53 protein-coding genes and 3 pseudogenes (1 of these 56 running past the window's edge) are annotated in these 56759 nt (G+C 62.4%); 27 read left to right on the top strand and 29 right to left on the bottom strand.

Annotation, left to right across the window (positions count from 1 at the left end):
* The 20 genes and pseudogenes from truB to ald all read right to left on the bottom strand — a co-directional run.
* Positions 1-289, bottom strand: the start of a protein-coding gene (gene truB, locus E4Q08_RS14995; RefSeq protein WP_034913272.1) for a tRNA pseudouridine(55) synthase TruB. It extends 605 nt beyond the left edge of the window; 289 of the gene's 894 nt are visible here — the first part of the coding sequence; its start codon is at positions 287-289; the stop codon falls past the left edge of the window.
* Between the two features lie 23 nt (positions 290-312).
* Positions 313-699, bottom strand: a complete 387-nt coding sequence (rbfA, locus tag E4Q08_RS14990; RefSeq protein WP_034913270.1) for a 30S ribosome-binding factor RbfA — start codon at positions 697-699, stop codon at positions 313-315.
* Complete coding sequence (gene infB, locus E4Q08_RS14985) at positions 700-3636, bottom strand: translation initiation factor IF-2 (RefSeq protein ID WP_034913268.1); 2937 nt, start codon at positions 3634-3636, stop codon at positions 700-702.
* Between the two features lie 21 nt (positions 3637-3657).
* Entirely contained in the window at positions 3658-5130 is a 1473-nt protein-coding gene (gene nusA / locus E4Q08_RS14980; protein WP_169070975.1) for a transcription termination factor NusA, read from the bottom strand.
* Between the two features lie 14 nt (positions 5131-5144).
* The gene (gene rimP / locus E4Q08_RS14975; protein WP_034919962.1) at positions 5145-5612 is read right to left on the bottom strand and encodes a ribosome maturation factor RimP; all 468 of its coding nucleotides are present in this window, start codon (positions 5610-5612) and stop codon (positions 5145-5147) included.
* Positions 5613-5740: 128 nt separating this feature from the next.
* Positions 5741-6730 (bottom strand): pseudouridine synthase, encoded by a 990-nt coding sequence (locus E4Q08_RS14970; protein WP_169070974.1) that lies wholly within the window; start codon positions 6728-6730, stop codon positions 5741-5743.
* Positions 6720-7322, bottom strand: coding sequence for an SMC-Scp complex subunit ScpB (gene scpB / locus E4Q08_RS14965; protein WP_169070973.1), 603 nt, complete (start codon positions 7320-7322; stop codon positions 6720-6722). The genes E4Q08_RS14970 and scpB overlap by 11 nt, the downstream gene beginning before the upstream one ends.
* Entirely contained in the window at positions 7300-8142 is an 843-nt protein-coding gene (locus E4Q08_RS14960; protein ID WP_169070972.1) for a segregation and condensation protein A, read from the bottom strand. Before E4Q08_RS14960 ends, scpB begins: the two co-directional genes overlap by 23 nt.
* A gap of 219 nt (positions 8143-8361) precedes the next feature.
* Positions 8362-9564, bottom strand: coding sequence for a tryptophan--tRNA ligase (locus E4Q08_RS14955; RefSeq protein ID WP_169070971.1), 1203 nt, complete (start codon positions 9562-9564; stop codon positions 8362-8364).
* 17 nt (positions 9565-9581) lie between these two features.
* A complete protein-coding gene (locus E4Q08_RS14950; protein ID WP_169070970.1) occupies positions 9582-10229 on the bottom strand; it encodes a site-2 protease family protein in 648 nt (215 codons plus the stop codon).
* A gap of 10 nt (positions 10230-10239) precedes the next feature.
* Positions 10240-10866 carry an L-threonylcarbamoyladenylate synthase gene (locus tag E4Q08_RS14945; protein ID WP_169070969.1) on the bottom strand — a complete coding sequence of 209 codons (627 nt, stop codon included), beginning with the start codon at positions 10864-10866 and terminating at the stop codon, positions 10240-10242.
* 16 nt (positions 10867-10882) lie between these two features.
* Positions 10883-11719, bottom strand: coding sequence for a 3',5'-nucleoside bisphosphate phosphatase (locus E4Q08_RS14940; RefSeq protein WP_034919972.1), 837 nt, complete (start codon positions 11717-11719; stop codon positions 10883-10885).
* A 150-nt stretch (positions 11720-11869) separates the two neighbouring features.
* The gene (locus E4Q08_RS14935) at positions 11870-13516 is read right to left on the bottom strand and encodes a caspase family protein (protein WP_169070968.1); all 1647 of its coding nucleotides are present in this window, start codon (positions 13514-13516) and stop codon (positions 11870-11872) included.
* A gap of 215 nt (positions 13517-13731) precedes the next feature.
* A pseudogene (locus tag E4Q08_RS14930) lies at positions 13732-15373 on the bottom strand (3-(methylthio)propionyl-CoA ligase).
* Positions 15374-15524: 151 nt separating this feature from the next.
* Positions 15525-16373, bottom strand: a complete 849-nt coding sequence (locus E4Q08_RS14925) for an alpha/beta hydrolase (protein WP_169070967.1) — start codon at positions 16371-16373, stop codon at positions 15525-15527.
* Between the two features lies 1 nt (position 16374).
* Positions 16375-16662 carry a putative quinol monooxygenase gene (locus tag E4Q08_RS14920; protein ID WP_034919966.1) on the bottom strand — a complete coding sequence of 96 codons (288 nt, stop codon included), beginning with the start codon at positions 16660-16662 and terminating at the stop codon, positions 16375-16377.
* A gap of 74 nt (positions 16663-16736) precedes the next feature.
* Positions 16737-17567, bottom strand: a complete 831-nt coding sequence (locus tag E4Q08_RS14915; protein WP_248594936.1) for an oxygenase MpaB family protein — start codon at positions 17565-17567, stop codon at positions 16737-16739.
* Positions 17542-19350, bottom strand: coding sequence for a potassium channel family protein (locus E4Q08_RS14910; protein WP_169070966.1), 1809 nt, complete (start codon positions 19348-19350; stop codon positions 17542-17544). The genes E4Q08_RS14915 and E4Q08_RS14910 overlap by 26 nt, the downstream gene beginning before the upstream one ends.
* 13 nt (positions 19351-19363) lie before the next feature.
* Positions 19364-19747: a DUF6394 family protein gene (locus tag E4Q08_RS14905; protein WP_034919202.1), complete on the bottom strand. Its 384-nt coding sequence runs from the start codon at positions 19745-19747 to the stop codon at positions 19364-19366.
* 110 nt (positions 19748-19857) lie between these two features.
* On the bottom strand, positions 19858-20976 hold the full coding sequence (ald, locus tag E4Q08_RS14900) for an alanine dehydrogenase (protein WP_169070965.1): 1119 nt from the start codon (positions 20974-20976) through the stop codon (positions 19858-19860).
* Between the two features lie 324 nt (positions 20977-21300).
* Here ald and E4Q08_RS14895 point away from each other — a divergent pair, with 324 nt between their 5' ends.
* From E4Q08_RS14895 to E4Q08_RS14860, 8 genes are all read left to right on the top strand, one after another.
* Complete coding sequence (locus tag E4Q08_RS14895) at positions 21301-21951, top strand: sigma-70 family RNA polymerase sigma factor (protein WP_169070964.1); 651 nt, start codon at positions 21301-21303, stop codon at positions 21949-21951.
* Positions 21951-22148 carry a zf-HC2 domain-containing protein gene (locus tag E4Q08_RS14890; protein WP_248594935.1) on the top strand — a complete coding sequence of 66 codons (198 nt, stop codon included), beginning with the start codon at positions 21951-21953 and terminating at the stop codon, positions 22146-22148. The genes E4Q08_RS14895 and E4Q08_RS14890 overlap by 1 nt, the downstream gene beginning before the upstream one ends.
* Positions 22149-22254: 106 nt before the next feature.
* Positions 22255-22398 carry a hypothetical protein gene (locus E4Q08_RS14885; protein WP_169070963.1) on the top strand — a complete coding sequence of 48 codons (144 nt, stop codon included), beginning with the start codon at positions 22255-22257 and terminating at the stop codon, positions 22396-22398.
* The gene (locus E4Q08_RS14880; protein WP_211203443.1) at positions 22395-23192 is read left to right on the top strand and encodes a metal ABC transporter ATP-binding protein; all 798 of its coding nucleotides are present in this window, start codon (positions 22395-22397) and stop codon (positions 23190-23192) included. Before E4Q08_RS14885 ends, E4Q08_RS14880 begins: the two co-directional genes overlap by 4 nt.
* Positions 23189-24070, top strand: a complete 882-nt coding sequence (locus tag E4Q08_RS14875; RefSeq protein ID WP_034914801.1) for a metal ABC transporter permease — start codon at positions 23189-23191, stop codon at positions 24068-24070. The genes E4Q08_RS14880 and E4Q08_RS14875 overlap by 4 nt, the downstream gene beginning before the upstream one ends.
* Positions 24071-24088: 18 nt before the next feature.
* The gene (locus tag E4Q08_RS14870) at positions 24089-25033 is read left to right on the top strand and encodes a metal ABC transporter substrate-binding protein (RefSeq protein WP_211203442.1); all 945 of its coding nucleotides are present in this window, start codon (positions 24089-24091) and stop codon (positions 25031-25033) included.
* 17 nt (positions 25034-25050) lie between these two features.
* Positions 25051-25779, top strand: coding sequence for an AzlC family ABC transporter permease (locus tag E4Q08_RS14865; protein ID WP_211203441.1), 729 nt, complete (start codon positions 25051-25053; stop codon positions 25777-25779).
* Positions 25776-26096 (top strand): AzlD domain-containing protein, encoded by a 321-nt coding sequence (locus tag E4Q08_RS14860; protein ID WP_169070962.1) that lies wholly within the window; start codon positions 25776-25778, stop codon positions 26094-26096. Before E4Q08_RS14865 ends, E4Q08_RS14860 begins: the two co-directional genes overlap by 4 nt.
* 54 nt (positions 26097-26150) lie before the next feature.
* Here the strand turns inward: E4Q08_RS14860 and E4Q08_RS14855 are convergent, their stop codons facing one another.
* Positions 26151-27011: a pyruvate, water dikinase regulatory protein gene (locus E4Q08_RS14855; protein WP_169070961.1), complete on the bottom strand. Its 861-nt coding sequence runs from the start codon at positions 27009-27011 to the stop codon at positions 26151-26153.
* Positions 27012-27023: 12 nt separating this feature from the next.
* Positions 27024-27776 carry an SDR family oxidoreductase gene (locus tag E4Q08_RS14850; protein ID WP_034909041.1) on the bottom strand — a complete coding sequence of 251 codons (753 nt, stop codon included), beginning with the start codon at positions 27774-27776 and terminating at the stop codon, positions 27024-27026.
* Between the two features lie 237 nt (positions 27777-28013).
* On the opposite strand from E4Q08_RS14850, the gene E4Q08_RS14845 reads away from it, so the two are divergent.
* The 3 genes from E4Q08_RS14845 (at position 28014) to E4Q08_RS14835 (ending at position 31736) form a co-directional block, all read left to right on the top strand.
* A complete protein-coding gene (locus E4Q08_RS14845) occupies positions 28014-29042 on the top strand; it encodes a PstS family phosphate ABC transporter substrate-binding protein (RefSeq protein ID WP_169070960.1) in 1029 nt (342 codons plus the stop codon).
* 134 nt (positions 29043-29176) lie between these two features.
* Entirely contained in the window at positions 29177-29515 is a 339-nt protein-coding gene (locus tag E4Q08_RS14840; RefSeq protein ID WP_034909042.1) for a hypothetical protein, read from the top strand.
* A gap of 355 nt (positions 29516-29870) precedes the next feature.
* On the top strand, positions 29871-31736 hold the full coding sequence (locus tag E4Q08_RS14835; RefSeq protein ID WP_169070959.1) for an AsmA-like C-terminal region-containing protein: 1866 nt from the start codon (positions 29871-29873) through the stop codon (positions 31734-31736).
* 6 nt (positions 31737-31742) lie between these two features.
* Here the strand turns inward: E4Q08_RS14835 and E4Q08_RS14830 are convergent, their stop codons facing one another.
* Positions 31743-32945, bottom strand: a complete 1203-nt coding sequence (locus E4Q08_RS14830; protein WP_034909044.1) for an amino acid aminotransferase — start codon at positions 32943-32945, stop codon at positions 31743-31745.
* A gap of 176 nt (positions 32946-33121) precedes the next feature.
* Here E4Q08_RS14830 and uvrB point away from each other — a divergent pair, with 176 nt between their 5' ends.
* The gene (gene uvrB, locus E4Q08_RS14825; protein ID WP_169070958.1) at positions 33122-35197 is read left to right on the top strand and encodes an excinuclease ABC subunit UvrB; all 2076 of its coding nucleotides are present in this window, start codon (positions 33122-33124) and stop codon (positions 35195-35197) included.
* Between the two features lie 93 nt (positions 35198-35290).
* On the opposite strand, the gene ispF is transcribed toward uvrB, so the two are convergent.
* Both ispF and ispD read right to left on the bottom strand, forming a co-directional pair.
* A complete protein-coding gene (gene ispF / locus E4Q08_RS14820) occupies positions 35291-35773 on the bottom strand; it encodes a 2-C-methyl-D-erythritol 2,4-cyclodiphosphate synthase (RefSeq protein ID WP_169070957.1) in 483 nt (160 codons plus the stop codon).
* A 117-nt stretch (positions 35774-35890) separates the two neighbouring features.
* A complete protein-coding gene (gene ispD, locus E4Q08_RS14815) occupies positions 35891-36589 on the bottom strand; it encodes a 2-C-methyl-D-erythritol 4-phosphate cytidylyltransferase (protein WP_169070956.1) in 699 nt (232 codons plus the stop codon).
* Positions 36590-36623: 34 nt separating this feature from the next.
* Here ispD and amrB point away from each other — a divergent pair, with 34 nt between their 5' ends.
* From amrB to E4Q08_RS14795, 4 genes are read left to right on the top strand one after another with little or no spacing between them, the layout of a single operon-like run.
* Positions 36624-37442, top strand: coding sequence for an AmmeMemoRadiSam system protein B (gene amrB / locus E4Q08_RS14810; protein WP_169070955.1), 819 nt, complete (start codon positions 36624-36626; stop codon positions 37440-37442).
* A complete protein-coding gene (gene amrA / locus E4Q08_RS14805) occupies positions 37432-37980 on the top strand; it encodes an AmmeMemoRadiSam system protein A (protein ID WP_034909293.1) in 549 nt (182 codons plus the stop codon). The genes amrB and amrA overlap by 11 nt, the downstream gene beginning before the upstream one ends.
* Complete coding sequence (amrS, locus tag E4Q08_RS14800; protein ID WP_138678971.1) at positions 37965-39074, top strand: AmmeMemoRadiSam system radical SAM enzyme; 1110 nt, start codon at positions 37965-37967, stop codon at positions 39072-39074. Before amrA ends, amrS begins: the two co-directional genes overlap by 16 nt.
* Positions 39071-39733, top strand: coding sequence for a dienelactone hydrolase family protein (locus tag E4Q08_RS14795; protein ID WP_138678972.1), 663 nt, complete (start codon positions 39071-39073; stop codon positions 39731-39733). Before amrS ends, E4Q08_RS14795 begins: the two co-directional genes overlap by 4 nt.
* Before the next feature lie 96 nt (positions 39734-39829).
* Here the strand turns inward: E4Q08_RS14795 and E4Q08_RS14790 are convergent, their stop codons facing one another.
* Positions 39830-42271 carry a sensor domain-containing diguanylate cyclase gene (locus tag E4Q08_RS14790; protein WP_169070954.1) on the bottom strand — a complete coding sequence of 814 codons (2442 nt, stop codon included), beginning with the start codon at positions 42269-42271 and terminating at the stop codon, positions 39830-39832.
* Between the two features lie 159 nt (positions 42272-42430).
* Between E4Q08_RS14790 and E4Q08_RS14785 the strand changes: the two genes are divergently transcribed.
* The 9 genes from E4Q08_RS14785 (at position 42431) to E4Q08_RS14745 (ending at position 51304) form a co-directional block, all read left to right on the top strand.
* On the top strand, positions 42431-43399 hold the full coding sequence (locus E4Q08_RS14785) for an HlyD family secretion protein (protein ID WP_169070953.1): 969 nt from the start codon (positions 42431-42433) through the stop codon (positions 43397-43399).
* A complete protein-coding gene (locus tag E4Q08_RS14780; protein WP_169070952.1) occupies positions 43396-44322 on the top strand; it encodes an ABC transporter ATP-binding protein in 927 nt (308 codons plus the stop codon). Before E4Q08_RS14785 ends, E4Q08_RS14780 begins: the two co-directional genes overlap by 4 nt.
* A 4-nt stretch (positions 44323-44326) precedes the next feature.
* Positions 44327-45457, top strand: coding sequence for an ABC transporter permease (locus tag E4Q08_RS14775; RefSeq protein ID WP_169070951.1), 1131 nt, complete (start codon positions 44327-44329; stop codon positions 45455-45457).
* 250 nt (positions 45458-45707) lie between these two features.
* Positions 45708-46058 carry a hypothetical protein gene (locus E4Q08_RS14770; protein WP_034909286.1) on the top strand — a complete coding sequence of 117 codons (351 nt, stop codon included), beginning with the start codon at positions 45708-45710 and terminating at the stop codon, positions 46056-46058.
* Between the two features lie 204 nt (positions 46059-46262).
* Positions 46263-47225, top strand: coding sequence for a TolB family protein (locus E4Q08_RS14765; RefSeq protein WP_169070950.1), 963 nt, complete (start codon positions 46263-46265; stop codon positions 47223-47225).
* Between the two features lie 54 nt (positions 47226-47279).
* Positions 47280-49043 (top strand): dockerin type I domain-containing protein, encoded by a 1764-nt coding sequence (locus tag E4Q08_RS14760; RefSeq protein WP_169070949.1) that lies wholly within the window; start codon positions 47280-47282, stop codon positions 49041-49043.
* Positions 49044-49128: 85 nt separating this feature from the next.
* Positions 49129-49830, top strand: a complete 702-nt coding sequence (locus E4Q08_RS24895; protein WP_248594934.1) for a PEP-CTERM sorting domain-containing protein — start codon at positions 49129-49131, stop codon at positions 49828-49830.
* Between the two features lie 159 nt (positions 49831-49989).
* A complete protein-coding gene (locus E4Q08_RS14750; protein ID WP_169070948.1) occupies positions 49990-50265 on the top strand; it encodes a GntR family transcriptional regulator in 276 nt (91 codons plus the stop codon).
* 718 nt (positions 50266-50983) lie between these two features.
* Entirely contained in the window at positions 50984-51304 is a 321-nt protein-coding gene (locus tag E4Q08_RS14745) for a hypothetical protein (RefSeq protein WP_169070947.1), read from the top strand.
* A gap of 2 nt (positions 51305-51306) precedes the next feature.
* On the opposite strand, the gene E4Q08_RS24890 is transcribed toward E4Q08_RS14745, so the two are convergent.
* Complete coding sequence (locus E4Q08_RS24890; RefSeq protein ID WP_248594937.1) at positions 51307-53067, bottom strand: alpha-amylase family glycosyl hydrolase; 1761 nt, start codon at positions 53065-53067, stop codon at positions 51307-51309.
* Positions 53068-53124: 57 nt separating this feature from the next.
* Positions 53125-55227: pseudogene (gene glgX / locus E4Q08_RS24885) on the bottom strand (glycogen debranching protein GlgX); the annotation flags it as partial.
* A gap of 159 nt (positions 55228-55386) precedes the next feature.
* Between glgX and E4Q08_RS14730 the strand changes: the two are divergent.
* Together E4Q08_RS14730 and E4Q08_RS14725 are read left to right on the top strand one after the other, a co-directional pair.
* Positions 55387-55608, top strand: coding sequence for a hypothetical protein (locus E4Q08_RS14730; RefSeq protein WP_169070946.1), 222 nt, complete (start codon positions 55387-55389; stop codon positions 55606-55608).
* Positions 55609-55617: 9 nt separating this feature from the next.
* A complete protein-coding gene (locus E4Q08_RS14725) occupies positions 55618-56172 on the top strand; it encodes a lipocalin family protein (protein WP_169070945.1) in 555 nt (184 codons plus the stop codon).
* A 276-nt stretch (positions 56173-56448) separates the two neighbouring features.
* Here the strand turns inward: E4Q08_RS14725 and E4Q08_RS14720 are convergent.
* Positions 56449-56759: pseudogene (locus tag E4Q08_RS14720) on the bottom strand (hypothetical protein); the annotation flags it as partial.

The following is a 56759-nucleotide window of genomic DNA, read 5'->3' as shown; positions in this document are numbered from 1 at the left end:
GCATCACGACAGTGCCGTCGGCATCGCCGGTATCGGTCCGGACACCGAACAGGAGTTGCGCTTCGTAGGTCTTGTCGGCCGCCAGCAGATCGACCGAGAACTTGGTCGCTTCACCGAAACAGAGCGGCAACAGCCCGCTGGCCATAGGATCGAGGGTGCCGGTGTGCCCGGCCTTGGCTGCCGAAAAGAGACGCCTCGCCGCCTGCAGCGCCGAATTCGAGGACATGCCGGCCGGCTTGTCCAGGAGCAGCACGCCATCGACGCGGCGCCAGCTCTTCCGAACGGTCATGACTTTTTCAGATTCAGCCCAACTCAGGCCTTGTCCGGCTCTTCACCGTGATCCGAGATGGCTACCGCCTCGCTGATCAGCTTCGATAGCTCGGCGCCACGTTCTAGCGAGTCGTCGAAAACGAAATGCAACTGCGGGATCATGTGAATGCTGATGCGCTTGCCCAGCTCGCTGCGCAGAAACCCGGAAGCCTGCTGCAGGCCGGCCTGTACCGAGTCGAGCGTGTCGCTACCCGCCATGCTGCTGAAGTACACCTTGGCATGCGCGTAGTCCGGACTCACCTCGACATCGGTAAGACTGATCATGCCGACGCGGGGATCCTTGAGCTCGCTTTGAATCACCTCGGCAAGCTCGCGGCGGATTTGTTCCGAGATCCGGTCTCGGCGTGAAAATCCCTTGTTTGCCGGCACTTAGAGACTCCTTGCCACTTCCGTGACGTCGTACGCTTCGAGTTGGTCACCTTCCTCGTAGGAACTGAAGTTCTTCAGTGAAAGACCGCATTCGAAACCGGCCCGTACTTCCCTGACGTCATCCTTGAAGCGCTTCAGCGACTCGATCTCGCCATCCCAGAGGACGATATGGTTGCGCAGCAGGCGCGCACGCGAACTGCGCTTGATGACGCCTTCGAGAACATAACAGCCGGCGATGGTGCCGATCCGGGTGGCGCGGAAGACCTGCCTGATCTCGACCAGGCCGGTGACATCTTCGCGTTTCTCGGGTGACAGCATGCCCGACAGCGCAGCTTTCACTTCATCCACCGCATCGTAGATGATGTTGTAGTAGCGAATGTCGACCCCGGCGGCTTCGGCCGCCTTGCGTGCGCCGGCGTCTGCACGCGTATTGAAGCCGATGATGACCGCCTTCGAGGCTTGCGCGAGGTGCACATCGGACTCGCTGATCGCACCCACCGCAGCGTGGATGACGTTGACCTTGACCTCGGCGGTCGAGAGCTTCTGCAAGGACTGTACCAGCGCTTCCTGAGAACCCTGCACATCGGCCTTGATGATCAGCGCCAGGACCTTGGCCTCGGCCTCGGTCATCTGATCGAGAATGCTCTCGAGGTTGGCTGCCTGCTTGGTGGCCAGCTTGACGTCGCGGTACTTGCCCTGGCGGAACAGGGCAATCTCGCGCGCCTTGCGTTCGTCAGCGAGTACCACGGCCTCCTGGCCGGCCGCGGGCACATCGGAGAGGCCGAGGATCTCGACCGGAATCGAAGGACCGGCCTCCTTGATCACCTTGCCGTTCTCGTCGAGCATCGCGCGCACCCGACCAAACACCTGACCAGCCAGCAGGATGTCGCCCTGGCGAAGCGTTCCCGAGAGAACCAGCATCGTTGCCACCGGGCCACGCCCGCGGTCGAGGCGTGCCTCGATGATCAGGCCCTTGGCTGGCGCGTCCCTGGGCGCCTTCAGTTCCAGCACTTCTGCCTGCAGCAGAACGTTTTCGAGCAATTCGTCGATACCGACACCGGTCTTTGCGGAAACCAGGACAAAAGGTGCGTCACCGCCGTACTCTTCGGGCACCACCTGTTCGGTCACCAGTTCCTGTTTCACTCGATCGGGCTGGGCACCCGGCTTGTCGATCTTGTTCACTGCCACGACAATCGGCACAGCAGCCGCCTTGGCGTGGTGAATCGCCTCCCTGGTCTGTGGCATCACGCCGTCGTCGGCAGCCACCACCAGAATGACCAGGTCGGTCGCCTTGGCACCGCGTGCGCGCATCGCCGTGAATGCCTCGTGACCCGGCGTGTCGAGGAAGGTCACCATGCCCCGGTCGGTCTGCACGTGATAGGCACCAATGTGCTGGGTGATGCCGCCCGCCTCGCCACTCGCCACACGGGTGCGACGAATGTAGTCGAGCAGCGAAGTCTTGCCGTGATCGACGTGTCCCATCACCGTCACTACCGGCGCGCGTGCTTCTTGCGGCACGTCCTTCTGCTCGATGGCGCTGTCGTCGAGGAAGGCATCGGGGTCGTCAAGCTTGGCAGCGAACGCCTTGTGACCCATCTCCTCGACGATGATCATCGCCGTCTCCTGATCCAGCACCTGGTTGATGGTCACCATCGAACCCATTTTCATCAGGGCCTTGATCACCTCGGTTGCCTTGACCGCCATCTTGTGTGCCAGGTCGGCGACGGAGATCGTCTCGGGCACATAGACCTGGTGAATCACCGGCTCGACGGGCAACTGGAAGGAATGCTGCTCATCTTCGTCACTGACGCCGCGACCGGATCGCTTGCCGTGCTTGTTGTCCCGCCAGCCCGTGCCACCAGTAGCGCCGCGTGTCTTGAGTCCGGGACGCTTGTTGGCGCCTTCGCTCTTCCATTGCCCCTTCTTGTCGGCAACCTTCTTTTCGGGCGCTTTCTTTTCGGCAACCTTCTTGTCGGCCGTCGCCGGTTTGGCGACCGGCTTGTGCAGTGTCTTGTCTTCGGCTGGCCGCTCGCTCGCGGTCTGGGCGGCAACCTGCTTGGCCACCCCGGCCGCCTTGGCCGCGACCGCCTTGTTCTCGGCATCCTGCTTCAGGCGTACGAGGTCGGCGCTGCGTTGCTGCTTGCTCTTGAACTCGGCTTCCTGACGAGCACGCAACTCGGCGTTACGCCGCTCTTCTTCGGCGCGCAGGCGCTGCTGCTCCTCGCCGATGATCGAAGCACGTGTCACCACTTTTTTGGCGCTGACCTTGGCGTCAGCCGCCACCGGCGCTTCGGTTTTCGTCGCCGCGGCCGCTGTAGCGGCAGGCAGGTCTGGCACCGGCCGGGCTTTCGCCCTGGCCGGCGATTCGGACTTCACGGCAAGAGCTGGTTCCACTTTCACTGCGACAGGCGGTGCGGATTTCTTGACTTTCGCTTCGACGACCGGTTCTCTTTTCTCGACCCTCTCGACTTTTTCGACGTTTTCGGCTTTCGCAGCGACGACCGTCTCGATTTTTTCGGTTTTCCCCTCGACGACCGGCGCAGTTCTGATCTCGGCAAGCGCTTCCACCCTGGCTTCAACGACTGCCTCGGCCGCCGCTTTCGGCAAGGCCGGTGGCAACTCGGCGCGGACTTCGGGTGCCTCCCGCTTCACGAGAACGCGCTTCTTGCGAACTTCGACCTGCACCGTATGCGATTTTCCGTGCGAATCGTGTTGCCGGATCTCGGTCGTTTCCTTGCGCGTCAGGGTAATCTTGGTCTTCGCATCCGTCTGACCATGCGCCTTGCGCAAATAATCCAGCAACCTCGACTTGTCCTGCTCGGACAGCAGGTCATCAACCTGTTTCTTGGCCACACCGGCTTTATGCAATTGTTCGAGCAGCGAACCAGCCTGCATCTTCAGCTGTATGGCAAATTGGGCAACACTCGTTTGCGCCATATGAATTCCCCTCTTTCCCGCTTACTCGAACCAGTGCGCACGCGCCGTGGTGATCAGTTGTTTGGCCCGTTGCGCATCAATGCCGGTCATCTCGGTCAGTTCGTCGACTGCCAGGTCGGCGAGATCGTCGCGCGTCTTGATGCCATTACCAGCCAGTTTTCCGGCCAGCGACTTGTCCATCCCTTCAAGGCCCAGCAGATCCTCGGCGACGTTACCGATTTTTTCCTCGGTGTCAATGGCCTCGGTGAGCAGAACGTTACGCGCCCGCTCGCGCAACTCCTGGACGGTGGCCTCGTCGAAGGATTCGATCTCGAGCATTTCGTGCAGCGGTACATAAGCCACTTCCTCGAGAGTCGAAAAGCCTTCGTCGATGAGGATGTTCGCCACATCCTCGTCGACATCGAGTTTCTCCATGAACAGCACGCGAATCGCCGCCGCCTCGGCCTCGACCAGGGTCTTCGACTCTTCCTCGGTCATCAGGTTGATCGTCCAGCCGGTCATTTCCGAAGCCAGGCGAACATTCTGGCCGCCACGGCCAATGGCGATTGCCAGGTTCTGCTCGTCGACGACCACGTCCATGCTGTGCTTGTCTTCATCGACGATGATCGAGCTGACTTCAGCCGGCGCCAGCGCGCCAACCACGAACTGTGCAGGATCAGCCGACCAGAGAACGATGTCAACTCTTTCACCGGCCAGTTCATTGGTCACCGCCGTGACTCGCGATCCACGCATGCCGACGCAGGTACCGATCGGATCGATCCGCTGATCATTGGACTTGACGGCAATCTTGGCGCGCATGCCGGGGTCACGGGCAGCAGCCTTGATTTCCAGCAGGCCATCATCGACTTCCGGGACTTCCAGCGCGAAGAGCTGAATGATGAACTCCGGAGCGGTACGCGACAGGATCAGTTGCGGACCGCGGGCGGATCGGTCGATGCGCAGCAAATATGCTTTGACACGATCACCCATGCGCAGGTTCTCGCGCGGAATCATCTGATCGCGTGGCAGCACTGCTTCCATCTTGCCGGTTTCGACAATCGCATTGCCGCGCTCCATGCGCTTGATCGTCCCGGTTACCAGATGCTCCTTGCGCGCCAGGAATTCACTCAGCACCTGTTCGCGCTCGGCGTCACGAATCTTCTGCAGAATCACCTGCTTGGCAGCCTGCGCACCAATGCGACCGAAGTCGATGGGTTCGAGAGACTCCTCCAGATAATCACCGATCTCAACCTCGGGATCCTGCTTCTGGGCTTCCGACAGCGACACCTGCTGTTCCTCGTCGAGAAAGTCTTCGTCGGCAACGACTTCCCAGCGCCGAAAAGTTTCGAAATCACCGGTTTCGCGATCAACCGCGACGCGTACATTGGCGTCGTCGTGGACGCGCTTCTTGGTAGCCGATGCCAGCGCCAACTCCAGCGCGCCGAAGACGATGTCTCTGGTCACGTTCTTTTCACGTGCCAGAACATCTACCAGCAGCAAGATTTCGCGGCTCATTTCTTCATTACCTCCTAAACCGGCTTCTCGCCCGATTTCATCGTGTCGAACTTGGGAATTACCCGTGCCTTTTCCAGATTGACCCGATCGAACTCCATTTCGCCTGTATCGGTCTGCAGACGGACCTTGCCGTCGTGCACGCCAAGCAGGACGCCACTGAAATTGCGCCGACCGTTCAAGGGCAGGCGTAACTTGAGACTGATTTCCGAACCCGCGAAACGTTCGAAGTCAGACGCTTTCTTCAGCGGTCTGTCGATCCCCGGCGAAGAAACTTCAAGACGATCATAGTCGACGTTTTCGACGGTCAGCACGCGTGACAGATGATTGCTGACCAGCGCACAGTCGTCGATATCCACGCCACGCGGCTTTTCCGGTTTGTCGATGAAGACGCGCAGAACGCGGCCACGCGGGCTACGTTCCACGTCCACCAGCTCGTAGCCGAGACCAGTCACCGTGATTTCAAGTAGTTCGTGCACATCCATGGCTGCAAATAAAAAAATGGGCGAATAGCCCATCCCCGAAAATTGCCCCTGAGGGGCGAGCGGAAAACCCTTGGATTATAACGAAAATATCGGCAGGGGTAAATCAGCCTGTGATCGGAAGAGTACTCTCAAGCGGGTCGCGGCCGCCGCGGCGGGCGGCCGGATTCGGCAGTCGCCATGCCGAAGTCGGCAAGCAGCTTCTTTACCTCGGCCTCGGGAAGTTCGTAGACCTGCCCCCGCTTCAGGCTCGGCGGCAGCACAAAGGGACCGAAGCGAACACGCATCAGGCGACTGACGACGACGCCGACGGCTTCGAACATGCGCCGCACCTCACGGTTGCGACCTTCGAAAAGGGACACGCGATACCAGCGATTGGCACCCTCTCCGCCAGCTTCCTGAAAGCTTGCAAACTTCGCTGGACCGTCGTCGAGTTCGATGCCATCGAGCAGACGCCGGCGGGCATCGTCGGGCAAGTCGCCGAGGATGCGCACCGCGTACTCGCGCACCAGCTGATAACGCGGATGCATCAGTCGATTGGCGAGATCCCCCGAGGTGCTCAGGAGCAGCAGGCCACTGGTGTTGAAATCGAGACGGCCGACCGCCACCCAGCGTCCGGCCGACATCCGCGGTAGCGAGGTGAACACGCTCGGCCGATGCTCCGGGTCGTTGCGCGAAACGATCTCGCCTTCGGGCTTGTGATAGAGGATCACCCGCGGCAAGCGGTCGGAGAAGCGCAACTGCACCAGCTTGCCATTGACCTTGATCCGGTCGCCCGGACTGACCGTCTGACCGAGCTGCGCCGGTTCGCCATTGACGTGGATGCGACCGGCGGCAATCAGTGCTTCCATCTCCCGGCGCGAGCCGATGCCGCTGTTGGCCAGCAGCTTGTGCAATCGTTCCGGCTTGCCTGCAGTCTCCAGATGACGAGTGCGCCGTGCCGACTCGCCGGCGCTCGCTCCTGGTGCCGGGCGTGCTTTCCTGGCCGGGTCAGCAGACTCCAGAGGAGCTGCCGGTGGTCGTCGCTGCCCCGCTGCTAGCGATGCCGGCGCGGCTGGACGTGGCGAACGAGGAGTGGAACGAGAAAAGTCCGCGGTTGGGCGGCGTTTGTTATTGGGCATCAGCAAGTTCCAGGGTGGAATGGATTTGTTCGAGCGCCGGCAGCTCGGCGAGGGTGCGAAGACCGAGGTCGTCGAGGAATTTTTTGGTCGTCGCCAGCAGTTCCGGTCGACCGGGCGTATCGCGATGGCCAACGACCTCGACCCAGCCACGCTCTTCGAGTACCCGGATCACCTGTGTGGCAACCGTCACGCCGCGGATGTCCTCGATGTCACCACGCGTCACGGGCTGACGATAGGCGATGATGGCCAGCGTTTCCAGCACTGCCCGTGAATAGCGCGGTGGTTTTTCCGGGTGAAGCCGTTCCAGATAGGGCAGGTACTCGGCGCGCGTCCGAAAACGCCAGCCGCTCGCCACCGGCAGCAACTCGAGTGGTCGCTCGCTCCATTCGCCGCGCAACTCGTCGAGCAGTCCGCGCAGGATCTCGGCAGTGACCTGGTCGGCGAATACCTTGCGCAGGTCGTTCAGCGTCAGGGGTTCTCGAGTGCTCAGCAGCACCGCTTCCAGAACCCGTTTCACTGTCGCAACGTCGGGGGGTTTCGCGGCCGGCACTGCCGACACTGCCGGCACTTCACCGGGAGTCACTGTGGGCATCGGCCAAGCGCAGATAGATCGGAGCGAATGCTTCCACCTGCGTCATTTCAAGCAGATGTTCACGTGCCAGCTCCAGTAAAGCCAGAAAATGCACGACCAGTACCGGCGCCCCCAGCGTCGGGTCGAAGAGGTCGACGAACTCGACAAAGCCGTCGGCATCGCGCAGACGACGCAGGATCAGGGTCATGTGCTCGCGCACCGACAGTTCCTCGCGCTGCAGCAGGTGCCGGGTATGCAGTCTGGCCTGCCGCAGAATACCGCGCCAGGCGTTCTGCAAATCCAGCACCGTGACTTCCGGCAGACGTCGCAGCAGGGTCTTTTCGACCCAGACCTCGACCCAGTCGAAATCGCGCTCAGCCTGCGGCAGTTCATGGAGCGCCTGCGCGGCCAGCTTCATCTGCTCATATTCGATCAGTCGCCGCACCAGTTCGGCACGCGGGTCTTCCGCCTCTTCGCCGATGGCGGCTTTCGGTCTTGGCAGCAGCATCCGCGACTTGATCTCGATCAGCATCGCCGCCATCACCAGATAGTCGGCTGCCAGTTCGAGGTTTTGCGAGCGCATCGCTTCCACGTAAACCAGATACTGCAGGGTGAGTGGCGCCATCGGAATATCGAGCACATTCACGTTGGCCTTGCGGATCAGATACAGCAGCAGATCCAGTGGCCCCTCGAAAGCGTCGAGCATGACCGCCATCGCATCGGGAGGGATGTACAGGTCGTGCGGCATCTGCGCCAGCGGTTCGCCGTAGATTCTGGCCAGCGGACTGACCGGAGTCTCGATCGGTGCCGCTGCCACGGCGATGGTCGCGCTAGCGCTCATCGCGGATCGCCGAACTGCACCATTGCTTAATGTGAAAGTCGCGTATGCGACTCACGAATCTCCCCTCCCCCCTCGCGGGGGCGCAGGCGGGGTTTCGCGGAGCACCGCTCCGCGCCGCCGCAGCCGGCCCGCGATGCAGCGCGGGCCGTGGAAGGGGTCGGGGGAGAGGGAAACGGTCATGACTTTCATGATCGGGGGTGCCTGGAAAAGTCATGACCGTTAGCGGTAGTCCATTCCCATCGCCTGACGCACGTCGCGCATCGTTTCTCGCGCGAGATGACGCGCCTTGCTGTTGCCGTCGGCAATGATCGATCGCACCAGTTGCGGATCGTCCAGAAAAGGTTGCGCACGCTCGCGCATCGGTGCCTGCTCGCGCAAGATGGCGTCGATGACCGGCTGCTTGCAGTCCAGGCAACCGATGCCGGCGCTGCGGCAACCTTGCTGCACCCAGGCCTGACAGGCCGCGTCCGAATACACCTGATGCAATTGCCAGACCGGACATTTGTCCGGATCACCGGCATCGGTACGGCGAATCCGCGCCGGGTCGGTCGGCATGCGCCGGATTTTCTGCGTCACCGAGGTGGCGTCCTCGCGCAGCGTGATCGTGTTGCCGTAGGATTTCGACATCTTCTGGCCATCGATCCCAGGCATCCGCGAGGCCTCGGTCAGCAGCGCACCCGGCTCGACGAGAATCATCTTGCCGGTGCCTTCGAGGTAGCCACGGAGGCGCTCGCGGTCGGCGTGCGAAAGGTCATGAACCTCGTCCAGCAGCGCGTGTGCCTGCTCGATCGCCGCCTGCTCGCCCTGCTGCTGGAAACGCGTGCGCAATTCTTCATAACGGCGCGCCCGCTTCGACCCGAGCTTCCTGACCGCCTCCCTGGCCTTGTCCGCGAAACCCGGTTCGCGTCCATAGAGATGATTGAAGCGGCGCGCCACCTCACGCGAAAACTCGATGTGCGGCACCTGATCCTCGCCCACCGGCACCTTGTCGGCCCGGTAGATCAGGATGTCGGCCGACTGCAGCAAGGGATAGCCGAGAAAGCCGTAGGTCGACAGATCCTTGTTCTCGAGTTTTTCCTGCTGATCCTTGTAGGTCGGCACGCGCTCCAGCCAGCCCAGCGGCGCCATCATCGACAGCAGCAGATGCAGTTCGGCATGTTCGGGCACCTGCGACTGGATGAACAGGGTCGCCCGTGCCGGGTCAACACCGGCTGCCAGCCAGTCGATGACCATCTCCCAGGTAGCATCGACGATGCCCTGCGGGTCGTCATACTGGGTGGTCAAGGCGTGCCAGTCGGCAACGAAGAAGAGACAGGGATACTCATATTGCAGCCGCACCCAGTTCTTCAGCACGCCGTGGTAGTGGCCGAGATGCAGGCTGCCGGTCGGGCGCATCCCGGAGAGGACTCGTTCTGCGTACATGTTCTGTCTTTGGCGGTTCAGGAGGGTAATTGAAAAAGGATCTCGATCAGTGCTTCAAGCACTCGCATCACCGGTGTCAGAAGCGAACTCAGAACACCGGTGAACAGCAGCAACAACATGATCGGAAAGCCGAAGCGTTCGACTTGCGCAAAGCGCCAGGCGGCTTCTGGCGGCAGCAGGCTGACGGCAATCCGCCCGCCATCCAGTGGTGGCAGTGGAAACAGGTTGAGTACCATCAGCGCGATGTTCACCCCCATTCCGTAATGAGCCATGACCTGCATCGGCAAACTGAAAAAACTGTGCGTCTGCAGCAAGGCCAGCTTCATCAGCGCCGCCCAGAACAGCAGCATTGCGAGATTGGCCGCCGGGCCAGCTGCGGCCACCCACAACATGTCACGCTTCGGGTGATGCAGACGCCCGAAATTCACCGGTACCGGTTTTGCCCAGCCGAACAGAATGCCTCCCGTCGACAGCAGCAGGATGATCGCCGGCACCAGGATCGTCCCTACCGGATCGATATGCTTGAGCGGATTGGCCGTGATCCGCCCGGCCTGCCAGGCCGTCGGATCACCGAAATGGCGGGCTACATAACCATGGGCAGCTTCGTGCAGGGTGATCGCGAGGATTACCGGCAACGCAGCCAGGATGAAAACAGTGGGGTCCATGCCTCGTTCCTCAGTCCAAACCCACCGGCGCCAGCGCGCCGAGCCCGGCGCGCACCAGCAGCGGCAGCGCACCGGTCAGATCAACCACGGTCGTCGGCTCGATCCCGCAATAGCCACCGTCGAGGATCAATTCGATCTGGCTGTCGAGCCGTTCACGGATTTCCCAGCCTTCGGTCAGTGGATCTTCATCACCGGCGACGATCAGGGTCGAAGTCAGCAATGGCTCGCCAAGCGCTTCGAGCAAGGCCAGCGTGACCGTATGCGCCGGAATGCGCAGCCCGATGGTCTTGCGCCTGGGGTGCAGGACGCGCCGTGGCAATTCGCGGGTTCCCTCGAGAATGAAGGTATAGCTGCCCGGCGTCGTCGCCCTGAGCAAGCGGTAGCGGGCATTGTCGACACGCGCGAACTGACCGATCTGCGACAGATCGCGGCACATCAGTGTCAGGTGGTGACGGTCATCGACACCACGCAGACTGCGAATTCGTTCGACTGCGGCCTTGTCGCCGAGATGGCAACCGAGGGCGTAACTCGAGTCTGTCGGCAGTGCGATGACGCCACCCTGACGGACGACTTCGGCGGCCTTCTGCAGCAGCCTTGCCTGCGGATTATCGGGATGAATCGTGATGTACTGAGCCATGATGCCTTCCGGTCGCTCAGAACATCTGCCAGACGGGTTTCAGCCCATCCGGCAGTGGTGCCAGTTTGCCCAGATCGACATAACTCTCGCCCGGCCCGTGAAAATCGGAGCCGCGCGACGCCAGAAAATCGTACTCCCTGGCCAGGCGCCCGAAAACCTCCACATGCTCCTGCGTATGACTCCCCGACATGACCTCGATCGCCTGCCCGCCCAAGGCCTTGAAGTCGCCGAGAAAGCGCCGCATCTCGGCGCGCGACAGCTTGTAGCGCCCAGGGTGCGCCACCGCTGCAATCCCGCCGGCGCCAAGAATCCAGCGCACCGCATCGGCCAGCGTCGCCCAGCGATGATCGACATAACCCGGCCGACCAGGAACCAGGTACGACTCGAAGACGCTGCGCAGGTCCTTGCAGACGCCATTTTCAACGAGATAGCGACCAAAATGCGCGCGACTGACCAGGCTCGGGTTGGCCGCATAACGCATCGCGCCTTCGAAAGCACCAGCGATGCCGACCTTCTCGAGCGCCGCCGACATGCGCCGCGCACGCTCGATCCGGCCCGAGCGAATCGTCGCCAGACCGTCGTTCAATACCGGATCGGCGCTGTCGAAAGCGAAACCCAGGATATGAATCTGCAGCGTCTCCCACTCGATCGAGATCTCGACGCCGTTGACGAAGGCCATCCCCAGTTCTTCCGCCGCTGCCCGCGCCGGCGATAGGCCATCGAGGTCATCGTGGTCGGTGAGCGCCAGCATGTCCACACCATTCGCCGCTGCTCGACGGACCAGGTCGTCCGCAGAAAGGAGACCGTCCGAGCAGGTGGAATGACAATGGAGATCGCAGTTGAGCACGTGGATAGGCCAGTAGGGGCGGCCGGAAATCGGCAACTGCACATGATAACACAGGCAAAGGCCTGCACCCGGTCACTTGCGCCGCTCATGCAGCCCTGAATATGGCGCGTTGCCGAAGGAGCAACGAACGCCCGGTCGTAAGCGCCCTTCTGATCACTAATAGGACGGTCGCCAGCCTCCAGGATCCTTCGCCTTTTTCGCTGCCGATGGCGCAGCGTCCGGGGTCGCCAGGGCAGCGCCGGCAGCGTAGTCGGCCAGCTCGATCCGCTCGCCTCCGACCACCGCTCCGCCCTTGCGAACCAGATTTTCCATCGCCAGAAAGCCGCGCATCCTCTCGGGAGCGACCCAGGCCGTGCGGTCGAGCTGAACGCCGCTGCCCAGGTCGACGCCGCGGGCTTCGATGCGGTAACTGTCGAAAGTTCCGGCAGGCAAGGTGATCCGCTCGCGTGCGGCGACACGCAACTCGAAGCGCACATTGACCTTCGTGCCATCCGCCCGGGTGACGATGAACTGTGCCGGCCAGCGCTTGCCGAGCGCGTAGTCGTTGATGAAGAACTGGTAGGGTGTCCAGCTTGTGCCGTCAGGAGCGCGGACATTGTTGCCGAACAGGTCGCTCACCTTGCTGCCGTCGTTGTACAACACCTCGTCGCCGGCGATCCTGAGAACGGTATCCGTGCTGCGTGCGGTTTCGGTCTGGCTGACGAGATCGACGGTGCGATACGTGTAACGCTCGCCGGGGCGGAACGAAACCACCTTGCCGCTGTAGGAAGCGGCCTTGCCGTCGGCAGCGCCCGGCACGCACATTTCCGGCCCGAGCGGCGGCGGTGGCGCTGCCTGGACAGGCTTTTCGCCGCGCTCGCGCAGGACCGCGTCGAGTCGATGCTGCGCAAGCTCGGCAAACTTGCCACTCGGCCGCTGCCGGATGAAGGCCTCCAGTGGCTCGGGATCTTTCGCTTCGCGCAGGCTGTTCCAGGTCGCCAGATCGGCTTCGAACTCCTTCTGCTCGCGGCTCAGGTCGCGACCGCTGCCAGCGACGAAGGCGAAATCACCTTCCAGCGAGGTGCTCTCCCAGGGAATCTGCGCGCCCTCGGAAGCCCGTCGCACCGCCAGCCGCACGCGCTTGAAGACGTCTTCGACCGGTGCGCCCGGCACTTTCATTTCCTTCAGCAGATTCTCGGTGTACAGCCCATGCGCACCCTCCCCGTCGTCGGCGGTGTTGCCGGGTGCGGTGGCGTAGGCCAGCAGCGTGCCGGGCGGCGCGTCGAGCTGCGAGAGACCCCGGTCGTCGGTGCGGAAATCGCTGCCAAAGGGATTGTTGCGGCAGGCGTCGAGAATCACCAGATTGAGCGGATTGCGCGCACGCCCGAGACTTTCGAGCAAGAGGCCGACGTCGACGCCCTGCGCAGCAATATCCGACGGGCGGGTGATGCGTACATCCACCGGCAGCATGAAATTCCGCCAGTTGAGCTGGACACCATGGCCCGCGTAGTAGAAGACACCAACCGCCCGGTTGTCGCGCGCGAGCGCGTCGCCGAAGCCGCGGATGGCTTCCTGCAATTCGCGGCGCGGCGCGTCCACCTTCAGCGTCACGCGAAACCCCGCATCGCGCAGGCGTTCGGCGACCGCGCGCGCATCGCGCGCAGGGTTGACGAGCGGTGAGGCGACATAAGCGCCGTTGCCGATCACCAGGGCGATTCGTCCCGCTGCCGCTTCAGGCGCGACAGCCGAGGCGCTCAGAGGTGCAAGGAGCGCCAAACAGGTACAGAGTGCGGTGACTTTTTGGGCAGGGCGTGGTGGCTTCATGGAGTCTGCTTTCCTTACTATGAAAGTCGCGAGCGACTCTCGAATCTCCCTCCCCCCTCGCGGGGGAGGGGTCGGGGGTGAGGGGAAACGGTCATGACTTTCATCATCGGGGGTGTCTTCTAAAGTCATGACCGTTTGGTTGATGGGCACACACATGGTCAAACGCTGTGGGACCGATTATGCCAGATGCCGCCCATCACCAACTTCCATTGCGCTCACGCCGATGGCAGACGATAGTCCTTGAACATCTCCCGCAGCTTCAGCTTGTGCAGTTTGCCGGTCGCGGTATGCGGCAGTTCGTCGACAAAGGCGACATCGTCCGGGATCCACCAGTTCGCCACCCTGCCCTGCAGGAACTCGAGCATCGCCTCGCGGGTCAGCGCCTGGCCTGGCCTCCTGACGATCACCAGCAGCGGCCTTTCCTGCCATTTGTCGTGCGCCGCGCCGATCACTGCCGCTTCGGCGACCGCCGGGTGTGCCACCGCGGCATTCTCGAGCGCGATCGACGAAATCCACTCGCCGCCGGACTTGATCACGTCCTTCGAACGGTCGGTGATCTGCAGGTAGCCATCGCTGTCGATGGTCGCGACGTCGCCGGTGTCGAAGAAACCATCGGCATCGACGATGCTGCCGCCCTCGTCCCGGTAATAGCCGCAGGTGATCCACGGACCGCGCACCAGCAGGTGGCCGGCGGCCTGGCCGTCCTGCGGCAGGCGCTTGCCCTGGTCGTCGACGATCTTCATCTCGACGCCATAGACCGCCCGCCCCTGCTTCTCCTGGATGTCCAGTCGCTGTCCAAGCGTGTAGCCCTCGTGCTTGGGCAGCAGATTGCAGACCGTTCCGACCGGTGACATCTCGGTCATTCCCCAGGCATGGACGACAAAAGCCCCGAAAGCGTTCGCGAAGGCTTCGCTCATCGTGCGCGGAGCCGATGAACCCCCCAATCACGACGCGGCGCAGGCATAGTTCGTCCCTGGGCTTCAGGCCGGCGCCATCGACATACTGCAGGAGCATCAGCCAGACCGTGGGTACGCCGAGTGCCAGCGTCACCCGCTCGTCGCGCAGCAGTTCATAGACACTCTTGCCGTCGAGCGCCGGGCCGGGCATCACCAGCCGGGCGCCGCTCATGGCGCCGGCGTAGGGCATTCCCCAGGCATTGACGTGGAACATCGGGACCACCAGCAGGAGGGTTTCCGCCGCGCCGATGGCCAGGCCATCGGCCGCACAGGCGGCCCACGCGTGCAGCACCGACGAGCGATGCGAATAGAGAACGCCTTTCGGGTTGCCGGTGGTTCCGGAGGTATAGCACAGCGACGAGGCGGTGTGTTCGTCGAACTGCGGCCAGTCGTAGGCGTCGGACGCGGCGCCGAGCAGTTCCTCGTAGCAGAGCAGGCCGGGAATGTTGCATACCGGCAGGTGCGCCCGGTCGGTCATGACGACGAAACCGCGAACGCCGGGAACCGCTTTCGCCAGCTTTTCGACCAGTGGCACGAAACCGAGGTCGAAGAACAGGAACTGGTCTTCGGCATGCCTGACGATGTATTCGATCTGTTCCGGGAACAGGCGCGGGTTGATGGTGTGCAGAACCGCTCCCATCCCTGAAACGCCATAATACAACTCCATATGCCGGTAGCCATTCCACGCCAGGGTGGCAATCCGCTCGCCCGGTGCAACACCCAGCGCGGTCAGTGCGTTCGCCACCTGCCTGGAACGGCGGCTGATGTCGGCATAGGTACAACGATGCAGCGGCCCCTCGCTGGTACGCGAAACGATCTCTGCCTGTGGATGGCAACGTGCCGCGTGTTCGATCAGCGACGAAATCAACAGCGGCCGCTCCTGCATGAGTCCACTGAGCATGAGGTATTCTCCTTGTATCGGTCGAGGTTAATGTAAAAGTCGCGTCAGCGACTCACGAATCTCCCCTCCCCCCCTCATGGGGGGAGGGGTCGGGGGGAGAGGGAAAGGTCATGACTTTCATGATCGGGGGTGCCTGGAAAAGTCATGACCGTCAAAGTGTTTGCAGCGCTGCGAGTAGTTGTTCAGTGTAGGCGCTGAAGCGATGGACATCATCGTGTGCTGCCGCCGGCAGTCGCAGCAGGCGCGCCTGCGGTGCGACGGACAACAGTTGTTCGCTATGCGTGACCGGAATCAGCCGATCCTGCTCGCCATGCACCAGCAGCAATGGAGCGCGCAACAGCGAGGCATCCTGGCAGGTCGCCAGCGGGTAACGCAACAACCAGGTCGGTAGCAGCGGATAATGCGAATGCATGAGCTGGGTCATGCTGCAATACGGCGAGACCAGGATCGTCAGGTCGGGCTGCACCTCTGCCGCCAGGCCCGCAGCCAGCCCGGTGCCGAGCGAGCGCCCGAAAATCACCTTGCGCTTGCCGGCGTATTGCGGGGCAACGGAATGCCAGGCGGCCAGCACGTCGGCGCGAAGCTGTGCCTCGCTCTCGATGCGGCCACTGCTCTTGCCGTAGCTGCGATAGTCGAACATGAACAGATCATAGTTGGCCTCCCGGTAGAATTCGACATTGCTGAACCAGGTCGCAAGATTGCCGTTGTTGCCATGCAGATAGAAAACCACTCCGCGTGGATTCGGCAGTTGCAAGTGCAGCGCCGAGAGCGTCGCGCCGGCGACCGGGATGTCGACCTCGTGCACCTCGGCAAGCGCAAAGCGGTACGTCGCCGGCAGCGGATCCGGTTGAAAGATCAGGGTTTCCTGGTAGCAGTAGATCCAGGCCAGCGCTGCCAGATAAGAACTGCCGGCCAATGCGGCGACGAGCGTCAGCGCGCGCCGCCACAGCGCGTTGATGTCGACGCCGATCTTGGCATTGCTGATGCTTCCCTCGTACATGTCAAGCGATCGGGCTGAAGCGATGGATCAGGGGAGGCTGCGCCAGCAGTTCGCCCGCCAGCGTGATTGCCTTGGCCACATGTGCGCTCGCCAGGTGAGCGTCAGCGACGGCCTGATCGGCCCACTGCTCGACGGTCACGAACTCGAGCGGATCATCCTGATTCTGGAACAGTTCGTAGCTCACGCAGCCGCTTTCCTGGCGGCTTGGGCCGAGCAAATCCTGCAATACCGATCGCAGTTCGTTCTCTCTACCGGAGCGGGCGGTAATTCGGGCCATGATTCTGATCATCGTCTCCTCCTTGTATGGGTCGTCTTGAGAAGAGGCAGCAGCAGCTCCTCACCTTTTCATGGGTCGCCGTCCACTCAGCCCAGCGGGGGCGGTCCGAGCGATTCAATGCGGTAGCCCTGCGGATAATCGGCTCGCGGAATCTGCGTGCGCAGTTTCGGACGCCGGCGGCGTGGCAGCCAGCGCAATACCCTGGCCCGCAAACGCAGCGCATGCTCGGCAGTCCATACCAGCCAGCGTGGTGCCGGCTGCAGACCAAAAGCGCTGAGCAGCGGCGGATCGAGCAGCGCGTGAATGCTGCTGCGAACGAGCGGGCGAAAAACGCCGGGAAACCAGCCGGCGAAGAGTTCGCGTGTTGCCAGCGCCACCTGCTGATTGGCACTGCTGAAGCGGAAGTTTGCCGCTTCGTAGGCGCGGCTGGCACGCTCGAAGTCGCCCAGACTGTCGGGCAGATCGCGGATCAACATCCGTTCGCCGAGGTTCCGCCAGAACCAGAACCATGCCTGTTGCTCGAATTCGGTCATGCGCCGCCAGCCGAAGCGTTGATTCCAGCGAATCGGCTCGAAGACGAAGGTCGACAGCACGTACAGGAAATCTTCGTTGGCGATCCTGAAGCGCCCATGCAGGGCATTCATGCGCGCGATGGCGCTGGCACCGCGCGGGCTGTCGAAACCGTTTTCGATGATTTCACTGATGATCAGGTCGGTATCATCGTAGCGCTTCTCGGTGCGCTTTTCGAATTCGCCGGTGGCATGCAGCAGACCGCCGATGCGCGCCGACGCAAAGGTGCGGAACAACGCGAGTTCGAGCGAGCGTGTGGTATCCCAGGGGAAGAGCAGCGTCGCCAGATGGCGAACGATCTCCTGGCAATCGCGTCGCGGGTCAGGTGCCAAGCTGCCGTTCATCATTTCCCTTTCCGTCGTTCCTGTTCGTATTTCCTTGATACGCGCCACGTTGGCAATTGGATGCACATCGTTGCATGCCACCCTCGCCGGCCGGACCGGACCGGCTCAGCAAACGCCATAACCAGCCCTGCGCATCCTGGCCGGTCAGCACGTAGCCGAGGACATTCCGATTGTCGAGAATGAGGTTCTGCGCCAGTTTGGCGGCGCGCGTCCCGGCAAACAGCAAGTGGTCGCCGGGCTGCAGGAGCATCTCGTCTGCGGGTTGTTGGTGGTCACGACCGTCGCGCAGCAGCAGCAAAGGCACCAGCGGCAGTGTCTCTGCACGCGCCGCCGGGTCTTGGCGCAAGCGGCCAAGCGCCATCGGCTTCTGCTCCATCATCAGCCACTGGTGCACCGCCGGCGCCTCGGCGGCATTCAGCCTGACTCCCCAGACCAGCGGCACGCGCCCGCCACAAAGCGCTTCGAGTTGCCCGGCGACCGCCGCCGCACGCTCGTCCGGCCAGCAGCGAAGCAGACCGAAAAAGCGGCTCAGCAAGGGCGAGGTGATCAGCGCCAGGCATTCGCGAGCGACGATCTTCGACGGCACCATCATGAAATTGGCATTGTAAGCGTCGAACAGCACCTGATTGGCCACCCGGTTCTGGCGCAGGACGACGAACAGGTCCGGATTGAGCTCCTTGGCAGTCATCGCGATCGAGAGGTTATTGGTGTCTTGGTCGCTGCCGGCGACGATTCCAACCGCAGTTTCGATCCCTGCCCGGCGCAGCGGCTCGGCCTCTGTGCCCTGACCCACGATGTGATGGACGCTGCTCGACAAGTTCGGGTCGGGGTCGATCACCGTCAGGCTCACCCCCTGCCGCTCCAGATTGCGGACCACCGCCTGCCCGAAACGACCGTAGCCGCAGATCACCCAGTCGCCGGCCGGAGGATCGTGTCGTTCAGGGAGTTCCTGACCCGGCAGGCCGGTGAGCAGATCGACGAGACGGTACCAGTTCGGGGAATGGATTGCCTGTGCCAGATAGTCGGCGAATTTCTCGAAATGATTGACTACGTAATGCGTTCCGAACGACATCATGTTGGCCTCGATCGACGGGCTCGCGACACGCGCGACGACCATCAGGCGCGGATTGATCAGGCGACTGGCGATCGCCACCGCGAGATTCGCCGCATCGTCATCGGTGATCGCCAGCACGCCGCGACAACTGCGGTGCTTGAGGCCGGCCATCAGCAACTGTTGCGGCTGCGCCGCGTCGGCACAGAGGGCAAGGATGTCGGCAGAGAAGTCTTCGAGTTCGAGTTCCTGGATGCGCGCCTCACTGCGTTCGATGGTCACCACGCGGATGCCGTCGCGGTCGAGCGCGCGCGCAATCAGCAAGCCGGTCTCGCCGCAGCCACAGAGGATATAGAAGGGTTCGCCAAGCTGCCTGACCTGGCGAACGAATCGACCGGTCAGCAACACCTGCTGAAAACCCCGGTCCTGGATCAGCGCCAGCAGGCTGATGATCGAGTACGACCAGCCGATCACCGAGAGGAAGATCACCACCGTCACCCACATCCGCTGCGCTTCGGAAAACGCGCCGGGCAGCTCGCCGAAGCCGATCGTGCTGGCGGTGTAGCTGACGAAGTAGAAAGCGTGAAAGAAGCTCATCGGTGGCGCCGGCCGCCCTTCCGCGTCGATGCCGGGAATCAGCGTCAGGCCGAGCGTAGACAGCGCATAAATGACGATCAGCACGATCAGCGGCGCCCGCATCCGCCGCAAGGCGAGGAAGAAGACGCTGGCATTCATCGTGGGATGCAGTTCAGCGACGCAGCATCACGGTTTCGGCGATCAGCAGGATCACCGAGACGACATTGGCAAAGAGCGCGCCACCGCTCAGCGAAACCACGCTGATGGTGACGTCCGGCGACATGCCTTCGCCGGTGACATGCGCCGCGACGCCCCAGACGCAGGCCGCCGCCACCAGTTGCAGGTCGGCAACCAGGCTGGTCGACAGGTGCACCGCACCGATCTGCGTGCGATCACCGAATTTCAGGACCGTGGCAATCAGGTTGACGACGATTGCGGCGAACAGCTCGTAGATATGATGGTGCTTCGGTTGGTCGATGTCGCCGATGAAGAAACCGAAGTTCAGCGTTGCAGCCAGAACGATGAAGAAACCGAAAACCACTTTCTCGAGATTCATGACCCCATCCAGGCCGGCTGCCGTTGCGCCGATAGGTTTGAGATCACGGCGACCGCCGAGGCAGATGTCGCCGAGATCTGGGAATGAGACGGCCGCGGTCTGGCTGAACCTCAGCCGGCAATCACCGACAGCGCATCATGATATTCATAGTTCAAGTCTTCGGCAACCTCGCGGCAGGTGACCTTGCCGAAGGCGACGTTGAGACCATTGCGCAGGTGTTCGTTGTCCAGCAGTGCCTGCCGCCAGCCCTTGTCGGCGATCTGCAGCGCGAAAGGCAGGGTCGCGTTGTTGAGCGCGTAGGTCGAAGTGCGCGGTACGCCGCCCGGCATGTTGGCAACGCAGTAGTGCACGACATTGCCGACCATATAGGTCGGGTCGGCATGCGTCGTGGCCTTGGCCGTCTCGCAGCAACCGCCCTGGTCGATCGCGACATCGACGATCACCGAACCCGGCTTCATGGCGTCGACCATCTGGCGGGTGACCAGCTTGGGCGCTGCGGCACCGGGAATCAGTACGCCGCCGATCACCAGATCGGCACGCAACACATGCTGCTCGACGTTGTCCCGGTTGGAAAAGACGGTGATCACGCGTGCGCCGAGCAGGCGGTCCATGCGCCGCAGCACGTCGATGTTGCGGTCGATGACCACCACCTGGGCGCCGCTGCCGACGGCGACCTGTGCCGCATTCGAGCCGACGACACCGCCGCCGAGGATGACGATTCTGGCCGACGGGACCCCGGCGACGCCGCCGAGCAGGACGCCCATGCCACCGTGCGCCTTTTCGAGGCAGTAGGCGCCGGCCTGAACCGAAAGGCGGCCAGCGACTTCCGACATCGGCGCCAGCAATGGCAGACCGCCGCCGGGCTGGGTGACGGTTTCATAGGCGATGCAGACGGCACCGCCCTTGACCAGATCGGCACACTGCGCGGGATCGGGTGCGAGATGCAGGTAGGTGTAGAGAATCTGGCCCTCGCGCAGCATCGCGCGCTCGCCAGCCTGTGGCTCCTTGACCTTGACGATCATTTCGGCACGGGCAAAGATCTCCGCAGCGCTGGGCGCGATGAGCGCACCGGCTTTCTGGTAGACCTCGTCGGTGGCGCCAATGCCTTTGCCGGCGCCGGTTTCGACGGTCACCTGATGGCCATGGGCGACCATTTCCCGAACCGATGACGGGGTCAGGCCCACACGATATTCGTGGTTCTTGATTTCTCTGGGTACGCCGATGTGCATCTCTGTCTCCTTACCAGTGGTTGCGGGCTGCTCATCTTAATATGAAAGTCGCGTCAATGACTCACGAATCCTGCCCTCCCCTTCGCGGAGGCGAAGGCGGGGTTTCGCGGAGCACTGCTCCGCGCCGCCGCAACCGGCCCGCGATGCATACTTCGGCTAACACTTTCGTTCGCACCCTCGTCCGCTTGCGTATACACTGTCAGGGTGCTGCTCGAGGCAGCCGCCCCTGCACCCTCCCTGGCGGCGCTCCCGACATGCCGATCGTTTTCCGAGAGCCATGATTCTTGCCAGACTCCCTTTCTCCTTTGCTGACGGTTCGAGCGCATGATCGCGAACGCCGGCGACAGTGCCGATCAAACACCATCACCCAGAGCCAGGAGCCGGACCTTGCCGCCGGCGGCAGCGGGCATTGCTGCTGAACTGACCGGTTTTCGGCGCGAGATGCTGCGCTTTGCGGTGCTGCAGTTGCGTGACCAGGCCAGCGCCGAGGATGCGGTGCAGGAAGCCATGCTCGCCGCCTTGCAGGGGGCCGACCGTTTCGGTGAGCGGGCCAAGCTCAGAACCTGGGTCTTTTCGATTCTCAAGAACAAGATCGTCGACATCATCCGGCGACGCATTCGCGAGCCGAGCTACCAGGAGCCCGAAGAAGAGATCGATGAAAGCGATTTCGACCCGCTGTTCACCGCCAACGGCCACTGGCAACGCGATGCCCGCCCTGCGGACTGGGGAGACCCGGAAAAATGCTTTGAGAACCAGCGTTTCTGGGCGGTCTTCGATAGCTGCCTGAACCACCTGCCGGCAGCGACTGCGCGTGTCTTCATGATGCGCGAGATGCTTGGCCTGGAGACCGGGGAGATTTGCGAGGAACTGTCGATGAGCAGCAACAACTGCTGGGTGATTCTGCACCGGGCACGCATGGGGCTGCGCTTGTGCCTCGAGCAAAAATGGTTCGCGAACGGAGATCGGGCCTGCTGATGAACTGCAAGGAAGCCATCCGGCTGATGTCGGAAGAAATGGACCGCGATCTCGCCGGCAGCGATCGCTTTGCACTGCGGCTGCACAAGCTGATCTGTGTCGGCTGCCGCAACTACCACAAGCAACTGACCTTCCTCCGGCAGGCGTGTCAGCAACCGCTGGCTGCCGACGATATCACCCCGCCACCGCCGATCTGAAACACCCGTTTCTGCAACAGTGTTGCATTTGGCGGCCGAACGCGGCAAGATTCGCGCTTCGCCACCGCCCTCGACCAGCCACTATTCCTGCCGGCACGATTCCCTGATGTCCATTCCCACCCATTCCACTCCCTTGGCTAGCATCCCGAAACTCGATCCGGTGCTCTGCAGCAGCGCCGCGACACGCCTGTTGTGGGCCATCGCTGCGCTGCTGCTGCTGTGGATGACCGTTTTCTGGGCACTCGATTGAACGCTGCCCGACCGCTTTACCCACTCTCGCCACGACCCGCCGAAGTGCAGATCTGCTTTGACAACCTGACGCTCGGCTACAACCGGCATCCAGCCGTGCACCACCTGCGCGGCGAAGTCGCTGCCGGCAGTCTGCTGGCCATCGTCGGCCCCAACGGTGCCGGCAAGTCAACGCTGCTCAAGGGTATCGCCGGCGAACTGCGACCTCTGCAGGGGCGGATCGACCGGAACGGCCTGCAGCGCCGGCAGATCGCCTACCTGACGCAACAGGCGACGCTCGATACGAGCTTCCCGATCATTGTTCATGACTTCGTGGCGATGGGTTTGTGGCGCGAAATCGGCGCTTTTTCCGGCCTCGACCGCGCGCGCCGCGCACGCATCGAAACGGCGATCGCCAGTGTCGGTCTGAGCGGACTCGAAGGGCGCCCGATTGGCTCGCTCTCTGGCGGCCAGTTGCAACGCGCGCTGTTTGCCAGGGTACTGCTCCAGGATGCGCCGCTGGTGCTGCTCGACGAACCCTACGGAGCGATCGACGCGGCCAGCGTGCGTGACCTGGCGGCGCTGGTGCGCCACTGGCACAGCGAGGGAAGAACGGTGATCGCCGTCCTGCACGATCTCGAACATGTTCGCCAGGAGTACCCGGAAACGCTGTTGCTGGCGCGTGAAGTCGTCGCGCGTGGCGACACCGTGAGCGTGCTCAGCGAAGCCAACCTCTTGCGCGCTCGCCAGCTCGCCGAAGGCCGCGGCGAAGAGGCACACGCCGCGATCTGTCACAGCGATCGGCTTGGTGCATGACCGAAACGCTCTCGTCGTTGCCACTGTTCTCGCCGTTCATCGAGTTCGGCTTCATGCGCCGGGCGCTGGCGGGTTGCCTGGCGCTGTCGCTCGGCGCGACGCCGGTTGGCGTCTTCCTGATGTTGCGCCGCATGAGTCTGGCCGGTGATGCGATGTCGCACGCGATCCTGCCGGGTGCCGCCATCGGTTACCTGATCGCCGGCCTGTCGCTACCGGCGATGACCCTCGGCGGCCTGGTCGCCGGTCTGGCAGTGGCGGTGCTGGCCGGCGGCGTGGCGCGCAATACGGTGATCAAGGAGGATGCCAGCCTGGCGACCTTCTACCTGCTCTCGCTTTCCGCCGGTGTGCTGATCATCTCGCTGCGCGGCAGCAGCGTCGATCTGCTGCATGTCCTCTTCGGCAGCGTGCTCGCGCTTGACGATGCAGCACTGTTCCTGCTCGCCGGTTTCGCTACGCTATCGGTGGTCGTGCTCGCAATCGGGCTGCGCCTGTTCGCACTCGAAGGCTGTGATCCGGCTTTCCTGGCGCGCATCAGCCGCCTCGCACCGCTTGCCCACTACGGTTTCATGATCCTGCTGGTGCTCAACTTGGTAGCTGGATTTCATGCGCTGGGTACGCTGATGGCGGTGGGAATCATGATTCTGCCAGCGGCCGCGGCACGCCTGTGGGTGTGCACGCTCGGCCCACTGCTGCTGATCGCCGTACTGGCCGCTTTTTTCGGGTCGCTGATCGGCCTGCTGCTGTCGTATTACGCCAATCTGCCGGCCGGGCCGGCCATCGTGCTGACGCTCGGCGCCATCTACCTGCTGTCGATGGTGGTCGGACCACTCGGGCCGCTGGCCAGCCACTGGCGGCCGGATTGGCATTTCGAACGCTGAACCCTGATGAGGAATCCGATGCGCGAAGCCATTCTGAGCATGCCGTACCGACTCGCCGTGATCTTACTGCTGAGTATCTCCAGCCTTGTACTGAACAGCCGGGCAGCGGCCGCCGAAGCGCTGCCGGTGGTCGTCAGCTTCAGCATCCTCGCTGATCTGACACAGCGGATCGGAGGTGACCGCGTGCAGGTGCACAGCCTGGTCGGACCCGGCGCCGATGCGCATGTCTATCAACCGACGCCTGCCGACGCCAGGACACTTTCCCGGGCCCGGCTGGTGATCGTCAATGGGCTCGGTTTCGAAGGCTGGATCGATCGCCTGATCCAGTCATCCGGCTATCGCGGCACGCTGCTCGTCGCCAGCCAGGGGATCAACGCACTGCGCCAGCCATCGGCGCATGCCGGCAAGCAGGTGGACCATCACCAGCATACCGGTGGCCTCGACCCGCATGCCTGGCAGGATCTCGCCAACGCTCGCCGCTACGTCGCCAACATCAGCGCAGCACTCGGCGATGCAGACCCGCCAAACCGCAGCATCTATCAGGCCAACGCAGCCCGCCTGGAGCAGGCGATGGCGACTCTCGACGGCGAAATCCGCGCCACCTTCAGTGCCCTGCCGGCCGACAGGCGCAAAGTCGTCAGCTCACACGACGCTTTCGCCTACTTCGGCCGCGCCTACGGGATCCACTTCATCGCCCCGGTCGGCGTCAGCACCGATGCCGAGCCGTCGGCCGGCGAGGTCGGCGCGATCATCCGGCAGATCCGCAAGGAAAAGATCAAGGCGATGTTCATCGAAAACATCGCCGACCCGCGCCTGCTCGAACGCATCAGCCATGAATCGGGTGCGCGCATCGGCGGCACGCTGTACTCCGACTCGCTGGCGAAACCCGGCAGCACGGCCGACAGCTATCTCGGCATGATGCGGCAGAACGCCAAGACGCTGGCGGCGGCACTGGCTGACTGAGTGCCTGGAAGGAAACCATGAATCGCCCGGAAATCATCAAACGGCACGAATTCCTCTCGGGAATCCGAGATACGCTGCCGCTGCTGCTCGGGGCGCTGCCGTTCGGGCTGATTTACGGCGCCATCGCTGCCACCTCGGGTCTGTCGATGACGGCGGCAATCCTGATGTCGGCGCTGGTTTTCGCCGGTTCGTCGCAATTCATCGCCGTCGGGCTGGTCGCCGCCCAGACTCCGGTCGCGATCATCGTGCTGACGACTTTGATCGTCAATCTGCGCCACATGCTCTACAGCGCCACCCTCCTCCCGTATCTCAAGGATCTGCCGCAACGATGGCGAATTCCGCTGGCGTTCTGGCTGACCGACGAAACCTTCGCGGTGACCGTGCACCGCTTCCAGAGGAGCGATTCTTCGCCTTGCAAGCACTGGTACCAGCTCGGGTCGTCGATCGCCATGTATCTCAACTGGCAATTCTGGTGCTTTCTCGGCCTGGTGCTCGGCAACCGTATTCCCGACGCCCAGAGTTGGGGACTCGATGTGGCGATGCCGGTGACCTTCATCGGAATGATCATCCCTTTTGTCAAAACCATTCCGGTCCTGGTCTCTGTTCTCACGGCCGGGGCGGCGTCGCTGCTCACGCTGGCGATGCCCTACAAGCTCGGGATCGTCGTTTCCGCTTTCGCCGGCATCGCCTCGGGCCTGCTGGCGCAGCGCATCATCGACGCGCGCCGGGAGGAGCAGCGGCGATGAGCAGCGCTGAAGTCTGGATGCTTGTCGGGATGGGGATCGTGACCTTCGGCATCCGCTATTTTCTGTTCGCGGTGGCGGACCGGATTCGCCTGGCGCCGTGGCTCGAAGTCTCGCTCAAGTTCATCCCGCCGGCGGTGCTGACGGCGATCACCGTACCCGCCGTCTTGTTGCCGAACGACGAGTGGCAGGTTTCGTTTGCCAATCCCTACCTGGTCGCGGCGCTGCTCAGCCTGGCTGCCGGAATTCTCACGCGCAATCTGTTGGCGACGATAGCCATCGGCCTTGCGGCGTTCTTTGTGCATCGATTCTTCCTCTAGCTCGGGAAGAACCGGCTGCAAATCGCGCACATCACTGCCCGATCAGGCCGCGTGCTACTGCCCCTCGCCCGCCCGCTTGCGCAGCATCTCGATGATCATTGACGCGGTCTGCTCGATCGAGCGATGGCTGGCATCGATGATCGGCCAGCCGCGCCGGATGAACAGGCGACGTGCTTCGAGCACTTCCTTGCGCAGGCCATCGTAATCGGCGTAATCGGTATTGGCGTCGTCCTGCAGCGCCGTCAGGCGGGCTGCGCGGACCATCGCCAGCCGCACCGGATCGACGGTCAGCCCGACGATCAGCGGCTTGCTTGCACGTAAGAGCGCGAGCGGTGGCTGCGCTCCTGGCACCAGCGGCACATTGGCGGCCTTGATGCCGCGCGAGGCGAGATACATGCAGGTCGGCGTCTTGGTCGCCCGCGAAACCCCGACGATGATCACGTCGGCACCCTCGAGATCATCGCTGCCGATGCCGTCGTCGTGGGCCAGGGTGTACTTCATGGCCTCGACGCGACGGTAGTAGTCCTCGTCAAAGGCGTCGCCCGAACTGTTGTGGAACTGCACCGTGGCGCCGGAGTACTCGGCGAGCCGGCCGATCAGCGGTTCGAGGGCAAACTGGCAAGGGATGTCGAGCCGGTGACAGCCCTCCTCGAGTGCCGCGCGGACATCGCCATGGCTGATGCTGTGCAGGACATAGCCCGGCGAACTCGCGAGTACGCCGAGGATCTCGGGAACCTGGTCGAGGCGGCGGACCATCTTCCATAGCCGGCGTTTCACCTCGAGTCCATCGAGCTGGTTGACGGCGTTGCGCGCCAGCATCTCGACCAGCTCGCCCGAGGCATGCGAGACGAGATGCAGGACGATGGTCCTGGTCTGCGCCGCCTTCGCCTTGTCCTTTCCCTTCTCCTTCGCCATCACGCCGCCCTCTCAGCGGTGGTAGCCGCCGTCGAGGCGCAGCACGCTGCCGTTGATCATGACATTCTTGAGGACATGCAAAACCAGCATCGCGAATTCGGCAGGGTCGCCGAAGCGGTGTGGAAACGGGATCTGCCTCGCCAGCCGCGAGTCGAGGTTCTTTTCCATATCGAACAGGGTCTGCGTGCCGAACAGACCAGGCGCGATACCGACGACGCGGATACCCAGGGGACCGAGTTCGCGGGCCGCCGGCAGGATCATGCTGACGACGCCGCCCTTCGAGGCGGCGTACGCGGCCTCGCCACTCTGTCCTTCGTAGGCCGAGACCGAGGCCGTCGACAGGATGACGCCGCGCTCGCCGTTGGCCAGCGGCTGCAGGCCCGCCATGTCGGCGGCGGCGAGCCGCATCATGTTGAAGGTCGAAATCAGGTTAACCTCGACGAGCTGGCGGAAATCTTCCAGCGGCATCGGCCCATCGGCGCCGACGATCGGATTGCAGTGGCCGCGGCCGACGCAGTGCACCAGTACGCGCGCCGCGCCATGCGCCGCGCGCGCCATGGCGATCGCCTTTTCCGCCGACAGCGCATCGGCGACGTCACAGGGAATGGCATAGGCGCCAATCTCGTCGGCAAGTTTCTGGACGCCATTGGCGTCGATGTCGATCACCGTCACCTTGGCACCCGCCTCGGTGAGATAGCGTGCCGTTTCGGCACCCAGGCCCGATGCCGCTCCAGTGACTACCGCCGGACATGCCCACAGATCCATCACACGCTCCCAAGTTCTGCCGGCCTGTCGACCCGGCGCCAGTGCGCATTATCGGGCGATGCGTGCCGGTACGCAAACGGCTCGTCGCGCGCGCGTGTGGGCGGAGCCGCGGACAGGACGGTCGTCGTTCGCCTGGCGGTACCAGGCGGATGCAGCGACGCTCCGTCATCAATCCGTCACAAATCTGTCACATAATCTCGGTGTCGTTTCGATCAATTCTAGTCACGGAGACTTCCCATGAAGCGCGATCTGTCAGACTCAGCTGCAACTTCGTTTTTTCCCGCAGTCGCTTTTGCTGCTGCCCTGGCTTTCAGTCCGCTGGCCATTGGCGCTGCACCTGTGGTCAGGATCGACGGTTCGAGCACGGTCTATCCGATCACCGAGGCGGTTGCCCAGGATTTTCAGCGGGCCAAACTGCACGAGGTGCATGTCAATATCGGCGTTTCCGGAACCAGCGCCGGTTTCGCGAAGTTCTGCCGCGGCGAGACCGACGTCTCGAACGCCTCGAGGCCGATCCTGAAGAAGGAAATGGACGAATGCGCCAAAGCCGGCGTCCGCTTCTACGAAATGCCAATAGCCTACGATGCGCTGACCGTGGTGGTCAATCCGCAGAATACTTTCGTAAACAGTCTGAGCGTCGCCGAGCTGAGAAAACTCTGGGAACCGGGCGCGAAGGGTCGGATCAACACCTGGAAGGATCTCAACCCGGCATGGCCGGCCCAGAAGATCAATCTCTATGCCCCAGGCGCCGATTCGGGAACTTTTGAATCCTTCACCGAAGTCGTCGTTGGCGCCTCCAAGTCCAGCCGCAGCGACGTCAACACCGCCGAAGACCACGCCGTGCTGGCGCAGCGGATCGCCGACGACAAGGACGCACTGGGCTATCTGAGCCTCGACTACTACGTCGAAAACGAGAAGAAGCTGAAGGCTGTGGCGATCAGTGACGGCAAGGATGCCGTCCTGCCGACGGTCGCCAACATTCGCAACGGCAGCTATCAGCCGCTGTCGCGTCCAGTCTTCCTCTATGTCAATGAAAAATCGCTCGAAAAACCCGCGGTCAAGGATTTCATCGACTTCTGCATGAAGAATGCTGCCCGTCTGGTCGTGGAAGCGAACTATCTGCCCCTGCCGGCACGGGCATATGGCGAGAACCTCGAACGGGTCACTGCCAGGAAAGTCGGCAGCGTCTATGGCGGCGAGAACAAGGCCCGCCCGCGGCCCGAGGACATGCGCAAGTTGCTCGAAGCTTTGATGCACGGTTCCTGAGCATCGCCACCACTCCGGAGCCTCCCTCCGGAGAAAACACCCTCCCGCGACGAGGCGCCGGACAGCCTTTGGCCAATCCAGCGCCCCCGTTGCCCCTTGAACCGCTTCTGTTGCATCCTGTCACGGAGATTTGAATGTCCGCATCAGCCACACTTCCCGGCGATGACCCGATTGCCGCCGCCGCACACGAACTCAAACTCAGAAGGCTCGCCGGAAAAACTGCCGAGAAGCCGACCCGGAAAAAAGGGAAACAAACCGCAAAAACGGTTCGCTGCAAGATACGCCTGACGAAAAGCGAATTCCTCGAACTCTCCAAGCTGAAAAAGCAACTGGCGCGCAAGGGCGTCTCCGCCAGCAAGGAAGAACTCGTTCGCGCCGGTCTGCTGCTGCTCGTCCATCTCGACCGCAGCGAGCTGAAGACTGCGATCCGCGACGTCATCGCTCCGGAACCTGCGACCGGAGAAAACGAATAGCTGGCAGCGCCGGGCGGCTCCGCACATTGCTCACACTGTTGCAAAGGATCCCACTCCGCCTCGCCCACACCGGCGAGGCGGAGTGCGTTTGACTTCTGGCGTCTGGCTGGCCGTTCATTACCGCCCAGCGCCGCTGCCGGAGTGAACGGCCAGCCCGCCTGCCGGTCTGGCCAACGCTACACGCACGATTCACAAGCAGGCAATTTGTCGTGCAGGGATGGGCCAGGCCGGTTATGCTATCAAGGTGAAACCGGCAACCCACATCGTCACCGCTTTTCCCACCCGCCGACAAGGCGCACAATTCGATCTTGCCCACTGCTGAACCATTCCTTGATCCTACGGCCCTGCCAAGAAAATGGACCCTGATCTGCTCGATGCCAATCTGGTTTTCGCCAAGACACCGGCCGGTGAGGAAGCGATGCTGCAACGAACGCGGGTCGTCCAGAGAAACATCCGGATGGTCCTCATTCTCGTCGATGGCAACGCCACAGTTGCCGAGTTGTGCGAAAAGACCGGCAATGCACCGATCACCCAGAACGCGCTGCTCGAACTGGAAAACGATGGTTTCATCGAGCGACGAGTCGAGAAAAACTCGGTCTGGCGGCACGCCAAGGACTCGCCCACAGGCGTCGTGGCAACGGCCATCCGCGTAGTCTCCGAATTCTCCACCTTTGGCGAGAAGCCGCCGGCAGCGCCGGCCCAGCCACCCCTCTCGGATGCTCAGAAAAGCCGGATCATTCCATTTCCGGAAAATCGGGAAGGCCGACTTTCGCACTCCTCGGGCCTGCTCACGCCCCAGCCTTCACTGAGTGGTGGTCTGCATTCCGGCGCGGCCATACCGTTGAACCGGGAAGCCACAGCGGCGCTGCTGGAAACAGCCGACGTAGCGGTTCCGAGACCATCCCTGATGGATCGTCTGAAGGCCATCACCAGGCCCGCCACTGCTGACGACCAGCCGGATCTCAAACCGATCCGGCGTAGCCGCCCGCGTTGGTCGCTGACCTGGTCGCTGAGCCTGCTGCTGGGGGGATTGTTGCTCTGTGCCCTGCTCTTTCTTCTGGCGCTGTTCTTTCCCTACGCCAACTACCTGCCGGAAGTGGAAGCCAGCCTGGCGCAAAGCACCGGGCAGCCTGCCAAAATCGATCGCATGCATGTCAGCTTCTACCCGCGGCCGGGCATGCTGCTCGGCAATGTACGTCTCGGTGAGGGAGACGACAGGGTTCAGATCGCCGAGGTCCGGCTGCAGCCCGCACTGCTAACGCTGCGGGCAGACAAGATTCTCTTCAAGGAGGTAGAGCTGAGCGACCTCAGGCTGTCAGCGAATGCGGTCGCGAATCTGTCGCGGATGCTTGCTTCTGCCCAAAGCAAGTCAGCCCGGGCCGGCGTGCTGCGCGTCACGCTCAGGAATGCGGCATTCTCGTTCGCCGAACTGGTCATTGGCGAAATGGATGGCCAGTGCGAACTCTCTGCCGATCACCTCCTGGAATCGATCTCGCTGCGCTCGCAAGACCGCAGCCTGCAGCTGAAGCTCAACCCGGGCGAGCGCGGGGTCGCGGTTCAGATCGATGCGATCGCCTGGCGGGTAGCGCAGGGTTCGCCGTATCTGTTTGATTCCTTGAACGTGAAGGGCACAATCGAAGGAAGCGATTGGGTCATCGACAGCTTCGAGTCGCGGATTTTCGATGGCCTGGTACGCGCAGCGGTGATACTGCGTGATGGACAGCAAGCGGCCATTGCTGGTGAACTGTCGTTCGAGCGGATCAATGCCCGGAAGCTCGGCGAAGCCCTGGGAATTGGGGGGCAATTCGAAGGCGAGACCAATGGCAAGCTGAAATTCTCGGCAAACTCGGCCAGTTGGCCGGGTCTGCCTGCCGCTCTCCAGGCCAATGGAAACTTCACCATGCATCGCGGCAGACTGGGTGGCATCGATCTTCCCGAGGCGGTACGCCGGGCATCGGCTGCGCCCGCTACGCTGGGCGGCTGGACCCGTTTCGAGGAATTGTCCGGCGCCATCACGGTAACGCCAAACGCTTTCCTCTTTTCGCGCCTGCTGCTGAATGCCGGATTGATGCAGTCTAGCGGGCAGATCGAACTGAGCCGCAATCTGCAGTTGCGCGGCAGGATGGACGTTCTGATGCGCGGCCAGGCCGATCACAGCAGCCGGCTGATCCTGATCAGCGGCCCCCTCAAGTCGCCGCTGACGCAGACGGCCAAGCGCTGATCGCCGTTAAAGAACGGCCGCGATGGCGTCAGCCACGTAGTCGATGTTGTGCGTATTCAGCGCTGCCAGGCAGATTCGACCGGTGCTCACGGCGTAGATGCCGAATTCCTCGCGCATGCGGTCGACCTGCTCGACGCTCAGCCCAGTATAGGAGAACATCCCCCGCTGCCGGATGACAAAGGAGTAGTCCTGGCTGACTCCCCTGCCCCGCAGCTTGTCCACCAGGCTGATGCGCATGGCGCGGATTCGCCCGCGCATTTCTGCCAGTTCCTCTTCCCACATCTGGTGCAGTTCCGGACTGGACAATACCGCAGCAACGATGGCACCGCCATGCGTCGGCGGGCTGGAGTAGTTGGTGCGGACGATGCGCTTGATCTGTGACAGCACGCGCGCCGTTTCATCCCGGTTGGCGGTGACCACCGACAGGGCGCCGACGCGCTCTCCGTACAGCGAGAACGATTTTGAAAACGAACTCGCCACGAGGAACTGCAGGCCGGACTCGGCAAACAGCCGGAGCGCCAGTGCATCCTCTTCGAGGCCGTCGGCAAAACCCTGATAGGCGATGTCGACGAAGGCCAGGAGGCCACGTGCGCTGAGCACGTCGATGACTTGGCGCCACTGTGCTGCGTCGAGATCCGCGCCGGTCGGATTATGGCAACAGGCATGCAGAACGACGATCGAACCCGCCGGCAAGGCATTCAGTCCAGCCTGCATGGCGGCGAAATTGACGGCACGCGTCGCCGGATCGTAGTAGGGATAGGTCGCCACCGTGAAGCCTGCATTCTCGAAAAGTGCGCGATGATTTTCCCAGCTCGGATCACTGAGGTACACCGTGGCGTCGGGCAGCAGTCGCCGTAGATAGTCGGCACCGACCTTGAGCGCGCCGGTGCCGCCCAGCGCTTCGATGGTGAGCACACGCCCATCCGCGAGGAGTGCCGAGTCGGCGCCGAAAAGCAGCTTCTGTACGATCTGGTTGTAGGCGGCAAGACCGTCGATCGGCTGATAGGCACGCGGCGGCATGGCTTCCAGACGGGCCTTTTCGGCCAGCTTGACCGCAGAAAGCAGGGGAACCTTGCCGCTGCCGTCGAGGTACACGCCAACGCCGAGATTGACCTTGGTCGAGCGGGCGTCGGCGTTGAATGACTCGGTAAGGCCGAGAATGGGATCGCGTGGGGCCATTTCCACGGCAGCGAAAATCGAAGCGGTCATGCAGTTTTTCCTCAGTTGCTCAGTTGGTCAGAATGGGTCCGTTGCGCCTGGACGAAACCGGTTGTGCATGGCTGACTTCATTCACCGGAGGCGCAATCTGGTCCGCGGGACAGATTGCCCGACTGCCGTTTTCGTTCCCGGCGCCGGTCTGTCGCGAAACAACGTAGAATTCTAGCATGCCAGATCGAGCAAGTTCTCCTCAAAAGCCGCCCTTCGTCACCTTCGAGGGCAGCCCGTTTCGTCTCTACCAGCCCTTCCTGCCGGCTGGTGATCAACCGGCGGCAATTGACCAGCTGGTCGAGGGACTGCAGGATGGGCTCTCGTTCCAGACCCTGCTCGGCGTCACCGGCTCGGGCAAGACCTACACCATGGCCAACGTCATCGCGCGAACCGGCCGTCCGGCGCTGGTGCTGGCACCCAACAAGACGCTCGCTGCACAGCTCTATGCCGAATTCCGCGAGTTCTTTCCCGACAACGCGGTCGAGTATTTTGTTTCCTATTACGACTACTACCAGCCCGAGGCTTATGTTCCGGCACGCGACCTGTTCATCGAAAAGGATTCGTCGATCAACGAGCACATCGAGCAGATGCGCCTGTCCGCCACCAAGAGCCTGCTCGAACGCCGTGATTGCGTGATCGTTGCCACCGTCTCGTGCATTTATGGCCTCGGTGACCGCGACGAGTACAGCAAGATGATCCTGATCATGCGCGTCGGCGATCGCATCGGTCAGCGCGAGCTGATCAAAAGCCTTGCCGACATGCAGTACGAGCGCAATGAGACCGACTTTCACCGCGGCACCTTTCGCGTTCGCGGCGACACCATCGACGTATTCCCCGCTGAACACGCCGAACAGGCGATCCGGATCTCGCTGTTCGACGACGAGATCGAAGGCCTGCAGCTTTTCGACCCCTTGACCGGTCATCTGCAAGCCCGGCTGCTGCGCTTCACGGTTTTCCCATCGTCGCACTACGTCACCCCGCGCGAAACGGTGTTGCGGGCGATCGAGGCGATCAAGGGCGAACTCCTTGAGCGGATTGCTTTCTTCAACGCCGAAAATCGCCTGCTCGAGGCGCAGCGCATCGAGCAGCGCACCCGTTTCGACCTCGAAATGCTCGATCAGGTCGGTTTCTGCAAGGGGATCGAGAACTATTCCCGGCATCTCTCGGGACGCCAGGCCGGTGAACCCCCGCCCACCCTGATCGACTATCTGGCTGCCGATGCGCTGATGTTCATCGACGAGTCCCATGTCTCGGTTTCGCAGGTCGGCGGCATGTACAAGGGCGACCGCTCGCGCAAGGAGAACCTCGTCAATTACGGATTCCGTCTGCCGTCGGCACTCGACAACCGGCCGCTGAAGTTCGCCGAGTTCGAAGCCCTGATGCGGCAGACGATCTTCGTTTCGGCCACCCCTGCCGACTACGAAACGACACATCAGGGACAGGTTGTCGAGCAGCTCGTCCGTCCGACCGGGCTGGTCGACCCGATACTCATCGTTCGCCCCGCCTCGACCCAGGTCGACGACCTGCTGTCGGAGATCCGACTGCGCGTCGCACAGGCAGAGCGGGTGCTGGTCACCACGCTGACCAAGCGCATGGCCGAAGATCTCACCGACTACCTCAACGAACACGAGGTGCGGGTGCGTTATCTGCATTCGGATGTCGATACCGTCGAGCGCGTCGAGATCATTCGCGATCTGCGCCTCGCCCGATTCGACGTTCTGGTCGGCATCAACCTGCTGCGTGAAGGCCTGGACATTCCCGAAGTCTCGCTGGTGGCGATCCTCGACGCCGACAAGGAAGGTTTCCTACGTTCCGAGCGCTCGCTGATTCAGACCATCGGCCGCGCCGCCCGCCACCTGCATGGTACCGCCATCCTCTACGCCGACAGGGTAACCGGCTCAATGCAGCGCGCGATCGCCGAAACCGAACGACGGCGGCTCAAACAGCTCGCTTTCAACGAAGCCAATGGCATCGTTCCCAAGGGAATCAGCAAGCGCGTCATCGACATCATCGACGGGGTCTATGATACCGAGAACGCACAGCGCGACCTCAAGGCGGCGCAGCAGCAGGCCAACTACGAAGCGATGAGCGAAAAGCAACTGGCACGCGAACTGCGACGCCTGGAAAAGGAGATGCTCGAGTACGCCAGGAACCTCGAATTCGAGAAAGCCGCCGCCGCGCGCGACGAATTGTTCCGGATCCGCAAACAAGTGTTCGGGATCAGCGGTGCGGAGCCCCCGGCGCCGCCTTGACCCTCGTGACCCCTTCGATGAGTGGATGCTTAATGGGACAGGCTTGATGGGATATGGCGTAGGGGGATCGGAACCAGCCGTGCGGAGAAACCCTCAAGCCCCCCGGCAGATCAGCACCACCGCCTCGGTGGCGATGCCCTCGCCGCGGCCGACAAAGCCCAGCCGTTCGGCGGTCTTGGCCTTGACATTGACACAGCTTGCGGGCACCTGCAGGTCGGCAGCGATGTTGGCGACCATCTGCGGCAGGTGCGGCGCCATCTTCGGCTGCTCAGTGATGATCGTTGCGTCGACATTGCCGATTTGCCAGCCGGCCTGCGCCAGCAGCGCAAGCGTCGCGCGCAGCAACTGCCGGCTGTCGGCACCCCGATAGCGGGCGTCGGTATCGGGAAAGTGACGGCCGATGTCGCCCAGCGCAGCGGCGCCGAGCAGTGCGTCGGTGATCGCGTGCAGCAGCGCATCCGCGTCGGAATGGCCGAGCAGGCCGCAGGCATGCGGAATGTCGACGCCGCCGAGGATCAGCTTGCGTCCCGGAACCAGCGCGTGAATATCGCAACCTTGTCCGATGCGAACGGTCATGACTTTTCCAGACACCTTCGACCATGAAAGTCATGACCGTTTCCCTCTCCCCCCGACCCCTCCCCCCGCGAGGGGGGAGGGGAGATTCGTGAGTCGCTGACGCGACTTTCACATTAATCATTGACCCTCCTGCATCCTCGCCAGCAGGATCAGTTCCGCCAGTCGCAGATCGACCGGATAGGTGACCTTGAGATTGCTGGCGTCACTCTGCACCAGTTTCGGCCGGAAACCGGCGGCCTCCACGGCCGACGCTTCGTCGGTGCCGGTGCGATGTTCCGTCAGAACCCGGGTCAGCAGGCCGTAACGAAACATCTGCGGCGTCTGCGCCTGCCACAAGCCATCGCGCGGCTCGGTACCGGCCACGCGCTGCTCGGCGTCGGCGCGTTTCAGCGTGTCCGCCACCGGCACCGCGAGAAGGCCGCCGACGGGATCGCCGGCAAGTTCATCGCAAAGGGCCGTCAACATCGCCTGCGAAAGACAGGGACGCGCGGCGTCATGCACCAGCACCCAGTCTTCGTCGTCGGCAGCCGTCGCCGCAGCGTCGAGGCCATTGCGGACGCTGGCGGATCGTGTCGCACCGCCACAGAAAATGGTTTCCAGTTTATAGCCTAGACTTGTCCAATCGTGCTGTCGCCACCATTTATCTTCTGGCGACAGCACCACCCAGACCCGCTCGATGCGTGCATGGCGAGAGAGTGCCGCAAGACTGTGATAGATCAATGGTCGTCCGGCAAGCATCTGATATTGTTTGGGCGTTTCGCCGCCAAAGCGCGATCCCGAACCGGCAGCGGGGACGATTGCGTAGTAGCTTTGCATGGCGTAATTTTAACCAGTATCGAGGAGCAAGCACATGACCCATTCGACACCGCAAATCCGTCCGGCCGCAGTTGCCGGCATGTTCTACCCCGGATCCTCTTCGGCTCTGGCGCGCGACCTCCAGCAAATGCTGAGCCACACACCGCCGGCATCAGGCCTGCGCCCGAAGGCGATCATTGCCCCGCATGCCGGCTATGTCTATTCGGGTCCGGTCGCGGCCAGCGTCTATGCGCCGCTCGCGGACCTGCGCGAGAGCATTCGCCGCGTGATCCTGCTCGGACCGACCCACCGGGTCGCGGTCGATGGGCTGGCGCTGCCCTCCTCCCGCGCCTTCGCCACCCCGCTCGGCGTCGTCCAGCTCGACCAGGAAGCCATGGCCAGCATCGAACCATTGCCACAGGTCATCGTCAGCGACGCCGCACATGCCCTTGAACACTCGCTGGAAGTGCAGCTTCCTTTCCTGCAGACGGTGCTTTCCGGGTTCACGCTGCTGCCGCTCGCGGTCGGCCGCGCTTCGGCAGCAGAGGTGGCTGAAGTACTCGAATGCCTGTGGGGAGGAGACGAGACGCTGATCGTGATCAGTTCCGATCTTTCGCACTACCTGCCCTACGCGCTGGCCCGGGAAACCGACAGCAACACCGCACGCCACATCGTCGCGCTCGATGCGCACCTCGATCATCAGCAGGCGTGTGGCGCGACACCGGTCAATGGTCTGTTGCTGGCCGCACGCCGGCACGGACTGCGGGCGCAACTGCTGGACCTGCGCAATTCCGGCGACACCGCCGGCGACCGGTCGCGAGTCGTCGGCTACGGCGCCTTCAGTTTCAGCGCGGAGCCCGAACATGCCCACTGACGCCCTGGGCAGCGCTTTGCTGACGATCGCCCGCAACGCCATCGCCGAGCGTTTCGGACTGGCCGCGCAGGCCGTCAGTCCGCTCCCGGAACTTGCCGAGCCGGGAGCGACCTTTGTCACCCTCACCCAGAACGGTCAGTTGCGCGGTTGTATCGGCAGCCTCGAAGCGCAGCGGCCACTTGCCACCGACGTCGCTGAAAACGCCGTCGCCGCAGCCTTTCGTGATTCGCGCTTTGCGCCCCTGAGTCCGGCGGAGTTTGCCCGCACGCGCGTCGAAGTCTCGCTACTGACGCCGCCCGAGCCCTTCGCCGTCAGCAGCGAGGCAGACGCGCTGGCGCGTCTGCGACCCGGCATCGACGGTCTGGTCGTCCGCTATGGCAGGCGGCGCGCGACCTTCCTGCCGCAGGTCTGGGAGTCGCTCCCCGAGCCACGCCAGTTCCTGGCGCAACTGAAGCTCAAGGCCGGGCTGCCCGCCGACTTCTGGCACGAGCAGCTCGCCCTTGCACGTTATGGAGTACGAAAATGGAAAGAGAACTAGACCATTCCCCCAAAGTGCCGGAATCGGCGCATCCAGGTCGCTGGTGGCATGCCATCGAAGACGAACGCATTCAGTGCGATCTCTGTCCGCGTGACTGCAAGCTGCATGATGGGCAGCGCGGCGCCTGCTTCGTTCGTCAGAACCTCGGCGGTCAGATGGTGCTGACCACCTACGGGCGTTCGTCGGGCTTCTGCATCGACCCGATCGAAAAGAAGCCGCTCAACCACTTCTATCCCGGCTCGTCGATTCTCTCCTTCGGCACCGCCGGTTGCAATCTCGCCTGCAAATTCTGCCAGAACTGGGACATCTCGAAGTCGAAAGACATGGACCGGCTGCTCGACGCCGCCACTCCCGAGGGCATCGCCGCCGCAGCGGTCGCCTACGGCGCCCAGTCGGTGGCCTTCACCTACAATGACCCGGTGATCTTCGCCGAATACGCGATCGACACCGCGCTGGCCTGCCATGAACGCGGCGTCAGAACGGTGGCCGTCACTGCCGGCTACATCCATCCCGAACCGGCGCGCGAGTTCTACGCCGTGCTGGACGCCGCCAACGTCGATCTCAAGGCCTTTACCGACGATTTCTACTTCAAGCTCTGCGGTGGCCACCTGCAACCGGTACTCGACATCCTCGCCTACATCCATCACCAGACGAAGTGCTGGCTCGAAATCACCACCCTGCTGATTCCGGGCAAGAACGATTCCGCCGGCGAAATCCAGGCGCTCGCCGACTGGGTGGCACGCGAACTGGGGCCAGAAGTCCCGTTGCACTTCACCGCCTTCCATCCCGACTGGAAAATGAGCGACCTGCCCCCAACCCCGCCTGCGACGCTGACCCAGGCGCGGCGCATCGCCATCGACGCCGGTCTGCACTACGTGTACACCGGCAATGTGCACGACAGCGAAGGCGGTACCACCTTCTGCCCGTCTTGCCAGGCCGCGCTGATCGAGCGCGACTGGTACAACATCCGGCATTACGACCTGCCGGCCGATGGCCGCTGTCCCCACTGCGGAACCCTGATTGCCGGCCACTTCACCCGTTTCGGGAAGCCTTTCGGAGCACGTCGTGTGCCGGTGCGGCTGGAGCGGCGGTGAACGAAGCGATCAATTTTCCGGGTGATACACCGATCGCCATCCCCTCCGGACATGCTTCGCTGCAAGGCTTGCTGACCCTGCCGGCACGCTTGTCGGCACTGGTCGTGCTGACGCATGCCGGCGAGAATCCCGAGGCGCGCGACGATGCTCTCGCGGTGGTCCTCCAGCACGCCGGCATCGGCACGCTGACGCTTGATCTGCTGACGCACGCCGAAGAACGCTTCGCCGACATTCACCACAATGTCCCGCTGCTCGCCAAACGCCTGCTCGATGCGCTGGCGCTGATCAAGCAAGGAATGCTGCTGAGCGAACTGCCGACACTGCCGATCGGCCTTTGCGCCGCCGGCGATTGCTCGCCGGTGGCACTGCGCGTTGCCGCCCTGCGCGACCATGACATCTTCGCCGTCGTCTGCCGCGGTGGCCTGATCGATCTGGCCGGCATGCTCTACCTGCGCTCGCTCGCCGCACCGCTGCTCGTTCTCGTCAGCGAGGAGGACGAGCGGGTGACGGCAAGCAATCGGCGCGCCCTGCGCGAGTTGGCCTGTCGCCAGGAGCTGAAACTGCTGCCGGCCGCCTCGCCAGACTCGGCCACCGCTCTCGGGTTCGTCGCCCGCGAGACGGTGCACTGGTTCTTCCAGCACCTGCCCAAACTGGTCTGACCAGGCTACGGGTTTCCTGGTAGATCGGATTGGCCCGCAAGGCGTAACCCGACCTGCCTTGCTCAGGGTTGTCGGGTTACGCTGCGCTAACCCGACCTACGACGACTGTGCGTCAAAAAACCGGATCCGGTTTCCCCCGGCTTCCTTGGCTTGATACATTGCCGTATCCGCCCACTTGAGAATGTCGTCCCGGCTCGCTTCATGATCGCGAAACAAGGCGATGCCGATGCTCGCCGTGCATCGATGTTCAATGGTCGTGTCTGCCTTGCCTTCGTGCTTGACGGTCAGCCGGTAGGGTTCCGACAAGATGAGGCGAATCTTCTCGGCAACGATCCTGGCGTGGGCAATCGACCCGGCTTCGTCTGCATGCAAATCGCTCAACATCACGACGAACTCATCCCCGCCGAAGCGCGCCACGGTGTCCATCGCACGTATACAGGTTTTCAGTCGATCCGCCACCTCGATCAACAACAAATCGCCCACCTCATGCCCATAGGTGTCATTCACCGGCTTGAAGTTGTCGAGATCAAGGAACATCAACGCGCCATGATACCCACTGCGCTTGTTCGTAGCCATGGCCTGGCGCAGGCGGTCGTTGAGGGTCAGGCGGTTGGGAAGTTGCGTGAGCGCGTCGTAGAAAGCCAGACGATGGATTTTCTCCTCGTTTTCCTTGCGTTCGGTGACATCATGAGAAACGACGACCACGCACTTGGTGCGTCCTTCCTTGCCCCGGATGACACCGGCGCGCGATTCCATCAGCCGGATGCCGCCGTCGGCCATCAGAATGCGAAATTCGAGATGTTGTCCGATGCCGGTGGCGACGGTGTTGCAGAATGCCATCCTGACGCGTTCACGGTCGGCAGGATGGATATCTGCAAATGAGGAGGTGCCGGAAATGTCCCGCTCCCCGAACAGACGAGCGTAAGACGGACTGTTGTACAGCCGCCGCCCATCGACATCGAGAACCGCCACGAAGCCCTGAAGGTTCTCGGCGATCAGACGGAAGAACTCTTCCTGTTCGCGCAGCGCCACTTCCGCCTGTTTGCGCTCGTTGATGTTGGTGTGCGAGACCACCGCACCCTGGCCGGCCGGAGTCAAGGGGGAAACGACCATGCTGAACCATTGTCGTTGCTCCGGGGTATCGCAACGATATTCGAGGGTGAAGCTGGGCAGGCTGCCGTCGAGCACCGCTCCGATACCGTGGTAGGCCGCGATTGCTGTATCCTGCGATGGGGAATCCATGCTTGCCTGGCACACGCTCAGATAATTGACACCGACTCCGGTACGCGGCGCCGGCTTGCCGTCTTCGATGCCGTTCTCCAGAGCGAAGCATATCCAGGGTTGGTTGACCATCACGATCATTCCATCACGGTCGAGCACGGCGATTTCAGCCGGTATCGAATTCAGGATGGCATTCTTGAAGGCTTCGCTTTGCTGCAAGGCCTTTTCGCGCTCCGCCAGGATTGCCAGCAGATGATTGAAGCCGCCGATGAGCTGGCCGATTTCGTCCTCCCGGAAAATCGGCAGAGGCTGCAGGCGATCCTTGGCATCGGACGCGCTAGCCAGTTTTCTCGCGGCGGCCAGCAGCGGTGAAAGCTGGCGCTGCAACATCCACCAGATCAGGAAACCGACCAGCAGGGTCAACCCGACTGTAGTCAGCAGCACGTGTTGCTGCATGGCGTGAATCGGGGCAAAGGCCTCGGCGGTCGGCAGGATTGCCAGCATGTCCCAACCTGCGACAGGAATGCGTTTGGCCGAGGTCAGGAGTTCAACGCCGGTTGCCCCCACGTAAACAACCGGTCCCTCGAAGCCCTCGATGAATCGGTCGATGGTCGGGTTGATCCCGGGAGCGGGCAAAGTGGCCATGACCCGGCTCTTGTCGGTGGCGGTGATGATCAAGCGGTACTGCGGTGCCACCAGAACATAGCCACCAGTCTTGCCATAGTGGCTTTGGGTGATCTGGTCCACGGAATTGGGCAGACCAAGGTCCACCACCCCCGCCAACGCACCGATCACCTTGCCCTGCTGATCGCCAATCGGCACCGTCATGTTGAAGACGGCCTGCAGTTTTTTCCCCATGACCGGCCGGCCGATCGTCGACTTCCCTTCCTTGAGCGCGACGGTAACGGTGTCGATGTCCAACTCATGGACAGCGATGTGTTCAGACGACAACGGCACCGAGGCAAGCACCGTGCCATCCAGCCGAGAAGCGATGACCCCGGCGTTGAACAGATCCTGAAGGAGCGGGTGTTCTTCCAGAAAGGCCTGCAAGGCGGTCGCATTGCCGAGCATCGCCGGGCTGATTTTGCCGGCGATCAGCCCCAGGACGCGCATCCGGTAGCTCAGCTCATGATCCATTTCTCTGGCAAGCAAGGAAACCGCCGCCACCTGCTGGTCGCCCAGGACACGTTCCATATCCTGACGCAGCACCTGGCTGGCGTAGAACGCCAGCGACCAGATGCTGATCAGGAAAATGGCCAGCATAAAAAGCGTGATTCTGGTCTTGATCGATCGCCAGTGAAAGATCGTCGCGTTCATGTCCTGATTGCACAATAGCACACCCGCAGAACGCAATTTGATCGACCACTCATCACGATCGCCGTTGGAATATTGATGTTCAATAAATCATTGGCTTGTATTTTTTGCCCAACGGATGGCCGCTTCAGCTTGCGACGATTCGCCGTAGAATGTCGCCCCATGAATCCGCCAAACTATGGCATCCCGCTCGCCGCAGCGCTGCTGGCCGTTCTCACCGCCTGCGGGAACGAACGGCCGCCCTTCTTCCAGGGCTACATCGAGGGTGAATTCCTGTATCTGGCGGCGCCGCAGGCAGGCTACCTGAAATCACTCGACAGCCCCCGCGGCAGCCGCATCAAGGCCGGGCAGGTGATCTTTGCGGTCGCTGCCGACCCGGATTCGCAGACCCTGGCCGAAGCCGAAGCGCGCACCAGTTCAGCCCGTGAAAAATTGTCGAACCTCGGCGATCCCCGCCGGCCACCCGAGATCGCTGCCCTCGAGGCGCAGGTGCGTGCTGCCGAGGCGGCGCTGCGACTTGCGCAAACGCAGCTCGGTCAACAGCAGGCACTGGCGCAACGGAATTTTGTCTCGCAGGCCAGACTCGACGAAGCAAAAGCGACGCGCGACCGTGATGCCGCACAACTCGAAGCCGCCCGGCAGCAACTGGCAAGCTTCCGGATTTCGCTCGGTCGCCAGGGCGAAGTGCGCAGCGCCGCCGCCGAGGTCGAGGCAGCGGCAGCGGTGGCGGCGCAGAAACGCTGGCTGGTCGAACGTAAGGCGGTCGCCGCACCGGCCGACGGCGAGGTGGCCGATACCTACTATCAGCCTGGTGAATGGGTACCGGCCGGCGCAGCGGTCGCCAGCCTGCTGCCCGATGCTCGCCGGCGCCTGCGCTTCTACGTGCCGGAAGTGCTCATCGCCGGCATCCGACCGGGCCAGCCCGTGGAAGCGCAATGCGACGGCTGCGCCGAGGTGATCCGCGCCAGCATCGATTTCATCGCCCCAGAGGCCGAATATACGCCACCGGTGATCTACAGCCGCGGCAGCCGCGAGAAGCTCGTCTTCCGCGTCGAAGCCGTGCCGGCGCCGGAACAGGCCGCCCGCCTGCGGCCCGGACTGCCGGTAGACGTGCGCCTCGGCGGCCGATGAACGGCCTGGTCATCGACGTCGCCGGCATCAACAAACGCTTCGGCGACAAGCACGTGGTCAAGGATCTGAGCCTGCAGGTCCGCCAGGGCGAGATTTACGGCTTCCTCGGCCCCAACGGCAGCGGCAAGACGACCTCGATCCGCATGCTCTGCGGCCTGCTGACGCCGGATAGCGGTCGCGGCACCTGCCTCGGACTCGACGTCCTCCGGGAAAGCGCCGCGATCAAGCGCCAGGTGGGCTACATGACCCAGAAGTTCTCCTTGTGGGACGACCTTTCGATCGGCGAGAACCTCGATTTCGTGGCGCGCATGTTCGGCATGCGCGAGCGCCAAAAGGCCGTCGATCGATCCCTCGATGAACTCGGCCTGAGCGGCCGGCGCCAGCAGTTGGCCGGCACCCTCTCGGGCGGCTGGAAGCAGCGCCTGGCGCTCGCCGCGTGTCTGCTCCATCAACCCCGGCTGCTGCTTCTCGACGAGCCGACCGCTGGCGTCGATCCCAAGGCACGGCGCGATTTCTGGGAGGAAATCCATCGCCTTTCCACCGCCGGGATCACCATCCTGGTGTCCACTCATTACATGGACGAAGCCGAACGCTGCCACCGTCTGGCCTACATCGCCTACGGCAGCCTGTTGGCCACCGGCACAGCCAGCGAGGTCGTCGCCAGTTGCCGTCTGAACACTTGGGAAATCAGCGGCGACAGAATCCACGGCCTGGCCGAAGACCTGCGCGGCATGGCAGGTGTCGACCAGGTGGCAAGCTTCGGCGCGACGCTGCACGTCAGCGGCCAGGACGGAGCCCGCCTGCAGGCGAGCCTGCAGACGCTCTCGCAGGTCAGCGATGTGCGCATCGTCGCCGTGGCGCCGTCGCTCGAAGACGCTTTCATCCACCTCATGCAGCATGCCCAGGACCCCTTCGCCGGCTGAGCGCATGGAACATTTCTCCCGCTTCTCTTTTTCCCGCTGGGTCGGCATCCTGCTCAAGGAATTCATCCAGTTGAAGCGCGACCGGCTGACCTTCGGGATGATCGTCGGCATCCCGATCATCCAGCTCCTGCTCTTCGGATTCGCGATCAATTCCGACCCGAAACACCTGCCCACCGCCGTGGTCATGGCCGACCCCGGCCCTTTCGCACGCGCCTACGTCGCCGCCATGGCCAACAGCGACTATTTCCGGATCGTCGGCCAGGTCGACGAGCATCAGGCCAGCGAACTCCTCGACCGCAGCAAGGTGCAGTTCGTCGTCACCTTCCCGCCCGGTTTCCATCGCGATCTGGTGCGCGGCAGGAGTCCGACGCTGCTGGTCGAAGCCGACGCCACCGACCCGATGGCCACCGGCGGCGCCATCTCGGTGCTCAAGAGTCTCGGCATCGAGGTCTTCGCTCCCGACCTGCAGGGGCTGCAACGCGTGCCGACGCCGCCGGTCGAACTGCGCATCCATCGCCGCTACAACCCCGAGGGGATCACTGCCTACAATGTCGTGCCGGGGCTGCTCGGCGTCATCCTGACCATGACCATGGTCTTGATGACCGGTCTGGCGATGACCCGCGAGCGCGAACGCGGTACCTTCGAGAACCTCCTCGCGACGCCGGCCACCCCCCTCGAAGTGATGACCGGCAAGATCGTTCCGTACATCCTGATCGGTCTGCTGCAGGTGACGCTGGTCCTGCTTGCCGCGCGCTGGCTCTTCGACGTACCGATGCACGGCAGCCTGTTGCTGCTCTACGCAGTGGTGCTGCTGTTCATCTGCGCCAACCTGACGCTCGGCATCACCTTCAGCTCGATTGCCCGCAACCAGTTGCAGGCAATGCAGATGACCTTCTTTTTCTTCCTGCCATCGATGCTGCTCTCGGGCTTCATGTTTCCCTTCCGTGGCATGCCGGAATGGGCGCAGGTGATCGGCAACGTCCTGCCGCTGACGCATTTCCTGCTCCTGGTGCGCGGCATCCTGCTCAAGGGCAACGGCGTCGACATGCTCTGGGAGCAGGTCTGGCCGATCCTCGCCTTCATCGTGGTGGTCCTTGGCGTCGGGCTGAAGACCTTTCGCAGAACGCTGGACTGAGGCCCATGCGCAAAGGGCATGCGAACACGCCTTGCTTCTTGCTCCTTATTGATGGGGACAGGAATTCACCATGGTTCGTAAAGCAGGTGTCGGAATTTTTTTACAGCACCTGCCGGCGGCCACTTAATCCTATCTGATTTAAATGGATAACAGTTTTTGGCATGGATTATGCTTGGAACAATATGGGCACGACTATTCTTGCGGTTCGGCCCGAATCGCTTCCCGTAACTACTCCTTCCGGAGGATAGAAATGAACACAGCAATCAAGAATCGTCTGTTGGCCTTGTTTCTGGCAACTGGTGTACTCACCGTGTCTCAGATCCCATCCGCCTTTGCTGCCGGTCCCTACCTGGGTGGTCCGTCCATCATCGGCCGCCACGAACCGGCAGTGTTCAATGGTGGCAATTACGCACCCAATTCTGTCGTGCGGATGGTCGTCGCCTATCCCGATAATACCCAGCACAGCCAAGTTCTTCTCGTAGGCAATGATGGTACCTTGAAATACGAGGTTCCCCTTGCTGTCGCCGGCAATTACACCCTGACCGTCCAGGATGAGAAGGGCAAGGTTCTCAAGTCGGTGATCTTCGCGGTGACCCAATAGGGATGGGTCGGCGAACCCCCTCACTTTCGAACAACCAAACTCATGAACGAGGACAGCCAAGACATGAGTGAAGATACGATAGCCAAAAAACGGCCGAGCTTGCGTGATGCCACTGTTCCCTTATTCGTCGCTGCCTGCATGGCAGGAAGTGGCCCATCCTCCGGAATGCCCCCCCAGCCTGCCGAGACATCGCTTCAGGAGTTTGTGTTCACCTCCCTTCGCCACGGCACGATGCAGATTTACAGCATGCGCGGTGATGGTACCGCCGAGCGGCGCCTGACCCAGACGAGCAGCACCGAACTGCAGCCTGTCTGGTCCCCCGACGGCAGCAAGCTTGCCTATACTTCTTACCGCAGTGGTCAGGGCGATATCTATGTGATGAACGCCGACGGTAGCGGGCAGATGCGCCTGACCAGCATGCCCGGTCTCGAGCAGCATCCCCGCTGGTCACCGGATGGCAGCAAGATCGCCTTCATGGCCGACCGCAATGGTCCCAGCGGCATCTTCGTCATGGCCGCCGACGGTAGTGGCCAGCGGGCACTGACTCCCGCCGACATGGATGCAGCCGACCCGGCCTGGTCGCCGGACGGCAAACGCATCGCGTTCATCCATGCCCAGGGCAAATCGGCCAAAATCATGATCGTGGATCTGGATAGCGGCGCAATCAGTCCTCTCACCCGGGACGGCAAAAATGAACGCAATCCGCTCTGGTCTCCCGATGGCAAGCAGGTGATGTATCTGCTTCCCGGCGGACGTACCGAAGGCGTAAACATTCAACTGGCCAGCGTCGACAGCGGCAATGTCGTGGCGCTGACCAGGAACCAGTTTCTCAACAGTCAGGCCAGTTTCTCGCCAGATGGTAGCCGCATCGTGTACCTGAGCAATGCCGATACCCAGGGTGGACCAATGAACCTGCATATCATCAACCGGGACGGGACCGGCGCCACCAATCTGACCCGTTCTGACGTGCAGGATCTCGCGCCGAGCTGGTCCGGGGATGGCCGTCATATCTACTTCATGAGCTTTCGTGACTGGCCTGGCCAGATCTACCGGATCAATCCGGACGGCACCGGTCAGCAACGCCTGACGGCCACTCAAGCCCAGGAGAGCTATCCGGTCGCACGTCCGAGTGCCAGGTATCAGGCCTCGGTCGGGCAAGCACGGTAACCCAAGAACGCTTACAAGGGGATCAACATGAAAAATCGTACCAGCAATTGCAGCATGTCCAATCTGACCCTGACTCGCCTGGCTGCAGCCCTCGCCGCATCGTGCTGGGTGCCGATCGCGCTGGCTGGCACCACCGTCTATACGCTCGACGCGCAATTCGACCAGGGTGTGCTTTCGGGGGTCAACCACGACACACCGAACAACGACCAGTTGCAGCTCAGTTCCGTCGGTACCACCTTCCCGGTCCTGTGGGTCGCCAACGCCGGCGAGGACACCCTGTCCAAGATCGATACGACAACGGGCAAAGAACTGGCTCGCTACCGAACCTTCTTCGGCAGCGGCCCATTCGCCAATCACACCGCCTTCAGTGGTCCGGCACCGTCCCGTTCGGCGGTGGACATCAACGGCAACGCCTACATCCTCAACCGGCATTTCGATGGCGGCAGACCCTCGCTGATGAAGGTGCTGGCCGAGGGCTTCATTGACCGCAACGCCAACACCACGGCCGAAACCTCCACGGATGGTGACATCAGCGGCAGTATCAGTTCCAGCGAAACCAAGGATGTCGTCGATGACAACAGCAACGGGCACTTCGACTGTGCCATCCCGCCGGGCACTTGCGAGAGCCGCGACGAGAGGGTGGCGTGGGTGACGACTTTCCCCGCCGCAGAAGCCGGCCAACTGGGGCGGGCGCTCTGCATTGGTACCGACGGCAATCTGTGGGCCGGGATGTACAACTCGGGACATTTCTACAAGATCCGGGCATCCGACGGGGTCATTCTGAGCGGACCACACTCCGTTCCCTGGAATCCCTACGGCTGTCTGGTGGACGGAGCCGGCATCCTGTGGAGCGCCTCGCTGAGTGGCAGGCTGGGCAGACTGGATACCAGCAACCCCGCTTCCGTCAGCTTCTTCGATGACAGCAGCCAGAACTACGGCATCGCCCTGGGCAACGGCAAGGTCTACCTGGGATCGCTGAGCGGATTCGGTTTCCGTGAATTCACGCCAGGCCCCAATACCTTCACCACACCCGGCGGGTCCAAAGGCTTCGCGTCCACCGGTATCTCGGTCGATGGTTCCGGCAATATCTGGACGGGCTTTTACAGTGGTGGCGGGGTCAAGAAATACAGCCCGGCCGGCGCGGAGTTGTGCTCCGGTGCGAGCCAATCCTCCACGGAGACCCGTGGCGTGATCGTGGACTCGGACAACAATGTCTGGCAGATCAACCGCCTCACCAACAGCGTATCCAAGTACCGCGGCAGCGATTGCGCTCCGCTGGGCGTCTTCCCGGTCGGCTTCGACCCCTACACTTACAGCGACGCAACCGGTTTCGCCGCGCGCAACATCACCAGTCCCACTGGTACCTGGACGGTGATCAAGGATAGCGGTGTCAGCGGCCAGGCCTGGAGCAAGGTGAGCTGGACCGAGCAGGTGCCAACGGGTGCCAGCGTGCAGGTCAGCGTGCGAGCCGACAACAACCAGGCCATTCTGCCCAACCTGGCCTACCAGCCGGTGGTGAATGGGGCGAACCCGGGTGTGAGCGGCCGCTTCATCCAGGTACAGGTGCGGCTCAACGCCAACACCGACGGCGCTTCGCCGATCCTCTTCGACCTTACTCTGAACACCTCGGATGGCGTCTGCGACGTGGATCGTGATGGCGATATCGACTCGCTTGACCTGTCGCTGATCAGCAAGGCTCGCGGCCAGACCCCGCTGCCCGGCGACCCGCGCGACGCCAATGGCGACGGCAGAATCGACCCTGCCGACGTCAAATTCTGCATTCCCAGGTGCACGCGGGCCAATTGCGCCATCAACTAATGATGAATACCAGCCCCCGGCCCTGCCAGGGGCGATTGCTATCTCGCCCATTTGAATGAAAGGAACTTCCCTCATGAAATCCTTGATGCGAAACCTCACAGCTCTTGCCCTGGTACTGGCCTCAGCCGGTGCCGCGCACGCCATCCCGCTATCCAGCCTGCTTGGCGGTGCCAGTATTACCGCTGGTGACAAGGTGTTTGATCACTGGGCCCTGAACTTCTACGGCGCCAGCGACGGCAGGACCTTCAACGCCGACAACATCGACGTCACGCCTCTCAACGATGGCGGCATGGACCCCGGTCCTGGTTTGCATTTCAGCGTGCTGAATGGCGAGTTCAACGTAACCGGCGATGGCCTTTACGCCTATCTCGATACTAGCTTCGGGTTTCGCATTTCGGTGCTCGATCCAGGCAAGTTGATCAAGGACAATTCGCTGATCTTGACCGATGGCTTTGTCACCAATCTGGGGGACAACGGTTTCTACATCCGGGAAACCATCGGTACGGCAGCGGGCCTGGATGATCTCGGCGTCAAGGAAGTCGAATTCAGTTGGCTCGATGGCACTGGATTGATCTCCAACCTGACCGATGTGGCGAATTTCACGCCTATGCAATCGATCTGGGTAACCAAGAACATCCTGGTCTGGGCGACAGGAATCGACGAGACGGCCAGTCTGCAAGGTTTCGAACAGCGCTTCTCGCAGCAGGAAGTCCCCGAGCCGGCCTCGCTCGCTTTGCTGAGCCTGGGTCTAGTCGGTCTGGGTGTCGCTCGCCGGCGCAGGAGCTGATCCCCTTGTCCCGGACGCGGCGTGCGCCAAGCGCGCGCCGCCCGTCACCAACAGAATGATCAAAAGGGCCAGCCAGGGTCGGGGTATTTTGGTAGTTTTCTCCTTTTGTCTTCTATGTTCTCTCATGCCAGAATTCTAGTCTGCCAGCGCACAACAGACATGAGCGAAATATGTCTTGATTCACTGATCGTCCGGGTGGCCCCGGATCGGGCTTTGGCCGAGCCGAGCTACCAGCAGCTTTACCGGAAACTAGCCGAGCAGATCGAGTGCGGAGCGATCGCCGATGGTCAGAGTCTGCCCTCCGAGCGGGTGCTGGCCGAAAGCTTGGGCTTGAGCCGGGCGACCGTGCGCCGGGCCTACGATGAGTTGTGCGCCCGCCGTTACATCGAAACCCTGGGCCGTGCCGGGTGGCAGCAAAGTCGCCGCCGTGCCTGACGCCCCAACTCGGCCGCCTGAAAGGGTTTACCGAGGAAATGCGGGAATTGGGCATGGTCGCATCGACGCGCCTGCTGGAGCGCGCCGTTCTCAGCAACCGCAGCATCTCCTCGATGTTTGGCCGGCCGTCTGCGGCGCCTTTCTTGCGTTTGATCCGGCTGCGACTCGGCGACGGTATCCCTCTCTCACGAGCCCAAGCTGGATTATCATGATCCGGGGTGCCGGGAAAAATTATGACCGTTAGTTGCCGCGTGCTTACGAAGCACTGTTGCAGCGTCGGGCAAATGCTGCAGCACCCCTTCGCCGGCAGCGACCAGCGCGCCGCAAACATTTCCCAGCGACAGGGCCTGTGAGACCGAGTCGGAGCGCAGCAGGGACCATACCAGACCACTACCAAAACGTCACTGGCGCCGGCAACTATAACAACGCCTACGGTTCGCCTTCAGGTGCCTTGGTGATTTCCAACTACGCCGGCCCGGCCTGGGTGCGGCGGTCAGATGGCGGCGCCTTCGATTTCCTCGGCGCCCATTTTTCTACCTGGACGTCGAACAACAACCTGGACTCGAGCAGCGCCACCGAATTGCTGATCGAGGGATTTCGCGGTAACGATCCAGCCGGCTCGCTAACGGTCATGACTTTTCCAGGCACCCCCGATCATGAAAGTCATGACCGTTTCCCTCTCCCCCCGACCCCTCCCCCGCGAGGGGGAGGGAGATTCGTGAGTCGCATACGCGACTTTCACATTAACGCTGCGTTCAGCGCTGGCGGTTACCGTCAGCTGGATGTGGATTGGCGTGCTGTGACCCGCCTGCGCTTCAGTAGCGCCAACAGCATCGTGCCGCCAGAACAGACACGCTGGTTGATGGACGATTTCAACTATCGGATTACGCCGCCAGCAACACTGCCGGAGCCGGCAACGGCGGCGCTACTATTGCCTGCGCTGTTGAGCATCCTGGCGATCCGGCGACGCCGCAAGGACCTCTGCCTCGACCAGTTGGACGAAGCACAGGCCCGAACCATTCTGCCGCACCTCGATTGACCTCAGCCGGCAGCCCGCAGCAACCACACCACCGACCATGGCGGCAATTGGCCCTGCTTGAGCGCATGCTCGGCTTCACCGGGTTCGGCCCACAGAACCACGCCTTCGGGCCGATGCAGTCCCGCTAGCGGAAGGTCGCCGTAATTGCCCAGCAGGGACAGCATCGAGTCGTCTCCGAGCGTCCAGCGGATCAATAGTCCGCGTTCGCCTGGCAGGGTAAACCGCACCGCTTCCTCATGCATTCCCGCCAGGCGGGGAGTGATTTCCCGGTGGCGAACCGCCAGCAGGCGGCGATAGAAATGCAGCCAGTCCGCGTGCGGTGAGTGATGCACGCTGTTCCAGTCCAGTTGGCAGCGCTCAAAGGTGGCCGGATGGTTGGGGTCGGGAATGCGGGCCCGCGCTTTGGGTGTACGAAATCCCGGAAGATGGGCAAAGGACTTGCGCCGGTTGATGGCGATCTTCTTGATCAGATCCGGGTTGAAATCGCAAAAATACAGGAACGGCTGTGCGGCGGCGAACTCCTCGCCCATGAACAGCGCCGGCGGCATCGGCGCCAGGAGAGTGGTCGCCACCATGGCTCCCAGCGGTCGCGGCGACACCAATTGGTGGAGACGCTCACCCAGAGCGCGGCTGCCAATGCAGGAATGATCCTGCAGGAAGGTCACGAAAGCGTTGGGCAGCAGGGAATCTGGCCCGCCAGCGGTACTCCCCCGGCTTAAACACGCGCCCAACTGGTCGAGCGGCCGATCGACAGCGGTCACGCCAGCACCGATCAGCACCTCCTGCATGGCCTGCTGAGCGGCGTCATTCCAGACCGCTTCGTAGCGGCGTGGCGCGCTGTGATCATGCCAATGGACATAGCGCGCAGCGCGCCGATCATGACCGAGCAGCAGGTGGCAATGACGGTCTCTGCCAGGTCCCTCGCGGACGGCGCGAGCCAGCGCTTCCAACAGTTCCGACTGCCCAGCCTGCTCCTGCAGCAGCGCCGCATTCAGGCGCAGGCCGTCGAAGTGGAACTCTTCCAGCCAGTACAGCGCATTGTGGATGATGAACTCGCGCACCACCGGGTTGGCCGCATCGATACTGCGGCCGGCCAGACCGGTCGCGCCGGCCGCAAAGAACGCCGGCGCGTAAAGGTGCAGATAATTGCCTTCGGGACCGAAGTAGTGACAGGCAAGGTCCAGCAATACCATCATTCCCTTGTGGTGAGCCGTCTGAATCAGATCTTTCAGTTCGTCCGGATGGCCATAGCTGGCGGCGGGCGCAAACGGCAACACGCCGTCGTAACCCCAGTTGTGTGCCCCGGCAAAAGCGGCGACCGGCAGCAACTGGATGGCGGTCACGCCCAGTTCCCGCAGGTAATCGAGCCGTTCCCGAACGGCTGCAAAGGTGCCCTGCGGGGTGAAGGTACCGACGTGCAGTTCGTAGAGGACCGCCTCTTCCCAGGGCCGGCCCCGCCAGTTGCAGTCGTTCCAGACGAACTGACCGGGGTCCAGCAACTGGCTGGGACCGTGTACGCCCTGGGGGTTGTAACGCGAAGCCGGATCCGGGAATTCTCCGACGCCGTCGATCCGGTACCGGTAGAGATCGCCCGCCCTGGCCCGATCGGTGCTCAATTCGTACCAGCCGGCTTCCCTCGCCTCCATCGGCAGAAGAACGGTGCCGCCCGGCTCTTCCAGCGACACTTCCACCCGCTCCGCCAGCGGCGCCCACAGGCGAAACCGAATCCGGCCACCTTCCAGTAGCTGTGCGCCAGCGGGCATGAAATAACGCCGCCGCAACAATGGCACCGCCACCTGGCCGGCCTGCCGCCGCTGCGTCAGCAGCACCAGCGAACGGCCCTGCACAAGATAGGACTGGTCCATGCACGGCTGGCCGGTTCCGCCCTCCGACAGGGCGGTATCCAGCACCAGCTCACTGTTCCCCTTCCACGGCAGCGTGCAGCGGATCGCCTCATAATGGCCGTTGAGCAACAGCAGAAAATCATCATCCTTGACCCATTGGCCGCGTTCGTCCTGTTCTTCCAGGGCCTCGCCGATCAGGTACACGCCGAAGCAACGGGCATAATGATGGTCCCAGTCCTCATCACTGATCTCGCTGCCCGTCGGATGCAGCCAGATGATGTCCCGGACGCCCGCGCCGCGGATGCGCTGCCCCTGGAAGAAATGTCGCCGACGTAGCGCCGGATGGGCTTTGCGCAGATCGATCAGGCGGCGGGTGAATTCGAACAGTTCACGGTTTGCGGGCAGCCAGGCCAGATCCCAGTTCACCCAGCTCAGTTCATTGTCCTGACAATAGGCATTGTTGTTGCCGCGCTGCGTCCGGCCCATTTCATCGCCGGCGAGCAGCATCGGTACGCCTTGTGAAAGCAATAGGGTTGCCAGCAGGTTGCGCCGCTGCCGCTCCCGCAGCCGCAGCACTTCCGGGTCGGCGGTGTCGCCTTCGACGCCGCAGTTCCAGCTACGGTTATGCGAGTCGCCATCGCGGTTGTCTTCGCCATTGGCGGCATTGTGCTTGTCGTTATGACTGACCAGGTCGTAGAGCGTAAAGCCGTCATGGGCGGTAATGAAGTTGATGCTGGCGTAGGGCCGGCGGCCGCTGTGCTGATACAGATCGCTGGAACCGGTCAGCCGGTGGGCCAACTGACCCATCAGTCCCCCCTCGCCCCGCCAGTAATCGCGCACCACGTCGCGGTATCTGCCATTCCACTCGGTCCAGCCGACCGGAAAGTTGCCGACCTGATAGCCGCCTTCGCCGAGGTCCCAGGGCTCGGCGATCAGCTTCACCTGCGACAGGACCGGATCCTGATGAATGATGTCCATGAATGCGCCGAGTTGATCGACTTCGTGCAGTTCCCTCGCCAGCGCCGCCGCCAGGTCGAAGCGAAAACCATCGACGTGCATCTCGATCACCCAGTAGCGCAGGCTGTCCATGATCAGTTGCAATACCCGCGGATGCATCATGTTCAGGGTATTGCCGCAGCCGGTGTAATCCATGTAGTAACGGGGATTGCCCGCGACCAGCCGATAATAGGCAGCATTGTCGATTCCACGGAAACACAGTGTCGGTCCCATGTGGTTGCCTTCGGCGGTGTGGTTGTAGACCACATCCATGATGACCTCGATGCCGGCAGCGTGCAGCGTCTTGACCAGGTGCTTGAATTCGTTGATCTCGCCGCTGGCGGAATAGCGTGGCTCGGGGGCGAAATAGCCGATCGAATTGTATCCCCAGTAATTTTTCAGGCCCTTTTCCAGCAGAAGGCGGTCGTCGATGAAGGTCTGTATTGGCAGGAACTCCACCGCCGTCACCCCCAGGCGCTTGAGGTGGTCGATGACCGGCCCCGCGCTCAGGCCGGCGTAGGTACCGCGCAATTCGGGCGGAACATGCGGATGCAGCTGGGTGAAGCCCTTGATGTGCAGCTCATAGATCACGGTTTGATGCCAGGGAACATTGGGGTGGCGGTCGCCCTCCCAGTCAAAATCCGGATCGATCACCTGACACCTGGGCATCCCGGCAGCACTGTCGCGGCGGCTGAAGCTCAAATCCTCCTGTGCGTTGCCGATGCGGTAAGCAAATTGGGCGTCGCTCCACTTGATTCCGCCAACAATGGCTTTGGCGTAGGGATCCAGCAACAGCTTGTGCGGGTTGAAGCGGTGCCCCTGCCCGGGTCGGTAAGGACCATGTACCCGGTAGCCGTACAACTGGCCGGGACGGACTTCGGGCAGATAGGCATGCCAGATTTGATCGGTTTGCTCGGGGAGTTCGATGCGCCGTTGTTCCAGCCGCCCGCTGGCGTCGAACAGGCAGAGCTCCACCTTGTCTGCGTGTTCGGAGAACAAGGCGAAATTGACTCCTGCGCCGTCCCAGGTGGCACCCAAAGGATAGGATTTTCCAGGCCAGACGGCCGTCAGCGGTTCAGACATGGGGGTTCTTTCTGTTTTACAAGATAGGCCATGGTAGGCAAATGGTTTTGACTCCTGCGCATTTTATCGCACCTGCAGTCTGCCGCGAACTGCGCTTGCACGCCGGCGATGACGGTATTCAAGTGTTCATGCAAGCTTGAAAACCGGTACGATAGCGCGATGGAAATCTGGACACGCCCCGATGGCCGCTTCTATTGCTTTGAGCTGGGCCGTGACCTGTTCGGCCTCGCCGTCATCGTCTATTACGGCGGTTATCGCCGATCGAGAGTCCGAATCGTTGCGGTCGACAGCCCCGCGAACGGAGAAAAGCTGATGGCCATGATGGCGGCACGGCGGGCGAAACACGGCTACCAGCGCGTCGACGAGTCACCCCCTGCATAGGTAATGAGCATGTGCCTTCTTCGTATCCTGCTGTTTTTCCATTCGCTTCTGTTCCTCGTGGCGTGCACCGGTGTTCCTCAAGGAATCACCCCGGTCAGCCCGTTCCAGCTCGATCGCTACCTCGGCAAGTGGTACGAGATCGCCCGCCTCGACCACTCTTTCGAACGCGGACTCAGCGATGTTTCGGCGCAGTACCGCCTGCAGCCCGACGGCAGCGTCGAAGTGATCAATTGCGGCTACAGCGCAGAAAAAGGTACCTGGAAGGAAGCCATCGGCAAGGCACGGTTCATTGGCGAACCGACGCTCGCTTCGCTGCAGGTGTCGTTCTTTGGCCCTTTCTACGGCGGCTACCATATCGCCGCACTGGATGAGCACACTTACCTCTGGTCGCTAGTCGTCGGCCCGAGCCGTGACTACCTGTGGATCCTGTCGCGCGAGCGGCGACTGCCCGCCGAAGTTCGCGAGCAGTTACTGGTAAAAGCGCGACAACTCGGTTTCGATATCAGCCGCCTGATCTGGGTTGGGCAGGATCGGACGGATGCTTGCCAATCGGCAGGGCAGTAGCCGCAGGCTCCCGATTCGCTGCCTGGGTGCCGAGTCGAGATCCTGAAGGTGTGATTCCCGGGTCAGCCAAAGGGGGCGCATGCTTCTCGGGCTCCAACCTTCTTGGTCATTTCCTGGGCGCATACAATGGCGAGGACAATAGCGAATTCAGCGTGATTTCGGCGATCACATCACCGGCTGCCGCCTGCTGTTTCAAGCGGGCGATCAGATCGACGGTACCGGCAGGGACGCACTCCTGAGGGTGCGAACGAAAGTGTTGGACGGGGAGTCTCGGTTTTAAGCCGCTCTGCGTAGAGGCTCCGCCCAGCGCTTTTCCCAATAGGTTTCCCACAGCTGGTTATGTCGCATGACACGCAGGTTGATCATGGCTTGAGCCATGTCCGCACGCCACCAAGCCCCTGGGCGCTTGAGGCGGGCCTGCACGAGGTAGCGATGAGAACTCTCGACCTCGCCAGAGCCGACGGGCAGATTCAGCGCAAGTGCGCGGGGGTAGTCCAACTGGTCGAGTCGGTTGGAGAAATAGCGCCAGGCGACGCGCACCGGAGCCTGCGGGTCATCGACCGATGCAGGTTCGAGGTGCAGTTTCA

It is taken from the genome of Candidatus Accumulibacter contiguus, assembly GCF_012940005.1.
Lineage (GTDB): Bacteria > Pseudomonadota > Gammaproteobacteria > Burkholderiales > Rhodocyclaceae > Accumulibacter > Accumulibacter contiguus.
Note: the sequence above shows the minus strand (reverse complement) of the source record. Positions and strands in the feature narration are given on the sequence as shown.

Bases quoted from the DNA above. Each gene is read 5' to 3' on its own strand.
- ispD (WP_169070956.1), bottom strand. From the start codon at position 36,589: ATGCAAAGCTACTACGCAATCGTCCCCGCTGCCGGTTCGGGATCGCGC.
- E4Q08_RS14935 (WP_169070968.1), bottom strand. From the start codon at position 13,516: ATGAAGCCACCACGCCCTGCCCAAAAAGTCACCGCACTCTGTACCTGT.
- E4Q08_RS14875 (WP_034914801.1), top strand. From the start codon at position 23,189: ATGACCGAAACGCTCTCGTCGTTGCCACTGTTCTCGCCGTTCATCGAG.
- E4Q08_RS14770 (WP_034909286.1), top strand. From the start codon at position 45,708: ATGAACACAGCAATCAAGAATCGTCTGTTGGCCTTGTTTCTGGCAACT.
- E4Q08_RS14970 (WP_169070974.1), bottom strand. From the start codon at position 6,730: ATGCCCAATAACAAACGCCGCCCAACCGCGGACTTTTCTCGTTCCACT.
- uvrB (WP_169070958.1), top strand. From the start codon at position 33,122: ATGCCAGATCGAGCAAGTTCTCCTCAAAAGCCGCCCTTCGTCACCTTC.
- E4Q08_RS14760 (WP_169070949.1), top strand. From the start codon at position 47,280: ATGTCCAATCTGACCCTGACTCGCCTGGCTGCAGCCCTCGCCGCATCG.
- ispF (WP_169070957.1), bottom strand. From the start codon at position 35,773: ATGACCGTTCGCATCGGACAAGGTTGCGATATTCACGCGCTGGTTCCG.
- E4Q08_RS14870 (WP_211203442.1), top strand. From the start codon at position 24,089: ATGCGCGAAGCCATTCTGAGCATGCCGTACCGACTCGCCGTGATCTTA.
- E4Q08_RS14790 (WP_169070954.1), bottom strand. From the start codon at position 42,271: ATGAACGCGACGATCTTTCACTGGCGATCGATCAAGACCAGAATCACG.
- E4Q08_RS14885 (WP_169070963.1), top strand. From the start codon at position 22,255: ATGTCCATTCCCACCCATTCCACTCCCTTGGCTAGCATCCCGAAACTC.
- E4Q08_RS14915 (WP_248594936.1), bottom strand. From the start codon at position 17,567: ATGATGAACGGCAGCTTGGCACCTGACCCGCGACGCGATTGCCAGGAG.
- rimP (WP_034919962.1), bottom strand. From the start codon at position 5,612: ATGGATGTGCACGAACTACTTGAAATCACGGTGACTGGTCTCGGCTAC.
- E4Q08_RS14725 (WP_169070945.1), top strand. From the start codon at position 55,618: ATGTGCCTTCTTCGTATCCTGCTGTTTTTCCATTCGCTTCTGTTCCTC.
- E4Q08_RS14730 (WP_169070946.1), top strand. From the start codon at position 55,387: ATGGAAATCTGGACACGCCCCGATGGCCGCTTCTATTGCTTTGAGCTG.
- E4Q08_RS14785 (WP_169070953.1), top strand. From the start codon at position 42,431: ATGAATCCGCCAAACTATGGCATCCCGCTCGCCGCAGCGCTGCTGGCC.
- amrA (WP_034909293.1), top strand. From the start codon at position 37,432: ATGCCCACTGACGCCCTGGGCAGCGCTTTGCTGACGATCGCCCGCAAC.
- E4Q08_RS14895 (WP_169070964.1), top strand. From the start codon at position 21,301: ATGATCGCGAACGCCGGCGACAGTGCCGATCAAACACCATCACCCAGA.
- E4Q08_RS14910 (WP_169070966.1), bottom strand. From the start codon at position 19,350: ATGAATGCCAGCGTCTTCTTCCTCGCCTTGCGGCGGATGCGGGCGCCG.
- amrS (WP_138678971.1), top strand. From the start codon at position 37,965: ATGGAAAGAGAACTAGACCATTCCCCCAAAGTGCCGGAATCGGCGCAT.
- E4Q08_RS14945 (WP_169070969.1), bottom strand. From the start codon at position 10,866: ATGGCTCAGTACATCACGATTCATCCCGATAATCCGCAGGCAAGGCTG.
- E4Q08_RS14860 (WP_169070962.1), top strand. From the start codon at position 25,776: ATGAGCAGCGCTGAAGTCTGGATGCTTGTCGGGATGGGGATCGTGACC.
- E4Q08_RS14855 (WP_169070961.1), bottom strand. From the start codon at position 27,011: ATGGCGAAGGAGAAGGGAAAGGACAAGGCGAAGGCGGCGCAGACCAGG.
- ald (WP_169070965.1), bottom strand. From the start codon at position 20,976: ATGCACATCGGCGTACCCAGAGAAATCAAGAACCACGAATATCGTGTG.
- E4Q08_RS14890 (WP_248594935.1), top strand. From the start codon at position 21,951: ATGAACTGCAAGGAAGCCATCCGGCTGATGTCGGAAGAAATGGACCGC.
- E4Q08_RS24890 (WP_248594937.1), bottom strand. From the start codon at position 53,067: ATGCCCGCTGGCGCACAGCTACTGGAAGGTGGCCGGATTCGGTTTCGC.
- E4Q08_RS14840 (WP_034909042.1), top strand. From the start codon at position 29,177: ATGTCCGCATCAGCCACACTTCCCGGCGATGACCCGATTGCCGCCGCC.
- E4Q08_RS14925 (WP_169070967.1), bottom strand. From the start codon at position 16,373: ATGTACGAGGGAAGCATCAGCAATGCCAAGATCGGCGTCGACATCAAC.
- E4Q08_RS14835 (WP_169070959.1), top strand. From the start codon at position 29,871: ATGGACCCTGATCTGCTCGATGCCAATCTGGTTTTCGCCAAGACACCG.
- nusA (WP_169070975.1), bottom strand. From the start codon at position 5,130: ATGAGCCGCGAAATCTTGCTGCTGGTAGATGTTCTGGCACGTGAAAAG.
- E4Q08_RS14850 (WP_034909041.1), bottom strand. From the start codon at position 27,776: ATGGATCTGTGGGCATGTCCGGCGGTAGTCACTGGAGCGGCATCGGGC.
- E4Q08_RS14955 (WP_169070971.1), bottom strand. From the start codon at position 9,564: ATGTACGCAGAACGAGTCCTCTCCGGGATGCGCCCGACCGGCAGCCTG.
- E4Q08_RS14845 (WP_169070960.1), top strand. From the start codon at position 28,014: ATGAAGCGCGATCTGTCAGACTCAGCTGCAACTTCGTTTTTTCCCGCA.
- E4Q08_RS24895 (WP_248594934.1), top strand. From the start codon at position 49,129: ATGCGAAACCTCACAGCTCTTGCCCTGGTACTGGCCTCAGCCGGTGCC.
- E4Q08_RS14780 (WP_169070952.1), top strand. From the start codon at position 43,396: ATGAACGGCCTGGTCATCGACGTCGCCGGCATCAACAAACGCTTCGGC.
- E4Q08_RS14830 (WP_034909044.1), bottom strand. From the start codon at position 32,945: ATGACCGCTTCGATTTTCGCTGCCGTGGAAATGGCCCCACGCGATCCC.
- amrB (WP_169070955.1), top strand. From the start codon at position 36,624: ATGACCCATTCGACACCGCAAATCCGTCCGGCCGCAGTTGCCGGCATG.
- E4Q08_RS14920 (WP_034919966.1), bottom strand. From the start codon at position 16,662: ATGATCAGAATCATGGCCCGAATTACCGCCCGCTCCGGTAGAGAGAAC.
- infB (WP_034913268.1), bottom strand. From the start codon at position 3,636: ATGGCGCAAACGAGTGTTGCCCAATTTGCCATACAGCTGAAGATGCAG.
- E4Q08_RS14775 (WP_169070951.1), top strand. From the start codon at position 44,327: ATGGAACATTTCTCCCGCTTCTCTTTTTCCCGCTGGGTCGGCATCCTG.
- E4Q08_RS14865 (WP_211203441.1), top strand. From the start codon at position 25,051: ATGAATCGCCCGGAAATCATCAAACGGCACGAATTCCTCTCGGGAATC.
- E4Q08_RS14950 (WP_169070970.1), bottom strand. From the start codon at position 10,229: ATGGACCCCACTGTTTTCATCCTGGCTGCGTTGCCGGTAATCCTCGCG.
- E4Q08_RS14905 (WP_034919202.1), bottom strand. From the start codon at position 19,747: ATGAATCTCGAGAAAGTGGTTTTCGGTTTCTTCATCGTTCTGGCTGCA.
- E4Q08_RS14750 (WP_169070948.1), top strand. From the start codon at position 49,990: ATGAGCGAAATATGTCTTGATTCACTGATCGTCCGGGTGGCCCCGGAT.
- scpB (WP_169070973.1), bottom strand. From the start codon at position 7,322: ATGCCCACAGTGACTCCCGGTGAAGTGCCGGCAGTGTCGGCAGTGCCG.
- E4Q08_RS14960 (WP_169070972.1), bottom strand. From the start codon at position 8,142: ATGAGCGCTAGCGCGACCATCGCCGTGGCAGCGGCACCGATCGAGACT.